The sequence below is a fragment of the Spirillospora sp. NPDC029432 genome (genome assembly GCF_040703975.1).
GTDB lineage: Bacteria > Actinomycetota > Actinomycetes > Streptosporangiales > Streptosporangiaceae > Spirillospora.
The window spans coordinates 1-57,671 of sequence record NZ_JBEZWH010000048.1; the positions used below are offsets into that span (position 1 = coordinate 1).

Here is a 57,671-nt window from a genome sequence, read left to right on the forward strand (position 1 = left end):
TGGGCCCGTGACGTGGAAGCCGGCGTCGAGCATGAGGATGTGCAGGGCGAGCTGCAGGGGAGTGTCGCCGCCCGCGTGGACGAGGCAGGTGTGCTAGCGACCCGAGCAGGTCGGAGAGGATGCCCGGAGGCAGGCCGCCGGGCAGCAGCCCGCCGGTGGCGTCCTTGTCTCCCGTGCCGTCGTCGTCCCGGCCGCCGTGGACCGCGCGGGCGCCGCCCGTGCCGTCGACGTGCGCGCCGCCGTCGCACCAGGTCCGGGTCACACTGGTGGCGTCGCCGGCGTTGCCGCAGAGGTTGGCGGGCAGGCTGACCGGCGAGTTGTACCGGGTGCCGCCGAGGAGGCTCTTGCCGGCGGGGCCGCGGCCCTCGCCGACGACGGTGGCGCCGCCGTCGCACCAGGCCGTCGTGACGCCGGTGGCCGCGGCCCCGTTGCCGCAGAGGTTGACGGGCGCCGAGACCGGCGTGCCGACCTCACTGCCGCCGTACAGCGGGCGGGGTTCGGCCGCGGCGGTGCCGGCGCCCGCCATGGCGAGGCCGGTGGCGACCAGCGCGGCGCGACCGATGAGCTTCGTCCAGTTCCGCATTCTCGTACTCCTTCATGTCGGTACAGCGGAGAATTGGAAAGGCAACGGGCGGTGCGTCCATTGCCGAGCAGGAAAGGGTGTATCCGGTGGCTCCGGGCGGATTCCCGCGCGAGATGAAAGGGCGGGCCCGCGGGGAGCGGCGGGAAATGGCGGGAAAAGGCGGGACCGGTCCGTTCGGGCGGGACCGCCGTGCCATGGAGTTCTAGTCGGGGACGAACGCCGGGTCGGCGGGCGAGGCGTCGTGCCCGGCCACCGCCGCCGGGAGCGCGCGCACGGCCACGGCGGGCGGTGCGGCGAGGGTGGAGGAGGAGACCAGTCCGGCCGGCGGGGTGTGCCCGCCGCCGTTCTGCGGGAGGCCGGTGCCGCCGTCGTCCTCCCCGGTCGCCGGGGCGTGCCGCGGGGCGGCCGGGGCGTCGGCGGAGCCGCAGTCACGGCAGCCGCCGGTGGCGCCGGTGGCGGTACGGGCGTCCTCGGCCGGTGCGGCCTCGGCGCCGGGCGACGGCGCCTTCCGCACGGAGTCGCGGACGTCGTGCGGCCGGTCGCCGGGGCCGTCCAGCAGTGCCTCCGGAACGAGCCGTCCGGCGAGCGGGGACAGCAGGTCGCGGACCGGGTGCCGGTCGGCCAGCCCGGCACGTCCGACCAGGCCGGACGCCGCCGGGCGCAGCTCGCGCAGCTCCGGCACCCCCGCCACCAGCCGGCCGACCGCGGCCGACGGCGCCCGCAGCAGGCGGTCGCCGTGCGCGGTCATCGGCGTGAGCGCCCGGCGGGACTCGCCGGCGCCGCGCGCCTCGCGCCCCTTGTGCGCTTCGCGCGCCTCCTGCTTCCCGTGCGTCCCGGCCTCCCGTGCGGGCCGCGCCTCGCGGGGCTTCGCCGGTACGGTCCGCAGCGCCGCGGAGGCCAGCTCCCCGGCCCGCGAAACGGCCGTGCCGGTCATGCCGGCCGTGCCGGTCCCGTCGGCCGCGGGCCGCGCCTCGCCGGTGTCCGCCGACGCGGAGCCGGCGAGCGCGGCGAGCACGAACCAGCCCGCGAACGCGAGCCCGGCCACGGCCGCGACCCTGAGGAGCCCCGGAACGCGGGCGGCGCGCGGCGTCCGGCCGGGGGCCGTACCGGCCCTCCCGCGGATGCCTGCCTGCCCCATTCCGGGAACTCCTCACCATCAGAACGCCGAGAGTGGATGACGGTCGGCGACGATACCAGCACCCCGAGTAATGGCCGTTGCCATTCCAATTCCGCCGGCGTGTCTCCGTGCCATTTCCATGCTGGGTCACCGGCGCGCGGCCGTCCGGCGTTCTACCGAGGGTTTACCGGTACGTGTGGCGACGTTTTACCGGCGCCCTCGCCGTCCCCGGCGGCCCCGGCCGTGCCGGAATCCAGCACGGTCACCTTCTCCACGGGCGGCGCGGCGGCCTTGGCGTTGGCCGCGATGTGCGCGGCGATCCGGCGGGCGGCGAAGTCGGCGCCGTGCACGAACCGCATGACCGGTCCGAAGCTCGGGGCCGCGGTGAGCCCGGCGAAGTAGAGGCCGGGCACCGAGCTCTGGAAGTGCGAGCCGAGCACCGGCGCGCGGTGCCTGGCCTTCACCCGCTCGCGCAGCTCCGGGGCCAGGATCTCGATCCGGCCGAGGTCGGGACGGAATCCGGTGGCCGCGATGACATGGTCGACCTCGTGCTCCCACGGGCTGCCGACCGTGCCGGCGGTGGTGACAGCGGCCCGGCCGCCGGACTCGCGCGCGGCGGTGACCGTCCGGCCCGTCATCACGTGGACGCGGTGGTCGACCCGGTCGCGCAGCCACCACGCCCCGGCGGGCCCCATCGTCGTCCGCAGCAGGTGCTGCCGCGTCGAGTCCGGGAGGAACCGGGTGGCCCAGGGGTGCTCGGACCACACCCAGGTCCGGTAGCCGCGGCCCAGCCCGGACGCGGGGCCGCGCAGCGCCCGGTCGATCGGCGACGGCGACGGCACGGGCACGTCGTTCCACGCCAGCCGCTCGGTACGCGCGAGGAGCTGCGGCCGCGCGCCCGCCTCGGCGAGGAACACGGCCGTCTCCAGCGCGGACTGGCCCGCGCCGACGACCGCCACCTCCTGCCCCTCGAAGCGGCCGAACTCGCGGTGGTCCATGCTGTGCGTGAGCAGCTCGGCGGGCAGCCCGGACAGCTCGTCCGGGACGCGCGCGAACGCCGCCACGCCGATCGCGATCACGACGGCCCGCGCGCGGGCGGTCTCGCCGGTCGACAGCGCGATCTCGTACGGCCCGCCGGCGCCGCCGGGCCGTTCGATCCGCTCGACCCGCGCCTCCTCGGTGTACGGGACGATGTGCCCGGCGAACCAGCGGCCGTACTCGACGAACACCGAGAGCGGGATGGGCCGCCCGGTCCGCCAGCCGGGATTGCGGTCGGTGAAGGTGGCGCCGCCGTGCGGCGCGCCGAGGCTGGAGGCGAAGGGCTCGGACTTCAGATGCATGCCGGGCGGCATCCGGTCGGCCCAGAACTCCATGGGCGTGCCGATGATGCGGACGTCCAGGCCGTGGTGCCGCAGGTACGCCGCGGTCGAGAGGCCGTACGGCCCCGCCCCGACGACGAGCACGTCGGCGGTCGAGTCGTGCATTTCGCGTTCCCCCGTGGTGGTGCGTGTCGTTCTTGCGTGCGGTCTCGGGTGGAGGTCTGGGCGGGGGGAGCGCGGTGCCGGACGGGGGGTCAGGTGGTCCGCCGGACGGCGCGGATGAGGCTGCGCCGTCCCATGACCAGGAACGGGACCGGGTCGTCGGCGGCGAGCCAGGCGCGCTCGCCGGCCTTCCGGACGCGCCGGAACGCCCCGGCGCGCTCCCCGCGGCGGGACAGCGCGTGCCGCAGGAAGTGGTGCTCGACCAGGAACGTGCGGCCGTACCGGGGGAGCGGCGCGGGGACGGCGCGGCCGGAGCGCTCCAGATGGACGGCGCGGACGAGGTCGATCCCGCGCTCGTCGCAGAACAGCCGGAACTGGGCGCCGAGCCGGGGGTTGAAGTCGAGCAGGTGGTACGTGCCGGTGCGCGGGTCGAGCCGGAAGTCGAGGTCGACGGTGCCGCGGCAGCCGAGGATGTTGACGACCTTGCAGGCCAACTGCTCCAGTTCCGGGTTGAGGACCCATTCGCCGCGCACGGTGGGGCCCGCGCCGGGCGGGTGGGACAGGTGCTTGATCCCGGTGCCGCCGAACAGGCAGACGTAGTTCTCGTCGAAGTGGCCGTGGAAGAACCAGTCGCCGCCGCCGGACGGGACGAGCCGCTGCAGGATCAGCGGGCCCGCCGCGAAGCCGTCGTCCTCGTCGCCGAGGGAGCGGGCGAACAGCCGCCGCGCCTCGGCGGTGGACCGGATGACCTCCGTGCTGCGCAGCCCGCGCGGCAGCAGCCACGGCCGCGACCATTTGGCGACCAGCGGCAGCCCGAGCGCGGCGGCGGCCTCGTCCACCTCGGCGGGGGTCTCCGGGACGAGGCTCTCGGGGCAGGCGATGTCGTAGCGGTCGCACTGCTCCAGCAGCAGCGACTTGTCGGCGACGCGGCGCGGCGCGGCCGGATCCTGGCGGGGGAGCAGGTAGCACTCCTCCAGCGCCTTCGCGTGCTCGGCCGTGAAGATCGCGCCCGCGTCGTCCAGCGGGATCAGCAGCGCGCGGCGGCCGATGCGCGCGGCGACCATCCGCAGGTGCTCGGCCAGCGCCTCGGGCTCGCGGTACGGCGACGGGCCCCACGGGTGGCGGCGGCGCAGCCGCCGGGAGTGCGCGGCCGGGGAGGCGCGGCCCTCCAGGACGGCGTGGACCTCCACTCCGGCGCGGCCGAGCGACCGGATCGCGCCGAGCGTCCCGTGGTGGAGCAGGTTGCGGTCGGTGCGCAGCAGCAGGACGGGCAGGCCGCCGTCGAGTTCCGGTACGGGGACGCCCGGCGAGTCGCTGCTCGCCGTCCATTCCGGTGCGATTCGCATTCTCGACACGCTTCCTATCAAAGAGGTAAATTCTGCCGCGGCCGGGGCGATCTTGTAGTTCGTCTGAGCAGGCCAGAGGGCATACGATACGCATGCGAGCCGACGATGACCATCGTGTTCCTCGGCTGTTCGGCCATGGGCGGGCAAGATCTCCGTTGGGACTTCTCGTGCGGGCCCTGACGCTTTCCTGCGCGGTTGCCGTACTCGCCGCCGCGACGCTGATCGCGAACTGGCGGGATTTCCGTTCCGCGGAGCAGATATCGGGCATGGATCCCTCTTCACCTGAATCCCCCGCGAATCCGCCGGCCGTGCGCACGCCCCCGCCCGTTCCGCTCGGCGCCTTTCTCGGTTCCGGCGGAGAAGGCGTGCAGCGGGTCGGGCCTTTCCAGGAATGGCTCGGCACGGAGGTGACGGTCGGCCACACCTACCTGCCGGGCGAGCGGTGGGAGGACATCGAGGGGCGGCACGGGATCCTGGAGCCCTGGGCGCGCTGGCGGCGCGCCGACCCCCGGCGGCAGCTGGTCGTCAACGTGCCGATGGTCGTGCCGAACGAGGCGGGCATGCCCGACGAGGCGGTGGCCTGGCACCTGCGCGCCGGCGCGGCCGGCATGTACGACCACCACTTCCACCGGCTGGCGCGGCGCCTGGTCGGGGAGGGGATCGGGGACGCGATCGTGGTGCCCGGCTGGGAGATGAACGGCAGCGTCTACAGCAGCCGGTGCCGGCCCGACCCGGGCGCGTGGAAGGCGTACTGGCGGCGGATCGTGCAGGCGATGCGCGCGGCCCCGGGCGCCCGGCTGCGCTTCGACTTCACCGCCACGCGCGGCCGCGACGCGCTGCCGTGGGCGGACTGCTATCCGGGGGACGACGTCGTCGACATCATCGGCTCCGACAGTTACGACCAGCCGACCGGCGCGAACTTCGAGCACCATGTCCGGGAACCGTTCGGGCTGGAGGCGCACGCGCTCTTCGCCGCCGCGCACGGAAAGCCGATGTCGTTTCCGGAATGGGGATTGTTTCGCAACTCCGACAATCCCGAATATATCCGCGGAATGTACAACTGGATGGCCTCGCATAACGTGATATACCAGACCATCACCGACTACTGCCCGCACGGCGTGTGGAGCTGCCGCGAGAATCCCCGCTCGTCGCAGGTCTACCGGGAACTGTTCGGCGGGAAAGGCGCGGGAACGCCCGTCCCGGCCCCTTCCGCCGCCGCTCCCCCTGCCGCTCCTTCTGCCAATCATTCGGCCGGTTCCTCGGTCCCCCCGCCCGTTTCCCCGCCGGCCTCCCCGCCCGCACCGCCGGCGCCCGCACCGCCGCCCGGCCCCGGACGGAAGGCGCCTCCCGCGAGGCCCCCGGCGGACGGCCTCCCCGCCAGGCCCGCCCCGCCGGCGGACCCGGCCCCGCCGTCCGATCCGGCACCGCCGTCCGCGCCCGCGAGCTCCGAGGTGACGGCCGAGAGCAGCGCCAGCGTCCCGGAGAGGTCGAACTCGCCCGCCGCGCCCGCGGCCGCCCGGCCCTCCGCCGCGGCCTCCCGGGGCCGCGCCAGCCTGAACGCGACCGCCTCGGCCAGCCCGCCGGGGTCCTCCGGCGGGACGAGCGCGCCCGACCCGGGCTGAACGACCTCCGCGAGACCGGGCACGTTGCTGCACACCAGCGGTCGGCCGCGCGCGAGGGCCTCCAGCGCCACCAGCGCGAGCCCCTCCCACCGCGAGGGCAGCACCACCACGTCGGCCGCCGCGAGCCAGCCGCGCGTGTCGGCGACCGGCGGCACGAACCGCACGCCCGGCGGCGCCGTGCGGCGCAGCCGGGGCAGGGCGTCGCCGTCCCCGACGACGGCCAGCAGCGCGCCGGGGCAGCGCCGCCGCACGGCGGGCCATGCGGCGAGCAGCACGTCCTGACCCTTCTGCCGCGTCACCCGCCCGATGCACACCGCCAGCGGCGTCCCTTCCGGGAGCCCGAGCGCCGCCCGCGCCGCGCGCCGTTCGGCGGGACCGGCGGGCGTGTAGTGGCCGAGGTCCACGCCGTTGCGGATCAGCCGGTACGGCGCCCGCACGCGGGCCTCCCGCCCCTGGAGCAGCTCGCCGGTGCCGACGCAGACGAGCGCTTCGGTACGGCGCGCCGCGTACCGCTCCCACAGCAGCCCGGCGGCGGCCTGCGCGCCGGTCGCGGCCAGCCAGGACCAGCCGTGCGGCTGGAAGATCGTCGGTACTGGGGGCCCCGCGAGCGGCCCGAGCGGGAGCCGCCCGGCCAGCCCGGCCTTGGCCGAGTGCAGGTGCAGCACGTCCGGGGCGAACCGGCGGACGATCCGCCGCAGGTCCAGCGCCTCGCGGAACGTGCCCGGCCCGGGCGCGCGCCCGGCGTGCCAGGGCAGGTACGCGACACCGGCGGCCAGGAGCCGCCCGGCGAGGGCGCCGTCCGGCGGGCACGCGACCGCGACCTCCCATCCCCGCCGCAGCTGGTCGGCCGCGGCCTGCGCGATGTAGACGGCCACCCCGCCGTCCGTGGGCTGGCCGGCGTGCAGCACGCGCACCCGGGCCGGCTCGGCCCGGTCAGCCATGAGCGGTCTCGTCCGGCACGGCCGTCAGGGCGGGGGGCGCCTCCTCGTCGTCGGGAGACGTGCGGCCGTGCCGGTAGGCGGCGAGCTCCGCGCGGGCCCGTGCCGCGGTGGCGTACAGGGAGGCGAGCGGCGACCGGCCGAGGATCAGCCGCTCGTTGCGCACGGGGGCCGGCCGCCACTTCCTCTTGTACGGCTCGTCGCCGCGCAGCAGGCTGAGCACCGGGACGCCCGCCCGCCGGGCCAGGTCGATGTCCTGGCGGAGCAGCATGAGCGTGACCTCGATGCGCTCGCGCAGGTCGGTCACGGCGCCGTACAGGTACGCGCCCGCGAAGTCGTGCCCGATCAGGACCAGGTCGGCGGCCACCGGCCGGTCGCCGTCGCGGTACTCCAGCAGCGCGGCCTGGCCGTCCCGGATCATCTCGCCGAGCGCGGCGGCCAGGTGCCGGCGGAACCGGGCGCGGGTGTGCTCGGGGTTGATCGGCCGCCCCTCCCACTGCCGGACGTGCAGGTCGAGCAGCCGGTTCACGGCCTCGGCCGCGCGCTCGGCGGGCACCGGGACGGCCTCGATCCCGGCCGCGTCGATCCGGCGGAGCCGGGCCCGGATCTTGCCGGCCCGGCGGCGGGGGAGCGCGTCCAGCAGCCCGTCCATGCCGCCGGCCGGCAGTTCGAGGCAGAGGGACGCGGGGGTGTGCCAGGACGTGCCGGGCCAGCAGCCGGCCACCAGGTGCGCCGCCGCGCCGGGCCGGACCTCGCGCAGGTCGATCGCGCCCCAGCCGGGCGCGGCGAGCAGCGCGCGCGCCAGGCACCGCGCGGCCCGCCGGGCGTGCTCGCCGTCCAGGAGGACGTCGGTGAAGTCGCTCTGCGGCGCCGCGACCGGCTCCAGCACCGGGAACCCGAAGCGCCGCACGGTCATCAGCGGCGCCGCCGCCACGAGGACGCCGCGCCGCCGGACGAGGAACAGCCGCAGGCCGTCCGGGGTGCCGTAGTTGCGCCACCAGGACGACAGCCAGGCGTGCGACTGGAACGGCGTCGCGGCGGGGCTGCGCTCGTACAGGTCGCGCCATTCCCCGGCCAGCGCGGCGAGCGCGCCGCCGTCGCGGCGCACCTCCACCGTCCAGCCGGGGTCGCCGCGGCTCGCGCGGGCGCCGCCGGGCTCGGCCGCGTGCCGGCCGAGCCTGCCGGAGAGCGTCACTTGGCGGCCTCGGCGGGGACCGGCGACTCCGCCTTTCCAGGTTCCCCGGGTTCCACGGGTTCCCCGGTCTCCCCGGGCGCGGGCGCCGCGGCGGCCTTGGGACGCGGCGCCGCCGCTGCCCTGGCCACCCGCGTCCTGACCGCGGGCCTGGCCGCGGCCTGCTGGAGCCGGCGGGTACGGGCCGTGGCCGCGGCCGCCGCCAGCCCGCCGAGCAGGATGCCGGTCGCGGTCCCCACCGCCACGTTCAGCGGCGGGTTCGGCGAGCTCGGCCCCAGCGGCGCCGCGGCCTTGCTCATCAGCGCGACGCGCACGCCGGTGTCGCCCTGGTGGGCGTTGCCGTACCGGACGAGCGCGTCCGCGGCCGTGTTCGCGAAGCGCGCCGCCTTCCCCGGCGTGCCGGCCGTGGCGGTGAGCCGCACGAGCGGGGTGTCCGGAGACGTGGACGCCTGGATGCGCTCGCCGGCCTGCGCGAGCTCCTGCCGGGGCAGCGGATCGGCGGCCCATGCGAGCGTCTCCGGAAGCGCGGCGAGCCGCCCGTACGCCTGCGCGAAGCTGACCGCCACGGGCGCCGCCTCGGCCGGCTGCGACACGATGAGGACGTAGGACGTCGCCGAGTAGGCCGGGGCCTTGAAGAGCCCGTACCCCAGCCCGGCCAGCAGGCCGGCGACGGCGAGGGCCAGCACGATGCCGGCCCGGCCGGCCGCCCCCTTGACCGGTGCGAACGCTCTGGCGAGAAGAACGCGGAGTTCCTGCATGCTGCCTGGCCCCTTTCTGGACGGTGAACGCGTCAGCCCTCGGTAGAGGACGGTGAGCCGTTCCGCGTGCGCGCGTACGGCGTAGTGGTCGACTGCCGGGGGGACGGGGAGGCGCCGGGCGGGCCCCGAACGCGCGTGCCGGGCGAGGGCCGGCGCCCAGGCGGAGACCCAGGTCGGGAGCCGGTGCGCGTTCGAGGTCATGAGCGGCGCGGGCAGGTCGTCCAGCGCGGGGCAGGCGGTGTAGAGGACGGGGAGCCCGGACGCCAGCGCCTCCAGGACGCTCAGCCCGAACGTCTCCTGCGTGGACGGGGAGGCGTACAGGTCCATCGCCGCGAGCATTCCGGGGACGTACGCCGTGTCCCCCACGAACAGGACGCGGGCGTCTTCCGCGGCGCGCCTCTCCAGCTCGGCGCGGTGCGGGCCGTCCCCGACGATGAGGAGCCGCACCTCCTGTCCCGGTTCGCCCTGGTCGAGCTGGGTGAACGCGTCGATGAGCACGTCGAGCCGCTTGGTGGGGACGAGCCGCCCGACCGTGCCGATGACGAACGCGTCCGGTCCGATCCCGAGGCGTTCGCGCACGGCCGTGCGGCGTGCGGCGTCGAACGCGAACGGCGCCGGATCGACGCTGTTGGGGATGGTCACCAGGCGGGCGGACCGCACGCCCCATCTACGGAGGCGTCCCGCGACGGTGGGGGACACCGCGATCGTGACGTCCCCCAGGAGTTCGGTCGCCCGGTACAGCATGCGGACGCCGAACGTCGCCCGGCGCCCCTCCATGTGGCCGTCGCCCAGGGAGTGCTCGGTGGCGACGACGCGGGCGACCCCGGCCATGCGCGCGGCCACCCGCCCGAAGACGCACGCGCGGTAGAGGTGGGTGTGCACGACGTCGTACCGGCCGCGGCGCATCAGCCGTACGAGGCGCGGCAGCGCGGTGAGGTCGCGGTTGCCGCGCATCCCGATCTCGTGGACGGGCACGCCGCCGCCCGCGATCTCCTCCGCGAGCGGCCCGGCGGCCCTGGTGAGCACCGCGACCTCGCACTCGACGGGAAGGCAGCGCAGCAGCAGCGCCAGCTGCCGTTCGGCGCCGCCGTGCCCCAGCCCCGTGATGACGTGCAGGACGCGCGTCATACGCGCACCAGCCATTGCAGCTCGTGCCGGACGACCTTGGCGCGCAGCCGCAGGCTCCGGTCCCGTTCCCCCACGTAGGTGCGCGCCAGCGTGAACCGGGTCGCCTCGGCGGGACGGATCGCGCACCCGTAGTCGTAGCCGGCCGCCCTGACCGCCGCCGCGTCGCGCGGGGTCGCATGGCCGTAGGGGTAGGCGAAGCCGCCTATCGGCCGCTGCACGATCTCCTCCAGTTCGGCGCGGCTGCCCAGGAGCTCCTCCCGCACCTCGTCGTCGGACGCCTCCGGCAGGGACACGTGCCGCACGGTGTGGGACGCGACCTCCATGCCGAAGTCCGCGACCGCCCGGATCTGCTCCCGCGTCATCAGCGCCTTCGGCGGCCCGGTGTCCCAGGCGTTGTACGCGCCGATCCGCCCGGTCACCACGAACACCGTCGCGGTGAACCCGTACCGGACCAGCGCCGGCACGGCCCGGGTGGCGAAGTCGGCGTAGCCGTCATCGAAGGTGAGCCCGACCAGGCCGCGGGTGCGGCCGCGGGCGTGCGCGCGCAGCAGCTCGTACACGCTGACGCCGCGCAGCCCGCGCGAGTGCAGCCAGCGCAGCTGCCGCTCGAAGCGTTCCGGGGTGACGGTGACCAGGTGCGGGTCCTCGTCATAGTGGTCGACCGAGTGGTACATCAGCACCATCGGCATCGAGGCGATCGGCTCGTCGCCGGCTGGACGGTTCACGTGCGCGCTTCTTCCTGGTGGCGGATGCGGGTGAGCGGGCCGAGCGGCCCGGTGGCGCGAGTCCGGGCGTGCGCCGCGAGGACGAGCACCACGGCGTACACGGCGGTGACCGCCGCGACGCCCGCGAGCAGGCGGGGGAGCGGGGGGACGCCCGGGCCGAGCAGCCCGGGGTCCGCCGGCGCCGCGCCGGTGACGGCCACGCCCGCGGCTCCGGCGAGGCACGCGGCGAGCAGCAGCGTGCCGAGGTCGCCGCCGACCGCGCGCGCCGACACCGGCGCGACATGCCGGCGCATGGCCGCGAGCAGCAGCAGCGCGGCGACGGTGATCCCGGCGGCGTTGGCCGCGGCGAGCGCCGTGGTGCCCGCCGCGGCGACCAGCGTCGAACCGGCGATCCCGGTGACGGCCAGGCCCGCCGCCATCGCGCGGGCGGGATGCCAGACCGGCCGGCTGCCGGCGAAGAACGCCCGCGCGGCGACGCCCATCATCGCCTGGCCCCACACGCCGAGGACGTACACCCGCAGCACCAGCGCCGTGCGGGAGGTGTCGGCGGCGGTGAACCGGCCGTGCTGGAACAGCAGCTCGATGATCAGCGGCGCGAACGCGGCCATGCACGCGACCGCGTACAGCACGATCGCGCTCACCACGACCAGGTCGGTCTCGACGCGGCGGCGGACGCCGTCCACGTCGCCGCCCGCCGACGCCCGCGCCAGCCGGGGGAACGTCACCGTCACCAGCAGCAGCGAGGCGACCATCGGGACCTGGCCGACCTTCTGCGCGTAGTTGAGGTGGGAGATCGAGCCGGCGGCGAGCGCGGAGCCGAGGAACCGCTCGATGAGGACCTGCGCCTGGCGCGTCACCGTGTACAGCACGATCGGGACGGCCGCGGCGAACGTGAGCGCGGCCAGCCCGGACCGTTCCGGCGGCTCCGGCCGCTCTGGCCGCTCCTCGTGGTCCGCCGGGTCGGCTCGGGCCGCCGGGGCGGGAGCGGTGGCGCGCAGGCAGCGCACGAACGCGGGCAGCTGCACCACGATCATGAGCAGCCCGCCGCAGGCCACGCCGAGCGCCGCGCTGGTGATGCCGAGCGGCCCCGCCAGCGCCGCGATCATCACGAGGATGCCGGCGTTGTACGCGGCGTAGATCGCGGCCGGCGGCCCGAACCGGTGGTGCGCCCGCAGCGTCGCGCTCATGAACCCGGCCACGCCGAACGCCAGCACGGTCAGCGCGGTCAGCCGCACGCACCGCACCGCCGGGCCGGGGTCGTCCAGGCCGGGCGCCAGCACCTTCACCAGCAGCGGCGCGGCCAGCAGCAGCCCGGCCGTGACCACCAGCAGAACGGTGACCAGGCGCGGCAGGACGGTGGCCACCAGCGGGCGGATCCCGTCCGGTTCCCGCAGCAGCCGGGTGGCCAGCGGCACCATCAGCAGCGCCATGGCGTCCTCGATCAGGATCGGGGACACCGTCTCGGGGATCGTCCAGGCGACCAGGAACGCGTCCGTGCCGCTGCTCGCGCCGAACCGGTGCGCCATGACCAGGTCGCGCAGGAAGCCCAGCGCGGTGCCGCCGGCGGTGAGCAGCGCCGTCAGCAGCGCCGCCCGGCGGATCGCCGTCCCCTCGCGGTGGCCCGCGGCCCCGACGGCCGTCACCGCGCGTCCCCGGGCGCCCTCGGGAACACGCGCGCGGCGACGAGCCCGATGAGGATCGCCACCAGGACGCTGCTCGGGCCGCTCATGTCGGCGTACACGAAGTTGATCAGCAGTCCGGCGAGGAAGCCGGCCGCGGCCAGCCACAGCGGGTCGCGCGGGTCGCGGCGGGTCCACAGCCCGTACAGGAGGGTGCCGAACAGCGCCAGCAGCCCGGCCAGCCCCACCACGCCCTGCTCGGACAGCACCAGCAGGTACTGGCTGTGCGGGGACAGCAGCGGCTGGCGCTTGTAGCCGTGGATCGGGTCCTCGGTCTCGCCCGCCGACGACAGCTCGATCGGCGCGTACGAGTCGCGGTACGCGGGGAAGTTCTTGACGCCCACGCCGGTGATCGGATGGTCGCTCCAGATCCCGGCGGCGGCCGTCCACAGGCTGTACCGGTCGATCACCGACTGGTCGGGCGACTCGGCGATCCTGGTCATCGACTGCGCCCGCGCCGACAGCGCCTCCGAGCCGACGCCGAGCCCGCCGATCGCGACGACGGCCAGCGCGGCGCCGGCCACCGCCGTGCGCAGCGCGACCCGCCGGTCGTAGGCGGCCAGCACCAGGCCGGCGGCGGCGCCGATCGCGATCCAGCTGCCCCGGCTCAGCGCCAGCGCCAGCGCCGCGCCGAGCACCGCCATGACCGCCACCGCGGCGGGCCGCCACCGGCGCGGCCCGGCCAGCAGGAACGCCAGCGTGATGACGATGCCGAAGCCGGTGACGACCGACAGCGCCATCACGTCGCCGGCGCCGAACGTGCCGACCGCCCGGACGTTCTCGCCGCCGATCGACGCGCCGTTGCCGGTGAGGGCCTGCCAGGTCCCGTACACCGCCTCCAGCACCCCGACCGCGACGACCGTGCCCGCCACCAGCAGCGCGTCCGCGCGGTCCCGGACGAGGGCCGCGACCGCCACCGGGACCAGCACGAAGACCTGCGCGACCCGGACGTAACCGGCCAGGCTCGTCCCGATGTCCTGCGAGCACAGCGTGGCCAGGCCCAGGGCGGCCAGCACCGGGCCGAACGCGAGCAGCGCCCGGGGCGGCACCTCGGCCCTGCCGGCGACGACCAGGATCGCGGCGGCGGCGACCAGGACGGCGCTGAACACGTCCGCGGGCGTCACCGCCACGCCCGCGTCCTCGGCCCGCGGGCTCGCCGGGAAGCACACGCACAGCGCGGCGGCGCACACCATCCAGCTGGGGCGCCTGATGAGCGTCTCGATCACGGGCGGGCCCCTGTCAGCACGGGTTCCTCGCCAGGACGGCCCGCACGGTCATCAGCAGGATCTTCAGGTCGGAGCGGAACGACCAGGTGTCGATGTAGCGGTTGTCGTAGCGGACCCGCAGCTCGATCGAGGTGTCCCCGCGCAGGCCGTTCACCTGGGCCCAGCCGGTCAGGCCGGCCGGGACCCGGTGCCGCAGCGCGTACTCGGGGCACGTCTCGGTGAACAGCCGGACGAAGTGCGGGCGCTCGGGCCGCGGCCCGACCAGGCTCATGTCGCCGCGCACGACGTTCCACAGCTGCGGCAGCTCGTCCAGCGAGGTCTCGCGGAGGAAGCGGCCGACCGCCCCCATCCGGTCGTCGCCCGCCACCGACCAGCGGGTGTCGGCCTCGTGGTCGTCGGCGGGCCGGAGCGAGCGGAACTTCAGCAGCACGAACTGCCGGCCGCCGGCGCCGACCCGGCGCTGCCGGAACAGCACGCCCGGGCCGCCCTCCAGCCGTACGGCCAGCGCGCAGGCGAGCATCACCGGCCAGACCAGCAGCAGCGCGGCGCTCGCGGCGGCCAGGTCGAACGCGCGCTTGGCGGCCCGGGCGAGCCGCTCTCCCGTCCGGGAGCCGAGGCGCAGGCACGGCAGTCCGGCCACGTACTCGACGCGCCGGCCCGGACCGGCACCGGTGATCAGGTCGAGCGTGGACAGGACCAGGAGCGTCTCGCACGGCAGCACCGAGCAGGCGCGGACGAACGCGTCCAGCTGCGGGCGCCGGACGTCGTCCATGACGATCACGACGGTGGCGGCCGGGCGGTCCAGCACGGCCTCCCGCAGGGCCGGCGGCGGGCCGAGGACGGGCAGCCCGGGAAGCGGCCGGTCGTCGCCGCCGGGAAGGATCTGGCCGACCGGCAGGAGCCCGAACTCGCGGCGCCGCCGCAGCACCTGGATCAGGTGCTCGGCGGTGGGGCCCGTACCGACGATGACGGCGGGGCGCGCCGCGCCCGCCCGGCGGGCGAGCCGGCGGCCGGTGGCGGCGGCCGTGCGGCCGGTTCCGGCGAGCACGCAGTGCAGCACCGTGATCCAGAACCAGGCGGCGGCGAGGTCGCGCAGCGCGGGCGGCGCGGTGCCGAGGGCCTCCGCGCCCCGGGACGCGGGGAGCAGCGCCGCCGCCAGCGCCGCGACCGCGGCCGCGCGGGCGGCCAGCGACGGCGCGTCGTCGAGCAGCGAGGGCCCCAGCCGGCGCCGGTAGAGCCCGCCGGCGGCGTTGAGCCCGGTGACGGCGGCCCCCGCCGCCAGCGCCACCGGCGCGCCGGCGCCGCCGGCCGCGGTCGTGAGGGCCACCGCCGACGCCATGGACAGCCCGTCGGCCGCGCCGAGCGCGAGCGGGTAGAGGGCGGGGCGGACGAGGGGGCGTGCCGTGCGGGTGCCGTGCGGGCCGGTACCGGATCCGGGCGGGAGCGGGCCCCCTTCGCCGCCGGGCGCGGGGCGCGCGGCGGTGCCGGCGGTGCCGGCGCCGATCGAGGGGACGCTCAGCCCCTGTGAGCCCATCTCGGCCGTCCTTTCAAAGAGGGGCCACACGGCTGCCCTGTCGTCGGATCGGATTCGAGTCTGTGCCCACTGATCAAGGGAAGACGTGGGGCGGCGCCGCACGGGTCCCATGCCTTTAACAAAGGTCAACGTGCTCTTGAGAATGACCGTGGTGCCGGAAACGCGGGGAAGGCGAGGCGTGTTCTCTGTGGTGGCGTACGCGCAGGTCCGCGGCTCGATAAGGGCCGTCCGTGTCGCATCGCTCGCGCCATTTGCGCCAGAATGAATCGGCTGAGTCTCTGTCTGGCGCAATCGGAATGCAATGATCACCTCAAGTTCCCCGATTTCGGCCCGATGGACTTCGCGGCGGCCGCGGAATCTGTGTTACCACTATCGAAGCACTGCGGAATCGCGTATCCGTGGAGCTTTCGAAAACTCTGCGCACATGAGCTCAGGAGGGCAACATGATGAAGCGACTCGCCGCGACAGGCGTTCTGGCCATGGCAGTCGGGGGGGCGCTGCTGGGCGCCGGCCCCGCTCTGGCCCACGGCGGAGACGGCGACGAGGTCGAGAGCACCGACGTCCAGGAGGTCACCAACGAGCAGGGCCTCGGCGTCCAGATCTGCCAGCTCCCGATCATCCCGATCATCTCGCCGGTCGAGATGGACGACTGCCTCAACGGCTCGTCCGAGGTCGAGAAGAACGACACCAAGACCGACGACTGATCTCAGACCAGAAGAAGGAAGGGTCCCGCCGTCCGGCGGGGCCCTTCCGCCTTTCCCGGGCCGCCCACGGATGCGCACTCCTCTGTGGCTACGGTCTTTTTCGCATTTGGATGATTTGTATGCCTTGTCGATGGTTCTGCCCGCTTTGGTGATCCGGTCAAGTCTTAACAAAGCCCTCTGACCTGGGGTTATGTGGATCGATGAGCACGGTAGACACTGCGCGTAGTTATACCACTACTCACAGTAATCATGGGAGGTCGTCGCCCTCATCGCGCGGGCGCCTCCCGGCGGCAAGGAGCCGAACGGATGCTGCTCGTAGCACTGCTGATACTCGCGGGGCTGGTACTGGTCCCGCTGACGTCGAAGTCCGGTCCGGCGACGGCACGGCAGGTGGCCTCGCACCGGTCGTGGAACCCGCCGTCCAGGCAGGACGGCGCGGCCCTCCGTGCCGGGAACGCGGCGGCGAGCCGCGCGGACGCCTGCCCCGAGGACGAGGAGGAGCGCCTCGGGCACGGGCGCCGCGACTACTCCGACGCGCCGGCGAGGTACGGCGTCGCGAAGCACGTCATCAAGAAGCACCTGCGCCTGGGCCGCATCGCCGACGGCGAGACCGGGCCCGGCAAGCACGGCCGCGACGAGGCCATGAGCGACGACCTGCGCGAGTACGACGACGAGGACGCGCTGCGGCACGCACTGACCGTCCCGGCCTCGGGGCGCGTGAGCGCGAAGGTCCCCGTGCGCAACGGCACCGGCCGCACCGTCACCCTGGCGGGCTGGATCGACGCCGACCGCGACGGGCTGTTCGAACGGCCCGAACGCGCGCTCACCAGCGTCCGCCCCCACGACGGGACCGGGGTACTCGCCTGGAACCTCGCCCACCGCAAGAGCGGCGACACGTTCGTGCGCCTGCGGCTGTACGGGGGCCGCACCGCCGACCCGCAGGTGAACTGCGGCGCCACCGCCGGCGAGGTGGAGGACCACCGGGCGCGGGTGCTCGCTCCGAAGCCCGCGACCCGCCCGGCCATCACGTCCCCGCGCAACGGCGCGATCACGCGCGACAGCACCCCCGAGGTCTCCGGTACGGGCGCGGCCGGCGACACGGTGACCGTGCGCGTCACGGGCGAGGGGGGATCGGAGTCCTACTCCACCCGCGTCGGCGAGTCCGGCACCTGGCGCCTCGAAATCGGGAGCCCGCTGCCCGACGGGCGGTACCGCCTCACACCCTCGGTCCCCGGCCCGTCCGGCGAGCCCCTGAGCGGGAACCCCGTGGACATCACGGTCGACACGGTGGCGCCGGGCGCACCGTCGATCACGTCGCCGCCCGACGGCGCGGTGATCCGGGACGCGACCCCGGTGCTGTCGGGCCGCGCCGATCCCCAAAGCGTGGTGTCGGTGCTGGACGCCGGTGGACGGCGGATCCTGCTGACGCGGGCGGGCGCCGACGGCGCCTGGACGGGGCAGGTGTCGGGACGGCTGCCGGAAGGCCGGCAGACGCTGACCCCGCGTGCGATGGACCCGGCCGGGAACATGTCCGCCGGACGACCGCTGATCCTCACCGTGGACACGGTGGCCCCGGGTGCGCCGTCGATCACGTCCCCGGCCGACGGCGCGGTGATCCGGGACGCGACTCCCGTCCTGTCGGGCCGCGCCGAGCCGCAGAGCGTGGTGACGGTGGTGGGCCCCGGTGGCCAGAAGCTGCTGGAGCTCCGAGCCGGCGACGATGGTGCCTGGTCAGGGCGAGTATCGGAGCGGCTGCCGGAAGGCCGGCAGTCGTTGACGCCGCGTGCGTCGGACGCGGCGGGTAACTCTTCGACGGGTCAGCCGGTGAATCTGACCGTGGACACGGTGGCGCCGGGTGCGCCGTCGATCACGTCCCCGGCCGATGGTGCGGTGATCCGTGAGGCGACTCCGACGCTGTCGGGCCGCGCCGAGCCCCAAAGCGTCGTGACGGTGGTGGGCCCCGGCGGACGGCGGTTGCTGCTGACGCGGGCGGGTGCCGATGGTGCCTGGTCGGGGCAGGTGTCGGAGCGGTTGCCGGAGGGTCGGCAGTCGTTGACGCCGCGTGCGTCGGACGCGGCGGGTAACTCTTCGACGGGTCAGCCGGTGAATCTGACCGTGGACACGGTGGCGCCGGGCGTGCCGTCGATCACGTCCCCGGCCGATGGTGCGGTGATCCGTGAGGCGACTCCGACGCTGTCGGGCCGCGCCGAGCCGCAGAGCGTGGTGACGGTGGTGGGCCCCGGTGGCCAGAAGCTGCTGGAGCTCCGAGCCGGCGACGATGGTGCCTGGTCAGGGCGAGTATCGGAGCGGCTGCCGGAAGGCCGGCAGTCGTTGACGCCGCGTGCGTCGGACGCGGCGGGTAACTCTTCGACGGGTCTGCCGGTGAATCTGACCGTGGACACGGTGGCGCCGGGTGCGCCGTCGATCACGTCCCCGGCCGATGGTGCGGTGATCCGTGAGGCGACTCCGACGCTGTCGGGCCGCGCCGAGCCCCAAAGCGTCGTGACGGTGGTGGGCCCCGGCGGACGGCGGTTGCTGCTGACGCGGGCGGGTGCCGATGGTGCCTGGTCGGGGCAGGTGTCGGAGCGGTTGCCGGAGGGTCGGCAGTCGTTGACGCCGCGTGCGTCGGACGCGGCGGGTAACTCTTCGACGGGTCAGCCGGTGAATCTGACCGTGGACACGGTGGCGCCGGGCGTGCCGTCGATCACGTCCCCGGCCGATGGTGCGGTGATCCGTGAGGCGACTCCGACGCTGTCGGGCCGCGCCGAGCCGCAGAGCGTGGTGACGGTGGTGGGTCCCGGTGGCCAGAAGTTGCTGGAGGTCCGGGCCGGTGCCGATGGTGCGTGGACGGGGCGGGTGTCGGAGCGGTTGCCGGAGGGTCGGCAGTCGTTGACGCCGCGCGCGTCGGACGCGGCGGGCAATGCGTCGACCGGCCAGCCGGTGAACGTGACCGTGGACACGGTGGCGCCCGCGGCTCCCACCCTCGTCTCTCCGCCGGCCAACGCCACGATCTCCGATCCGCGGCCGCTGTTCTCCGGTACCGGGGAGCCCGGGTCGAAGATCGTGCTGAGCGCGGCCGGCATGGCGCCCTGTACGGCCACCGTCCAGCCGGACGGCAACTGGCGGTGCACGCCCTGCACGGAGATGTCGCCGGGCACGTACACGCTCACGCCCAGGGCGACCGACCCCGCCGGCAACACCGTCGTCGGCCAGCCCCAGCTCCTCACCATCACCAAGGCCACGGTGGCGGCCGCCAGGGAGTACCGCGCTCGATGTAAGTCCTGAACGGGTCGGTGCCGCCTCCGCGCGGCGGTGCGGCACGCGAACGGTCATCGCGGGCTCGGGCCGGGGGAGAATCCCCGGCCCGGGCCCCTCCGCGTCTTCACGCCGCGGGCCGGGGAACGCCGATGTCAGGAGCCGATCGCCTCTTTGATGATCTGTGGTTTTAGTGGCCGGGCGACAGGTTCAGAAATGCCATGTGAAGTCATGGAATTCGAGGTCCCGCACATTCAGGGTGGTCCTGTCGGCGGCTCCGCTCGCGGCCGCGCTCCTGGTCCCGGCCGCGGCCGCGCCGGCGGCGGGGGCGCCCGCCTGGTGCGCGCCCGGGCCCGGGCTGCGGGCCGCCGCGCTGCCGCGGGTGGTCGACCTCCGCGCGTGCGACCTGCGCGGCAAGCTGGTCAAGGGGTCGAACGGGGCGGCCGTGACCGTGCCCAGGGACGGCGGCTCGGTCGCCGTGCACACGCTGCGCCGCGACGGCGCCACGACCCTGGAGATCCGGGTGGATCCCGAGGCCCGTACCGCGACCGTCGGCGAGGGCGTCTCCCGGCTGCCGGAGGGCCGCCCGCGCCACGTGCGCACCGCCGCCGGCGCCTGCGCCGACAGCGGCCGCAGACTCGGAACGAGCAGATGGCGCCGCGGCTCGACGGTCTCCTGGCGCTACTACCGCGGCACCGTGAAGGACAGCGGGCTGAGCGCCCGCCGCGCCGCCCGGGCCGTACGGCGGGGCGTGGCCGGCGCGTTCGGCGTGCGGACCGACTGCGTCAAGGGCGCCCGGAGCTACCGCCCCAAGCCCGACATCCGGCAGCGGTACGCGGGCACCACGGCGAAGCGGCCGAACGTCGGCCCCGCCGGCGCCTGCGAGGCCCGCGACGGCGTCAACGCCTTCGGCTGGGACAGCCTCGCCCGGCTGGAGGAGGACGCGCTCGCGGTCACCTGCTTGTGGCACCGCGCGGGCCGCACGCTGGAGAGCGACATGGCCGTCCAGACCCGCGGCAAGCGCTGGTGGACGCCCCGCGAGCCGCGCCGGGGCGGCCCGCAGCCCGTACCGGGGTGCCCGTCCGGGCGGTACGAGGCCGTCGCGGTCGTCACCCACGAGACGCTGCACGCGCTCGGCCTCCGGCACATCGAGGGCAAGCGGCACGAGTGGCTGTCGATGAGCCCGTTCGTCCACCTCTGCGACGACCGCGCGGCCACCCTGGGCAAGGGCGACCACCGCGGCCTCATCGAGCTCTACGGCGCCCGCCGCTGACCGCGCCGCCGCCTGCTTCAGACGAGCTTCAGCAGCCGCGCCAGCGCGGACCCCTTGTTGCCGCCGGGCGCCAGGTCCTTGGCCGCGTACCCGAACAGGTAGTGCAGGATCCGGTCCCGCGCCTCCTGGTACTGGAGGTAGGACGGCGTGTCGAACAGCGCGGGGTCGTCGAGGTCGGTCGGCACGTGGTACGGCCGCGTCACCAGGGCCCGCCGGGGCGGCGGCGGGGCCGGCGGGGCGGGCGTTCCGGTCGCCAGTGCCGCGCCGGCCGCCGCCGGGATCCGGAACTCCGGCCCCGAATGCGCCGGGGAGCCGGGCGAGGGCGGGAACAGCGGTTCGGGCACCGAGGTGTCGCTGGAGAAGAACCCGGGATGGGCGAGCGTGAACGAGACGGTGTGGATCGTCCGGGACCGCCCGCTCACCGGATCGGTGCCGGTGGCCGAGTCGGCGCACAGGTCGACCGTCGTCGAGTGCGCCAGCTCGAAGGAGTACCGGACCCGCTGCGCGGTGACGACCAGCCGCGGGGCCAGGTCCTTCCAGCCCTTCGGCTCGGCCAGCCCGCCGCGGTGCCGGCCGAGCCCGTCGGCCAGCACGCGGCCGAAGGCGTTGTCGATGCCGTCGTCGGCGAGGAACTCGGCCAGCCGGGCGGGATCGGCGCCCTCGATCGGGTGGATCCGCGACACCAGCCGGATCCGCTCCCCGGACGGGTGCGCCTTCACCACGCTGCGGCCCTTGACGGTGAGGCGGAACGTGCCCTTCTCGTCGGTGTTGACCTGCCGGCGGCGGAGGACGACGGCGTACCGCAGCAGGGTCAGCGAAGGGACGTCGTAGTACGTGTCGGTGCACCGCCGGATGTGCTCGGCCGACATCAGCTCGACGTTGAGCTGCCGCAGGTCGCGCGGCCGGGCGAACAGCGCGCGCAGCTGCGCGACGACCGAGACGTGCTGCTCACCGCTGATCAGGAACTCCGACTGCGCCTCCAGCGAGGTCGACATCTCCATCCCGGGCTGGAGGACGTCCCGGAACGCCCGGTAGACGGGCCGGTTCTCGCGCAGCGGCTCGCCCGCGTGCCACGCGGGCTTCGGCACGGTCTCCGACTCCTTCAGGTCCTCGACCGTGATGGGGCGCAGGTCGATGCGGCCGGACCCGTTCTTCTGGTCGAGGCCGCCGCTGTAGTGGCCGGGCTCGTTGCGGCCCGTCTTGTTGTCCCACCATTCGGCGGTGAGCCCGGCCTGCGGCAGGACCTCCAGGACGGCCTCGCGCGCCGACACCTGCGCCGACCTCCGCACGCCGAGGAGCTTGGCGAGCTGGTTCCAGGTGTAGGACGCCGAGAACGTGCAGACGTTCTGGTCGGGCGGCGGGGTGAGGATGGCGACGGTGTCCAGCCGGCGCCCGGCCGGGCCGTCCAGCGTGACCAGGATCAGGTCGTGCGGGCGGGCCACATGGCCCAGGTTGCACAGCACGGTGACCTGGAAGCTCAGCCCGTCCTCGTTGACGCCGTACCCGTTGACGATCAGGCGGGCCAGCTCGGTGAACCGGTGGTCGCGGGAGAACAGCGGCGGCGTGACCATCGGATGGTTGGACACGTCCGCGCCGAAGACCAGCTGCCGGGCCCGCTCGCGGCGGCGGCGCAGGAACGCCGGGGTGCGCCGGTCGGCGTGCTGCGACGGCTCGGCCGCCGCGTCGTCGGAGTGCACGGCGTACGCGACGTCGCGGCCGGGGGCGACCCGGCCGGCCGCCATCGACGGCGGGACGGGGGCGGCGGGCGGGGCGGGGACCACCGCCCAGCGCCGGTACACGGTCATCCCGCTGACCAGGTCGCGGACGCCCGCGCAGCGGTAGTACACGTACCCGCCCGGACTGATCTCGGACCCTGCGACGACGGTGTCGCCGACTGCGGGGATCCACACCTCTGTGCCGGGGGGCAGCGGGGGGTTGGTCCTGCCCACCTGAGCCGGCGTGGGGGTCGCCATGGCTGTCTCCCGATTCGTCACCGGCGGGACCGCCGGACACGCTGTCGGAACGGACCCGGCCGTACGGGCCGGCGGGGGAGCGGAAGGAGGGAAGGGCCGGCCGGAAGGATCGGCCTTCGCACGGCCGCGCTCCGGTACGGGAACAGGCCGCTGAGAGGAAGCCTCGCAGGCCCCGCGCCGCCTCGCGGGGGATCGTTTCCGCCCCATGCTCCAGTGTCACCGATGGGTACGGTCCAAGTGCGCGGCGAACCGGGCCGCGGCCGGTTCCGGCCGCGTTTTCGAAAACGCGAATGCGGGCCCGGCCGAAATGGCGTGCACGTGCATTTCAGCGCGGTTGTTGTTTCCGCGGCCAGGGGCCGTCACGCGCTCCGTTCCGCGACGACTTCCGCCAGCAGCTCCGCGGCCCGCTTCCGCTCGGCGGCGTTCTCCTCGTCGCCGTCCGGGTCGGCGGACTCGGCGAGGGCGCGCCGCAGCGCCGCCGCCGCTCCGCCGTGGTCGGCGAGCCCGTACCGCAGCCGCCCGGCCAGCAGCTCGCAGCGGGTGACGAACGCCCGGTCGCCGGTCTCCCGGAACGCCTCGGCCGCCCGCGCCGCCTCGGCGGAGGCCTCGTCGAGGCGGTCGTGGGCGGCCAGGATCCGGGCGGTGTCGTACCGCAGGACCGCCGACTCCCACGCCCCGCGCTCGGCGTCGCCGTCCGGGAACCGCTCGGCGACCCGCCCGGCCCGTTCCGCCGTGGCCAGCGCCGTGTCGACGTCGCCCGCCCAGCAGTGCGCGAGCGCGGCCTGCCGCAGGCACACCGCCTCCTCGAACGCGTTGCCCGCCGCGGCGTAGTGGTGGGCGGCGGCCGTGTACCGCTCGGCGGCCTCCTCGTCGCGGTCCTCGGCCGACAGGACGCCGCCCGCCTGCCGGTCCAGCCGCCCGAGGATCGCCGGATCCGCCGTCCGGGCGGCCATCTCCGCCAGCCGGTCGAGCGCGTCGCCGGGCTGGTCCAGGTCCGGGTACGCGCAGGCCAGCACCCAGCGGGCCTGCATGCCGGTGTACTCGGCGTCGTCCTCGGGGGAGATGTCGGGCAGGGCCTCCTCGGCGCACTCGGCCGCGTCCAGGGCCCGGCCGACGGTGAGGTACGCCGTGGCCAGGTCGACCCGCGCGTGTGTGGCCAGCCGGGTCTGGCCCAGGGCGGTGAACCGCGCGGTGGCCTCGATGAACGCGCCGATCGCGTCCCCGGCGCGGCCGGAGTTCAGCAGCTCGTCGCCGCGCCTGGCGTGGCCGAGGGCCTCGTCCAGCGCGTCCTCTTCCGCCGCCATCTGCGTCGCCGTCTCCGCTTCCGACTCGCCCTCGGCCGGTGCGGGGGCGGGCTGGACGGCGGCGGCCTCGGCGAGTTCCTTGCGGCGGGCGGCGAGCGGCGTCAGCGGCAGCTCGGGGACGATCGCGCGCGTCTCCAACGTCGCGCGCACCCGGTCACCGACGTGGGTGTTGCCGTGCCGCGCGTCGTACCGGGCCGCCAGCTCCGCCGCGTCGCGGGCGAAGTCGTCGCGCAGCTCCGCGAACGTCCACTCCTCGTCCTCGTCCTCCGGGAAGTCGGGGTTCGCCGGCCAGAACAGCACCTCGCCGCCGCGCCCCTCGTCCGCCAGCGCGCCGAACACCATCGCCGCCGCGGCCGCCAGCTCCAGCTCGTACATCGTGGTCGGCGTGCCCTCGAACAGCACCAGGTCCCGCTTGACGATCGACAGCGCCCGCTCGGTGTTGCCGGAGAGCACGCAGAAGACGAGGTGCTGCGCGACGTCGCTCTCGCTGTCGTGGTCGAGCCCGCGGTAGGCGAGCCGGTGCGCGTCCCGCGCCTCGTCCAGGTCGCCGACGCGCAGGTGGCACGACTGGAGGACGTGCAGCGTCTCCGCCGGCTGGATGCCGGTGTCGCACGGGAGCTCGCCGCTCAGGATCGGCCGCGCCAGCTCGATCGCCTCGGCGTCGCGGCCGCGGTTCGCCAGGAAGCGGACCTGGAACGTCGCCAGGCACGCCGGGCACGCGTAGTCGGCCGCCTCGCGGTGCCGCAGCTCGGCGAGGGAGCGCTCGCCCGCCTCCCGGTCGCCGGACAGGTCCGCCAGCAGCAGCCGGAGCGAGTGGACGGTGTGCAGGTCGTCGCGGTCGGGCCGGCAGCGCCGCTCCATGTCGTCGAACACGCCGTTGACCAGCCGCAGCGGGTACTCCACCATCAGGCTCAGCACGATCCCCTGCGCCGCGAACTGCCGCCACAGCCCGTCCAGCAGGTAGTCGTCGAACAGGTCCGGGTGCCTGCCGTACAGGGCGACGTTGCGGGTGAACGCGGTGATGACCGCGTTGACGTCCTCGGTGTCCTGCGCCAGCGCGATCAGCGCGTCCACCAGGACCAGCCGGGCCTCGATCTCGATGTCGAGCAGGGCGGCGGCCTCCGCCCACCGGAGGACGTCCTGGACGGCGCCCACCTTCGCCTCGCCCTCGGGCATCTCCTCCGCGTCGGCGAGCAGCTCGCGCAGCTCCTCCGGGGAACGGGTCATCGGTCGTCCTCCGCGTCGTTGTCGTGCACGGCCCACTCGACGAGGCCCAGGAACGAGCGGTTCAGCGCCGCCGTGTCGGCCGCGCGCATCGGGTGGTGGCCCTGCAGGAGCGCGTGCCCGTACAGCGCCTCGACGACGAGGCGGACGAGCAGCGGGTCGGTCAGCGCGACCACCCGCCGTACCAGCGGGCTGTCGTGGTTGAGGATGAGCTGCGGGCGGGCCGGCTCCGGCGGCGGGGCGCCCGCGATCCCGTCGAGGCCGTCGAGCATGTCGGCCCAGGCCCCGTCGGCGGACTCCGCCGCCGCCCGCCGCTCCGCCTGCCGGACGGCCTCGTGGCCGGCCAGGTAGAGGGCGGGCAGCGCGACCGGCTGGAACGCGCGGACGACCGGCTCGCAGCCGAGCCGGTCCAGCGCGCGCCGCGCGTGCTCCAGGAACCGCTGGACGGCGGGCTCGGCGGCCGGGTCGAGCGGGTCCATCCGGGTGGCCAGCTCGGCGGGGTCCAGCCGGCGCACCTCGATCTCCGGGTCGAGCAGCGGCAGCCGGTTGAGGATCTCGGCGAGGTAGGAGTACCCGGCGTTCACCAGCCCGACGCCCTGCGCGGTCGCGACCTGCGCGAACTGGCGGAACTCGTCCACGCTCGGCGCGTACCGGACGGTGCCGTGCCGCCGCCGGAACTCGGCGAGCGTCATGTCGCCGTCGCCGGTCTCGACCGGCATCCAGCGGTCCACCAGCCGCAGCATCTCGACGTCGTGCACGGCCAGCGCCTTCACGCCGAGGTGGTGCACGGACAGGAACCCGTTCAGCCGGGCCGGGCTCGTCGCCGCGAGGCCGACCAGCCACGCCCGCAGCTGCGCGCCGAGCGCCTCGCGGGTCTCCTCCAGCAGGTCGTCGGCGTACAGCTGCTCCCGGTCGGCGGTCGGGCGCAGCTCGCTCGTGTCGACGACGCAGCGGGCGAAGAACGCCCAGTCCGGCAGCAGGCCCTCGACGCGCTCGCCGAGCAGCATCCGCTTGAGGTAGACGCGGTGGGACGCGCGGGCGCTCGCGGGCAGCGGCGTGGGCAGCACGAACGCGACCCCGGTCAGCCCGGCCGCCGGGACGTTCAGGTCGATGACGTCGAACGGCCGGAACTCCAGCGTCTCCTCGGCGTACTTCAGCAGCGCCTCGCGGCGGGCGCGCGGGTCGGCGTACTCGGCCCGCCAGGGCGGCGGGCCCGCGGTCACCGGCCGGTCGCCGACCCTGACCGGGTACGGCAGCAGCGAGCCGAAGTCGGCGGCCAGCCGGGTGACGGTGGCGTCCGACAGCCAGTGCTCGGATCCGCGCCGGGGCCGCAGCACGACGGTGGTGCCCGGTTCGTCCCGGGGTTCGGCGGGCTCGACGGTGTAGTGGCCCTCGGCGTGGCCCGTCCAGCGGACGGTGTCCCCGCCGTCCGCGCTGCGCGTCACCACCTCGACCTCGTCGGCGACGAGGAAGCACGACAGCAGCCCGATGCCGAACTGGCCGAGGAACCGCTGCCGGGAGAACCCCAGCTCGTCCCGCTTGGACGAGCGGCCGATGGTGGCGAGCAGCTCGTGCACCTGCGCCTCGGTGAGGCCGATGCCGTTGTCGAGGACGTGCAGCGAGCCGTCCCCGGTGACCGACGGCGGCCGGATCAGGATGCGCGGATCGGCCGGCGGCCGCGCGCTGAGCGCGTCCACCGCGTTCTGCAGCAGCTCCCTCAGGTAGGCGCGCGGGCTCGGGTAGAGATGCCGCCCGAGCAGGTCGATGATCCCCCGCAGATCGACGCTGAAGCCGTGACGCACCGGTGGCCGCCTCCCGCCCGTAGAGCCCCATGGTTACCAATGGGGATAAACCATGCCGTAAGGGACGGTGGCTCGGCAGCCGGATTCCGATGATCTCCGATCTCCACGCCCCCGCATCCGCCATCCGGCATCCGGTAAATTTGTGACATTCGGCCCTGGATGGACGCAGGATAATGACTCCGCGCCCGGATCGCCGTAACCTGGGGTTCGACGGAGAACTCCGCCATGTCGCGCGTGCCCCAAGGGAGAAGACGGTGCCAACGCAGGCGGAACGTTCGGCGACGACGCACCGGCGGCTGCTGGAGGCCGCGGTCGAGTTGTTCGCCGCGAAGGGATACCAGAGCACGACCGTTGCCGAGATCGGAGCCCGCGTCGGGCAGAGCCGCGGTGCCGTCACGCTGCACTTCGGCTCCAAGGACGGGCTGCTGTCGGCCATCGTCGAGATCCTCACCGACGAGTGGGAGGAGGGCGCGTTCCTGCCCAGCCTCGAAGAGGGCGCCGGCAGCCTGGAGGACGCGATCGACGCGGCGCTCCGCGCGCACCGCACGGCCCTGGAGGAGGACCCGACCTTCTTCGCCCTCTACGACGCGCTGCTGTACGAGGCCATCGGCCCCGCCTCGCCCATCCGCGCCGAGTTCGCCGCCCTGCACCGGCGGCTGCGCGAGCGGATCGCCCAGCACGTCGAGACGGGCCAGAAGGAGGGCCTCGTCCAGCCGGACGTCGACCCCGAGGGGCTGGCGATCTGGCTGCTCGGCTCGCTGCGCGGCATCGTCCACCAGTACCTGATCGAGTCCAAGGCCCTGGACCTGGACGCCGCGTACGCCGAACTGCGCCACGCGATGCTGGCCCGCCTGGTCGTCACCGACACCACCGACACCACTGACACCGCCCAAGCCACCGGCGCCGCCGCCGCGGACACCGCACCGGCCGCGAGCCCGTGATCCCGTTCCGCATCGACGTCCCCGAGGACGACCTGGCGGATCTGCGCGCGCGGCTGGAGCGGACGCGCTGGCCCGAGCCCGAGACGGTGGACGACTGGTCGCAGGGCGTACCGCTCGGTTACCTACAGGACCTGTGCCGGTACTGGGCGCGGGAGTACGACTGGCGGGCGGCCGAGGCGCGCCTCAACGCGCTGCCGCAGTTCCGTACCAGGATCGGCGGGCTGGACGTCCACCTGGCGCACGTGCGGTCGCCGCACCCCGGCGCGTTCCCGCTGGTCCTCACCAACGGCTGGCCCGGCTCGCTCGCCGAGTACCTGAAGGTCGCCGGGCCGCTGGCGGACCCGCCCGCGTACGGCGGCGACGCCGCGGACGCCTTCCATCTCGTCCTCCCGACCCTGCCCGGCTACGGCTTCGGCGGCAAGCCGGACCGCACCGGCTGGGACGTGCACCGCGTCGCCCGCGCCTGGCTCGAACTGATGGGCCGCCTCGGGTACGAGCGGTACGGCGCGCACGGCAGCGACTGGGGGACCAGCGTCACGACCCTCATGGCCCGGCGCGACCCCGCGCGGGTCGCCGGCATCCACCTCAGCCCGCCCCTCGCCGCGCCCGACCCGGCGACGTTCGGCGACCTCACCGAGGGGGAGCGGGCGGCGCTCGCCGACCTCGAACGCGCCGCGGAACGGGAGGACGGCTACTCGGCGCAGCAGTCGACCCGGCCGCAGACGCTCGGCTACGGCCTGGTCGACTCGCCGGCCGCGCAGTGCGCCTGGATCGTGGAGAAGTACCGGGCCTGGTCGGACTGCGACGGCCATCCCGAGAACGTCTTCACGCGGGACGAGCTCCTCGACAACGTGATGCTGTACTGGCTGCCCCGCACGGGCGCGTCCTCCGCCCGCCTCTACTGGGAGAGCATCAGGGAAGTCCAGGGATGGTTCACCGAGGCGACGCCGGACACCGTGACCGTCCCGGCCGGATGCTCGGTCTACCCCAAGGAGGTGCCCCGCCCCTCGCGGCGCTGGGCGGCCCGCCGCTACACCGATATCCGCTACTGGAACGAACCGGAGAAGGGCGGTCATTTCGCCGCGTCCGAGCAGCCCGAAACGTTCGTGAACGAGCTGCGCGCGTTCTTCCGCCTGATCCGGTAGCGGCTCAGCGGGCGTCGGCGGGGGTGTCGGAGGGGGTGTCGGAGAGCGCGGCGGCGACGGCGGCGGCCGCGTGCTCGACCGCCGCCACGCCCGCGGCCATCGACGGGTGGCGGTCGGAGACGACCGCGATCAGGAGGTCGCGGCCGCCGGCGCGGACGCGGCCGACGCTGTTGACCGTCCAGGCGCCGCCGTCCACCTCGCGCGGCAGCCAGCCGTTCTTGAGCGCGACCGCCGCGCCGCCCGCGGCCGCGGCGCTCACGCCCCACGCCTGCTCGGGCGCCACCTCGCCCATCAGGTCCAGGACGTACCGGCGGTTCCGGCCGGTCAGCGGGCCGCCGCCGGACGCGAGCGCGGCCAGCAGCCGGACCTGGTCGGCGGCGCTCGTGGTGGTCGCGCCCCACGCCGTACCCGGGCCGGGCTCGGTGTCCTCCAGCCCGAGCCTCCTCCCGGCCTTCGCCAGGCCGGGGCCGCCGCCGATCGCGTGCCAGAGCGCGGTGGCGGCGTCGTTGTCGCTGACCGTGATCGCCCGTTCGGCCAGGGAGCGTTCGGCGGCGGTCAGCGACCGGTCCTCGCGTTGCGCCTGGAGCAGCAGCGCCATGACGATCTCGACCTTGACGATGCTGGCCGTGGCGGTCCGCAGCCGCGGCTCGTACGAGAACGCGAGGCCCGATTCCAGGTCGCGCACCGCCACCGATAGCCGGCCCTGCCGGTCCTCCAGGTAGCGGTCGAGGGAACGGGCGAGCCGCTCGCGCCGCTCCGCCGTGAGCACCGGCGGGGACGGATCGGGCGGAACGGGCGTCAGCGTCACGGGGACCTCGGGGCCGGGGACGGGGACGGGCACCGCCCCATCATGCAGGCTCGGCGGCACCGCCGGCGCGGCGGCGATCAGCGCCGCGCAGGCCGCGGTGACGGCCGCCGCCGCGGCCCGGCGGAGCGGTGTTCGGGGTCGCATGGCGGCGAGTCTCGCGAGGCGCGCGTTACCCCCGTGTTTGCCGCCGCACGCCCACCGGCCGCGCGCGAGTCAATCCGTTCGCGCGGGGAATTGCCGACCGGCGACGCAAATATGGCGGTCTTTTTCACCGGCACGCTCTTTTCCGTGCCCGGTTCGGGTAGGTCCGTGCAAAGTTCAAGGTTCCTCCGGCGCCTTCGACGCCCCGGAGGACGGGGCCGCACGTGTGACCGGCCCGATGTGATCGGAGGGGGCAGTGGACCATGAGGAACAGCCGGTGCCGCTCGGAAGAACGCGCGAGGTCCTGGTGGCGGGCCTGCACGCCGACTTCGCCGAGGTACCCGTCGAGACCGTGCGACGCTGCATAGACGACCTCTGGAGCTGTTGCGTGCATCTCGGCATCCGGCCCGAGGCGGAGACCATCGAGGGTCTCGCCCTGTCCCGGCTCTCCGGGATCGTCAAGGGAACGAAGCGTCCCGTATCCGCGCCGACAAGAGAAAAGACCGATGAAAAAGACCACCGTGCAAGGCCTGCGGACCAGGACCGAACGAGGCTTCGTCGTTCTCACGCTGCCACCCGAAACGGGCTGGCACAACTATTCGGCGATCCGGGAGGCCCTGTGCGAGGCACTGACCGCGGAGTCGGCGCGGAACCCGTCCGGGCTGGTCGTCGATCTCACTGACACCATCCTGCTGGACGCGGCCGGGCTGGTGCTGCTGGCCCGCACGCAGACCCGGGCGAACCTGCTCGGCCGGACGCTGCGGATCGTCGTCCCGGCGACCGCGCTGCGGACCCGGCAGGCGCTGCACGTCACCGGGCTCGCGCGGCTGGTGCCGATGTACCCGCACCTGGAGTCGGCGACCGTACCGCCGCCCGCGCGGCCGCACCGCCGCCGCGCCGCGGCCGACGGCACGCACGTCCTGGACGCGATCCGGGCGCTGTACCCGGACGACAACCGGCTGTCGCTGTACCTGCCGGACACCGAGTTAACGATCGAGACGGCGCCCGCGCCCGACGACGGCCACCTCATGGTCTCGGTCGGCGGGGTGCTGGACGAGGTCACCACCAGCCAGCTCGGCGAGGCGCTCACCTCGATGATCGAGCGGAACGCGCACCACCTCATGGTGAGGATGCACGACCGGATCCGGGTCCGCTGCGACCCGTTCCCGGTGCTGCTCGGCATCCGCTGGCGGGCCAGCGCGGAGGGCGGCTGCCTGTCGCTGGCGGGCGTCCCGCCGCGGCTGCGGCAGATCATCGACCGGGAGGGGCTGCGGTCGGCGTTCCAGTCGTGCCGCCGCCTCGCCGTCCCGGCCCCGGCCGCCGCGCCGGCCGGGGGCACGCTGACCGCGCTGTGACACCGCGCGCCCCCGCGCCCGCCCCGCCGCGGGCACGGGGGCGCGCCCATGATTTCCCGCGTTGCGCAGGGGGTACTCCGTAGCGCATGGGGCGAGCGTCAGGACGTGAGCGGATGCTGGCCGGCCTGCTCGGCGCCAGCCACCGGTACACGTTCGAGAGCCTGCCGCGGATCGCCGCGGAGCAGGCCGCCCACGCGGGCCTCGACGGGCTCCTCATCTACCTGGCCGACCTCCAGGAGGAGTCGCTCTTCCTGGTCACCGGCAAGGGCCTGGACGCCAACGCCGACCCCGGCGACGAGCCGGGCGAGATACCGGTCTCCGGAACGGTCCCGGGCCGCGCGTTCCAGCACGGCGAGATCGTCCCGGCCGCGCGCGACGGCGCCCCCGCGCCCCGGTGGTGGATCCCGCTGCTGAACGGCACCGAGCGCCTCGGCGTCCTGCGCGTCAGCACGGACCTCAAGGGGGACCTCGCGGTCGGGCTCATGCGGGAGCTGGCCGGCGCGATCGCCGTCCTGATCACCGCGAAGCGCGACGTCAGCGACGCGCACGCCCGGCTGATCCGGCGCCGGCGGATGAACGTGGCCGCCGAGATGCAGTGGCACCTCATCCCACCGCGGACGTTCGCCACCGACCGGGTCGTGATCAGCGCCGTGCTGGAACCCGCGTACGAGATCAGCGGCGACGCGTTCGACTACGGCGTCAGCGGCGAGACCGTCCACCTGAGCATCTTCGACGCCATGGGCCACGACGCCGCGTCCGGCCTCACCGCCAACCTCGCCGTCGCCGCCTGCCGCAACCACCGCCGCCAGGCGACCGACCTGACCGGCACGGCCGAGCACATCGAGGAGGTGCTGTGCGAGCAGTTCGAGGACCGGTTCGCCACCGGCATCCTGAGCGTCCTCGACTCCTCGACCGGCCGGCTGAGCTGGCTCACCCGCGGCCACCACCCGCCGGTGATCATCCGCAACGGCCGCACCCTCCGCCTGGAATGCCCGCCGGCGCCCCCGATGGGCCTCGGCCTCGGCATCTCCGGCACCGTCTGCCACGACCAGCTGGAGCCGGGCGACCGCCTGGTCCTCTACACCGACGGCATCACCGAGGCCCGCAGCCCCGAGGGCCGCGAGTTCGGCCTCGACCGCTTCATCGACTTCCTCGTCCGCCACGAGGCCGACGGCCTGCCCGTGCCCGAGACCCTGCGCCGCCTCATCCGCCACCACCTGGACTACCACGACGGCCACCTGAACGACGACGCCACCGTCCTCCTCCTCGAATGGCACGGCCCTGCCCCGTTCCACGCCGGCGAGGCCGAGGCGCTCGTCGGCCTCCCCTGAGAACCGGCGCGACTGTGTCGGCCGACACAATGGCGCGGTTCGTCGCGCATTAGCCTCGTCGGCAAAGCACCCACGCAGCGAGGGACCGACGTGGCGAGCTTTGCGGAACACGCGAGATTCGGCGGCGACGCCGTGGGCCGGGACAAGGTCGTGTACATGGGCGGCGACCCGCCGCTCGCGCCTCCCCGGGAACTCCCGCTGGACATCCACGGGTTCTCCGGCCGCAGCGACAGCCTCGCCCGCCTCGGCGGCCTCGTCGACGAGAACCGGCGCTCGCGGTCGCCGCTCATCATCGCGATCACCGGGATGCCGGGCGTGGGCAAGACGGCGCTCGCGGTCCACTGGGCCCACCTGATCGCGGACCGGTTCACCGACGGCCACATCTTCATCGACCTGCGAGGGCACTCCGACCGCGCCGCGCTCACCTCCCGCGAGGCGCTGAGCCGGGCGCTGCGCGCGCTGAACGTTCCGGCGAGCCGGATCCCGGCGGACGAGGGCGAGCTGACCACCCTGTACCGGTCGCAGCTCGCCCGCAAGCAGATCCTGATCGTGCTGGACGACGCCGCGTCCTTCCAGCAGGTCCACCCGCTCATGCCCGGCAGCCCGTCCTGCGTGGTCGTGGTGACCGCCCGCGACGAGCTGGCCGGCCTGGTCGCGCACGACCACGCGCGGACCGTCCCGCTGCACCCGCTCCCCGCGGGCGAGGCCCTCGAACTGATCCGCACGGTCGCGGGCCCCGAACGGACCGACGCCGAGCCCGAGGCGGCCCGGCGGCTGGTGCACATGTGCGGCGGGCTGCCGCTGGCGCTCAGCGTCGCCGCGGCGAACCTGGCCACCCGCCCGCAGCAGTCGGTGGCCGAGGCGGTACGGACGCTGGACCGCGGCGACCGGCTGTCCAACCTCACGCTCGGCCGGGACATGGACGGGGCCGTCGGAGCCGCGTTCGACCTGTCGTACCGCGGGCTCGACCCCGGCCTGCGCGCGGCCTTCCGCCTCCTCGGCCTGATCGAGGGGCCGACCTTCACCCCGCAGGCGACCGGCGCGCTGCTCGCCGTCACCCCCGGCGCCGCGGCGCGTGTCCTCGGCCGGCTGGAGGACGCCAACCTCGTCCAGGCGGTCGCCTCGGACCGCTACCAGCTCCACGACCTCCTGCGGGAGTACGCGCGCGGCCGCGCCGAGGAGGAGGACGAGCGCGTCGTGCGCGAATCCGCCCTCGAACGCCTGGCCACCTGGTACCTCACCCGGGCCCAGCAGGCGGGCCGCTTCCTCGACCGCTACCGCCGCACCATCGGGCAGGAGCTCGCGGGCCCGCCGACCGGCGCGGACCCGGCCGAGCGGGCCCGCCATCTCGACTGGTTCACCGCCGAGCACCTCAACCTGATCGAGGTCGTCGGGCAGACGTCGCGGCTGGGGTGGGACGAGCTGACCTGGGAGCTGGCCGACGCGGTCTACGACTTCTTCGAGCTGCGCCGCTACAGCCACGAGAACATCGCCGTCCACCGGCTGGGCCTGGCGGCGGCGGAACGGCGCGGGCATCTGCCGTCGCAGTTCTTCATGCGCCACCACCTGGCGGTCGTGTACCGGTGCCTAGGCCGGGCGCGGGAGGCGTTCGCCGAGGCCGAGCAGGCCCGCCGGCTGAGCCGGCAGGTCCGCGACCGCTACGGCGAGGCCGCGGCGCTCGACAACACCGCCCGGATCCATCTGCACCTCAGCGAGTACCGCGAGGCGCTCGCCACCGCGCGGACCGCCCTGGCCATCCGCCGGGAGATCGGGGACCGGCACGGCGAGGCGACCACGCTGGACACCACGGCCCGCGGGTTCCAGGGGCTCAGCGAGTACCAGCGCGCGTTCGAGTGCGCCGCCGCCGCGCTGGACATCCGCCAGGCCATCGGGGACGTGCGCGGCGAGGCGGAGGCGCTCGACATCATCGCCCGCGTCTACTCCGCGTGGGGGCGGTCGTCGCTCTCGCTCCGCTACGCCAGGGAGTCCCTGGAGAAGCGCGGCGTGATCGGCGACCGGCACGGGGAGGGCGAGGCGCTCGCCTTCATCGGCCACCTGCACATGTGGCTCGGGCGGTACCCGGAGGCGCTGGACTACGTGGAACGCGCCCTCCGCATCCGCCGCGCGATCTGCGACCGGCACGGCGAGGCCGAGGCGCTCGTGTACCTCTCGACCATCCTGCGGCGCCTCGGCGACCATGATGGGGCCATCCGGGCGGGGCTGGAGGGGCTCGACATCCACCAGGAGCTTGAGGACAGGCACGGGGAGGCCGAGGCGCTCAACAGCCTCAGCCGCAGCTTCCGCCGCAAGAAGGACTACGAGCGGGCGCGGGTGGACGCCGAGCGGTCGCTGCAGATCTCCCGCTCGATCGGCGACCGCTCCGGCGAGGCGACCGCGCTCAACGCGCTCGCGCTCGTCGCGCACTGGCAGGGGGCGCAGGGCACGGCGCGCAAGGGCGCGACACGGTCGCTGCGGCTGCGCCGCCGGATCGGCGACCTGCGCGGCGAGGCCAACTCCCTCGACCTGCTCTGCAAGGTCTACCTGGAGCTGGGGCTGCTGGAGAAGGCGCGCAGGACGGCGCTGCGGGCGGGCGACATCGTGGCCGCCGTCGAGGACAACTACGGCCAGGTGGTGACGCTCCACGCCCTGGCCGAGATCACCGCCGAGATCGGCGATCGCGACGAGGCGGTGCGCAACGCGCGCAAGGCCATCGACCTCGAACGCAATCTGGGCGTGCGCAGCCGGCGCAACAAGACCCGGCGGCTCTACAAAGAGATTCTCTGAATCACCGGTCCATTGTGAGAATCTCTGGCAACGGGATGCCGATGGCGTTCTAACGACAACGCGGTTGTATGTGGTCGAAAAGCGCGGACACCCCCGCCGGCGCCACCGGCCGAAGCGAGGCCATATTTTAATCGGAAGATAACCTGTGAGCGGCGTTCGCTGTGGTTGTATTGGCGTCGCCATCCACAGTCGCCTGTGTCCCGGCGTTCCGGCCAGAGCCGTTTGTGACAGGGCCGCATCGAGGAAACGAAAAGTGGCCCGTCAAGCCTGGTGTGAAATTCTGGCGAAGCACTACCGGCACAAGTCGGTCAAGCTGCTCCGCAGCATGCGCCGCTACAGCCTGCATTTCCTCTACCGCCACGACGGGGACCGCGCCGGCGGGGACCGCTACGTCCTCTCGCAGGTCCGCCGGGAGCGCTCGCGCGTCCCGTTCCGGCTCCAGTTCGAGATCATCGACCGGTTGAGCCGCGGCGACGGCACGATCATGGTCCGGCGGATGCTGCCCTGCGCCGAACCGTGCACCGACCCGGCGCGGCGCTGGGTGGACGACGGCACGCACTACTGGTTCGTCAGGTCGTACACCGAGCACGACCCGGAACCGGACTGGCACGACCCGCGGCTGGTCAGCGCCTCCGCCCGCCAGCTGGCCCGCATCCATGAGGCCGCCATGGGGTTCCCCGGGCGCCTCGGAGAGCTCCGCCGCGACATCGCCCCGTACCACTGGCCGGTCCGGCGCGTCCTGGACGATCGGGCCGCCTTCGTGGACGGCATGAGCGGGAACCGCTCAGAAGAGGACATCCTGGCGGTCAAGCGCAACCTCGCGGAGCTGGACGAGCAGGCCGCCGCCGGGCTCCGCCTCGGCCCGACCGGAATCACCCACCAGGACTACCGGCCCGGCAACATCCTGGTGAGGGACGGCGAGATCGTCGACGTCATCGACTGGGACCTGGCGCGCAAGGACCATTTCCTGTACGACGCGGTACTCGCCGCGTTCCACGTGGGCTGGTGCCGGACGGGGAACGGACGCCTGGACGCGGCCGAGCGGTTCATCGACGCCTACCTGAACGCGATCGACATCGGGATCGACAAGGCCGCGGTCGGGTGGATGTTCCGCTATGTCACCACACGGAATCTGGTGGTGAGCCATTCCCCCGAGAAATGGCGCGAACTTCTCCGCGACGTCGAACGGCGCGGGCAGGGTCACTGGCCGTACTGAATCTTGTCGCCGAGGACGAGGTCGCCCGCCACGTCCACGGGCCCCGCGAAGACCGTCCCCGTACCGGTACCCGCGGCGCTCCCGGGTGAAGGGCGGACGGCGTCGCCGCGCAGATGCAGGGCGCGGGCGCCGTGGGCGAAGTACATCCAGGCGGTCGTCTCGGTCTCCTTCACCTGGACCTCGACCTCCCGGTACGGCCGCGGATCGGCCGAGTGCCGGACGGCGCTGTCGTACACGAACCGCGAGGCGATGAAGCCGAGGTCCGCGCCCGTGGCCTCCAGCTCCTTCTTGAACGCGGGCGCGTCCAGCAGCCGCGCCGTCCGGATGAGCGCCTCACCGGAGACGCCGTTCCCGTCGGGGACGACCGGGCCGACGTCCAGCGCGACCCTGAGCTGGACGCGGACGCCCTCCGCCGCGCCGCGGTTGTGCCGGTCGACCCCTGCGGCGATATGCGGGATCAGCGGCTCGACCAGGGACGACGTCGGTACGGACGGCGGCACGACCATGAGCGTCCCGTCGCCGCGGTCCTCGCGGTAGACGGCGTCCCAGTCCAGCCCGGCGTCCTCGAACGCCTGCCGCAGCACCTCGTACAGCACCTGCCGTACGAGCAGGCGGTCCCGGTCGTCGCGGGACGGGTCGCTGAAGCGCGCGACGTCGGTGAACATGATCGAGCAGTTCTGCCCGCGCCAGCCGTACCGGGCGGGCGGCGTTGTGCCGCCCTGGAGGGCGTGCGCGTCGAGGACCGTGAGGCTGTACGGCGTGCGGCGGACGAGGCCGGTCCGCTCCCAGGCGTCCATGATCTGCTCGACGTCCGCGCGCGGGACGTCCGTGAAGTCCGCGATGTCCTGGCAGGTGACCGGCAGCGTCAGCCGGTGACCGCGCGGCAGGACGAGGCCGGCGAGATGGCCGGCGATCCGCTCCTCGGGCGCGGTCTCGCCGTACCGCTCCTCGGTCAGCCGCCCGTAGAGCTCCTTCTCCAGCAGCTCGTACACCCGCTCGTGGCCGTCGAGGAACCCCGCGAAGTCCACCGCCGGGACGATCAGCGCCTCCACCGTGTCCAGCGCGACGACCGTGGCGGACCGCGACCGCACCCGCAGCGCCGCGCGCTCGCCGACCAGGTCGCCCGGCCCGCGCAGGGCGATGATCCGCTCCCGGCCGGCCGCGCCGAGCGACACCTTCGTCCAGCCCGCCAGCACCACGATGACCCGCACCGCCGGGTCGCCCTCGCGGCACAGGACGTTGCCCGCCTCGAACGTGCCGCGCTCGGCCAGTCCGCCCAGCGCGCGCCGTTCCGGTTCACTGAGCGCCGGCCAGAAAGGCCGCGCCGCCACCTCGGATCCCATGGCCGCCCTCCCATCCCCCTCCGTGCCTATCACCGGGGCGGCCGCCCGGTCTGCGTCACGTGACACGCCGGGCGTCCGGTGTCCGGCCGGACACCGGACGGCGACACGCCGCGCGGCCCCGGCCGTCCCGCACCGTCCGGGACACCGCCCCTGGCCGGCGGGACACCCCGCGCGGTGGCCGGAATGGACCGGCACTGTCCGATCGCCTGGCGGGACGGCGGCCGGCCCTTGCAGCATCGATGCGCAGGAGGGATGCCGAATGGGAATCGAGAACGGGAATTCGCGGGGCGGCGACGGAGAGAGCCGCTACTGGAGGACGCGCACGCTCCTCGAATTCGCGAAATTCGGGCTGTGGGCCGCGTGGGAGGCGGTCAAGGGCCGCTTCTGAAGCGGCGGAGGCGCCCGCGCCGTGCCCGGCGCGGGCGCCCGTCAGCCGATGACCGGCGGCGACAGGTCCTGGTCGTCGCCCCAGATGCTGGAGTCACCGTAAAGGAGCGCGGGCCGTTCGGGAGTCTCCGCCGCCTCGTCCGGGGCGGCGTCCCGTTCGGCCGCCTCCTTGAGCAGGCGGTCCATCCGGCCCTCGAAGTCGTTCAGCATCTCGCCGATCGACTGCATCTTCCGTTCCAGAACGCGCTCGGCCTCGCGGTGCCGCTCCTCCAGCTGCCGGATGCCGTCCTGGAGGGCGGAGATGAACGAGCGCTCCGATTCCTCGCGCTCCTCGTCGGCCTTCACGACCTGGGCGCGGTGCTCGGAGATGAGCGATTCGAGCCGCGTGAGGCTCTGCTGGAGCTGCCCGTGGGACTCCAGCGCCGCGCGTTCCGCGCCGGCGATGATCCGGGACAGGCTCTCCTCGGACTCGGTGACCTGCCGCCGCAGGTGCTCCAGCCGCTCGACGGAGCCGTTGCGGGGCCCCTCCGCCAGGGCGACCCGCTCCCACGCCTGCCGCCAGGGGACGAGCCCTTCCGGAGGGACGCCGCAGGCCTGGACGAAGGTCAGCAGGACCATCTGGCTGGGCAGCCGCTTCCCGGACAGCATCTCGGAGACGGTCGTCCGGGCCAGCGGGTGGCCGCTGTTCTTCGCCGCCCACCGTTCGAGGGTGCGGAGCGACGGCTTTCCGGCTCTGGCGTGCAGCAGCCGCAGCGACTCGACGAGATCTTCCCTGCTCGCCGGCTCCGGTTCACTATTGAGCGGCGTCATTTCCACCCGGGGCCTCCGCATGCCGCGCTCATATGCCGACAGCATAGGGACGCGTCCGCCGCCCTGGGGCCGAACAAGGAGAACCGCCGAATCCGCGCACCATTTCTGTGCTATTTCCCTTTTGCAGGGAAAAGCGAGAAAGCCTCGGTGCTCAGACCTTGCGGAGCAGGCCGCCGTACTCGTAGATCGAGGGGTCCAGCGCCGAGCGCCCCACGTACTTCCGCAGCTCGGCCGGCACCGGGTCCAGCGCGGGCTGGCCGGGGTCGGGCCGCCAGTCCTTGACGTCGAGGAGGCCCGGCTCCACCCGCTCCAGAGCGGGCAGGATCGCCTCGACCTCCGCCACGGAACGCAGCCGCATCCCCATCCCGGCGGCGTTGAACCGGGCGTTCATCTCGGCGCGCTGCTCGTCCCGCGTGCACACCATCTGGCTGAACGCCAGGTGGCTGCCGGGCACCGCCCGCCCGATGATCTCGCCGAGCACCCCGGCCGGGTCATCCCCGTCCAGGAGGTGGTGGCCGACGGACAGGAACAGCATCCCCACCGGCCGCTCGAAGTCGATCAGCCGCCGCAGCCCGGGCTCCGCGAGCAGCGCCTCCTGCTCGCGGAAGTCGGCCTGGATCATCGTGGTGGTCTCGTCGGTGGTCAGCAGGGCGCGCCCGTGGGCGAGGACGATCGGATCGTTGTCGACGTACACGACGTGCGCCCCGGGGGCGAACGCCTGCGCCACCTGATGCACGTTGTTATTGGTCGGCAGCCCGCACCCCATGTCGATGAACTGCCGGATCCCCGCCTCCCGCACCATGTACCGGACGACCCGGTAAAGGAAGCGGCGGTTCTCCCGCGTGATGTCCACACCGGAATGGAACTGCTCCAGCATTCCGATGGTGAACTGCCGGTCCACCTCGAAATTGTCCTTGCCGCCCAGCATCCACCCGTACGTGCGCGCCGAGGTCGGCACGTCCTCGGGAATCTCCACCGGCGTGTGGTCGCCCATCACTCTGCCCTCCGGGAGAGAGCGTATCGGCTACAACGATCTTCGGACGGGGTTCCGGCGGCCTTCCTCCCCGCCCCGGATACGCGAAAAGGCCGGCCGCGCTCCCGCGCACCGGCCCTGGGCGCCCCCGGCAGGATTCGAACCTGCGACACCCGCTTTAGGAGAGCGGTGCTCTATCCCCTGAGCTACGGAGGCATGTCGTCGCTCGCCGGAAGAGCGTAGCGGACGGCACCTCACAGGGTAAGGGAAGCCGGGGGTGAACGCTCCTTCTTATGCGGGGGCCGGGGATCCGGGCAGGCGGCGGCCGGGCATCCGGGCATTAGGTGCGAGGGGGTGGAGGTCGGTACGCTTCGGTCCGTGCGGTCGAAGTGGGTGTACGTGATCGGCGGGGCGGTCGCCGTGCTCGTGATCGGCCTGGTCGTGGCGGGGGTGCGGGGCGGGTCGGAGTCCGCGCCGCGGCCGCAGGGCGTGCAGGCCGGGCCCAGTACGCCGAATCCGCCCGAGACGCATCCCACGCAGGGGGAGTACGTGCCGCCGCGGCCGGTGCCGACGCCGTCGGCGACGCGGGCGCCGCGGCGGGTGCGGCCCAGCGAGAGCGGGCCGGCGGGCCGGCCGGAGCGGCGGGCGCGGCGGGAGTGCCCGCGGCGGTGGAACGAGGTCCCGTTCCTCAAGCGGTGGTGCGAGCGGAACGGTTACCGGACTCGGTGAAGTCGTTCGGGAACATGTAGTAGCGTTCCTGCCGCTGTCGTGCTTTTGGGCATCAGGAGGAACCACTGTGCCAATCCCTCGGTCGGCGGTGCTGACCGCGGTCTTCCTGGTGATGGCCGTGGTCCTCGCACTCCCGGGTGGGGCCGCCGCGCGCGAGGATCCGGTGAAGGAGCTGCGCGCCGCCGCGTCCAAGGCGCGGAGTGAGCTGAAGAAGGCCACCGAGAAGATGGAGAAGCGCAAGAAGGATCTTGCGAGCTCCCAGGACAGGCTGCGGGACACGCTCAAGGACCTGGCCAAGGCGGAGGCGGATCTCCACCGGATCCGGGAGCCGCTGGCCAGGCTGGCGAACATGTCCTACCAGCAGCCCGGCGCGGCCGGGTCGATGTCGATCTTCGGTGGCGGGGACGCCGGCGAGGCGCTGCGGGCGACGGCCGACATCACGCACATCGCCAACGGGCAGCAGACGCTGGTGAAGCAGGCCGACGAGCTGCAGCGCCGGCGGCAGCGGCTGGCGTCGACGGCGCAGGACCTCCAGTCGCGGAACGCGGTGGAGCAGACGAAGCTGCAGCAGGAGATCGACGCGCTGAAGAAGCGGTCGGCGGAGCTCACCGCGCAGCTGTCGGGCAAGCTGAAGAAGCTGGAGGCCGACCGGGAGCGGCGGCTGCTGGCCAAGTGCGACCGGTCCGGCGCGGCCAACGCCAAGAACTTCCCCAACGGCCTGATCCCCGACCGGTACCTGTGCCCGCTCCCGCAGAAGGGCGAGCAGCTGCGCGCCGACGCGGCGATCGCGTTCTACAAGCTGAACGCCGCGTACAAGCGCCGGTTCGGCCGCGACATGTGCGTCACGGACTCCTACCGCAGCCTGCCCGACCAGCAGCGGGTGTACGCGCAGCGGCCCGGGTTCGCCGCGGTGCCCGGCACGAGCAACCACGGCAAGGGCCAGGCGCTGGACCTGTGCGGCGGCGTCGAGAACGCCAGTACGGCCCAGTTCAACTGGCTGGAGGCCAACTCGAAGAAGTACGGCTGGTTCCACCCGGCGTGGGCCTACAGCAACCCGTACGAGCCGTGGCACTGGGAGTTCGGCAGCGAGAGCGAGAGCTGAGCCGGGCCGTTCAGGACGCGTGGACGGTCAGCTCCGAGGTGCAGAACTTGCACCGCGTCGCCTTGACCGGGATGTCGCTCAGGCAGTGCGGGCAGGCCTTCTCGGTGGCCTCCTCGGCCTTGACCAGGCGCTCCAGGATCTTGCTCATCGGCAGCACGACCAGGAAGTAGACGACGGCCGCGACGATCAGGAACGAGATGAGCGCGGTGAGGAAGAGGCCGTAGGGGAACGTCGTCCCGTTCAGCGTGAACGCCAGGCCGTCGAAGTTGGGCTCACCGCCGATCAGCGCGATCAGCGGACCGATGAAGGACTTCACGAACGCGGTGACCAGCCCGCTGAAGGCGGCGCCGACGACGACCGCGACCGCCAGCTCCACCAGGTTGCCGCGGAAAAGGAACTTCTTGAAGCCGCTCATGGATCCTTCTGTGACTCGTGGTGACGGATGTGTCGCGCAAAGACATTACCAACCTTCCGTCATGCCGAGTACCAGGTGGGACGGGGCGGGCGCGCGGCCGGTGCGGGGCGCGCGCCCGCCCGCCGGTCAGGGGAGGGCGATGGGGAGGTCCATGCCGTCCAGGGAACGGGGGCAGGGGCAGCCGCGGTCGGCGGGCAGGGTCTTGATCACGTCGCCGACCAGGGCGCGGAGGCGCTCGATGTTGGCGGCGAAGACGCGCAGGACCTCCTCCATCGTGACGCCCTCGCCCTCCTCGATGCCCGCGTCCAGGTCGGTGACCAGGCAGAGCGGGGTGTAGCAGAGGGCGAGCTCGCGGGCCAGGACGGCCTCGGGGTGGCCGGTCATGCCGACGAGCGTCCAGCCCTGCGCGGCGTACCAGCGGGACTCGGCGCGGGTGGAGAAGCGGGGGCCCTCGATGACGACGAGGGTGCCGCCGTCGACCGGGGTCCAGCCGGCCTCGCGGGCGGTGGCGACGGCGGCGCGGCGGCCGGTGGGGCAGTACGGGTCGGCGAACGAGAGGTGGACCGCCGCGCCCTCGTCGTAGTAGGTCTGCGCCCGGCCGGAGGTGCGGTCGACGAGCTGGTCGGGGACGGCGAGCGTGCCGGGCCCGTGGTCGGGGGTCAGCGAGCCGACGGCGCTGGGGGCGAGGACCTGGCGGACGCCGAGGGAGCGCAGCGCCCACAGGTTGGCGCGGTACGGGATCCTGTGCGGCGGGTAGCGGTGGTCGCGGCCGTGCCGGGGGACGAACGCGACGCGGCGCCCGTGCAGCTCGCCGATCGCGATCCGGTCGCTGGGCGGCCCGAACGGGGTGTCGATCTCGACCTCCTCGACCCGGTCGAGGAAGGAGTAGAAGCCCGAGCCGCCGATCACTGCGAGATCGGCGGCGGGGGCGGACGCGGAAGGCTGGGACATGGCGCCGACCCTAACGACGTCCCCGAACCCGCCGGGAGCCCCCCGGCGAATTGTGGATAACGGGCGGGGCCCGGGCGACGGCGCCCGGGCCCCGCGTTCCGCCGTCAGCCCACCAGGACCTTCGGCGGTGCCTTCTCCGCCGGCGGCTCCTCCTCCTTGGCCAGCCGGCTCGGCGACCAGATCCGCCGGCCGATGTCGAACGACAGGGCCGGGAGCAGCAGCGACCGGACGATGACGGTGTCGAGCAGGACGCCGAAGGCGACCACGAACCCCATCTCGGCCAGGCTCACCAGCGGCAGCGTGGCCAGGGCGGCGAAGGTGGCCGCCAGCACCACGCCGGCCGAGGTGATCACGCCGCCGGTGACGGTGAGGCCGCGGATCACGCCGCGCCGGGTGCCGAGGGACTGGGACTCCTCGCGGACGCGGTGCATCAGGAAGATGTTGTAGTCCACGCCCAGCGCCACCAGGAAGATGAACGCCAGCAGCGGGAACCCGGCGTCGGTGCCCTCGAAGCCGAACACGTGCTGGAAGATCAGCGCGCAGGCGCCCAGCGAGGCCAGGAACGACAGCACGACCGAGCCCATCATCAGCAGCGGCGCCACCAGCGCGCGGAGCAGCGCGACGAGGATGAGGAACACGACCGCCAGCACGATCGGGATGATCACCTTGTTGTCGCGGTCGGAGGCCCGCATGATGTCGAGCGTGGTGGCGGTGGTGCCGCCGACCTTGGCCTCGGCGTCCGGTACGGCGTGGACGGCGGTGCGGAGCCGGTCGATCGTGTGCCGCGCGGCCTCGCCGTCGGCCGGGTCGCGCAGGGTGGCCTCGTACTGGACGTATCCGGCGGCGGTGACGGGCTCGCCGACCTGGGCGACGCCGTCGGTGCCGCGGATCGCGGCGGCGACCTGCCCGGCGGCGGGCGCCTTGGCGATCACGACCGCGGGCGATCCGGAGCCGGCCGGGAAGTGCCGGCCGACGGCCTCGGCGCCGGCGATCGAGTCGGGCCTGTCGACGAACTGGCCGGCGTCGGAGAGGCCGTCCGCCTTCAGCGAGCCGAGCCCGAGCGTCATGGCGATCAGGCCGATCGAGGTGACCGCCCAGATCGCGCGCGGGTGGGCGCTGACGAGCCGGGCGATGCGGCTCCAGACGCCGTGCTCGGCCTCGTACGCCTCGGGGGCCAGGTACTTCTCGTCGTAGCGGGGGACCAGCGGCCAGAACAGCCAGCGGCCGAAGATGACCAGGAGAGCGGGGAGCAGGGTGGTCATCGAGGCCAGCGCCATGATCACGCCGGCGGCGGCCACGGGGCCCATGCCGGCGGTGGAGTTCATGTCGGCGAACAGCAGGCACAGCAGCCCGACCGCGACGGTGGCGGCGGAGGCGATGATGGCGGGGCCGGCGCGGTGCAGCGCGTACGCCATCGCCTCGTGCCGGTCGCGGTGGCGGTGCAGTTCCTCGCGGTAGCGGGCCACCAGGAGGAGGGCGTAGTCGGTGGCCACGCCGAAGACGAGGACGGTCAGGATGCCGGAGCTCTGCCCGTTCACGGTCAGGTCGGCGTACTTGGCCAGCAGGTAGACCATCGACTGGGCGAGGCCGAGGGCGACCAGCGCGCTCAGCACCGGGACGAACCACAGCATCGGGCTGCGGTAGATGAACAGCAGCAGCACGATCACGACGCCGCCGGCGGCGAGCAGCAGGAAGCCGTCGATGGTCTCGAAGACCTTGATCATGTCGGCGCCGCCGCCGGCGGGGCCGGTGACGTGCGCGGACAGCCCGGGCGGGCCGCGCTTGGCGAGGTCGCGGGCGTCGTCGACGGCCTTGATGACGTCGACGTCGGTCAGCGGCACGAGCGTCTGGAGCGCCTTCCCGTCCTTGGACGGGAACGGGCCCTGCGGCTGCTGCGCGCCGGGCAACTGGGCCAACTGTCCGAGATCGGCCCTCGCCTTGGACTGGTCGGCCGCCGTGATGCCGCCGGAGCGCTCGTAGACGATGACCGCGAGCATCGTCTCGTCCTTGCGGAACCGCTCCTGCAGCTCGACGACCTGCGTGGACTCGGCTCCGCCGGGGAGCCAGGCGGCGGAGTCGTTCTCCTCGACGTCGCCGAGCCGGCCGGCGAGCGGGCCGAGAGCGGCCAGGAGCACCACCCAGAAGGCGAGGACGGCCCACTTGGTGCGGCGGCCGGAGATCAGTGCGGCGAGCCGGTGGGCCCAGGTTCGTGTCTGCGGTGCCGCACCGGGCGGTGCGGGACTTGATGCGCTCATGAATCCGCTCCCCAGGATCATTCGAGACATATCGCGTTGGAGGGAAGAGTCTCTCGGTAATCGAGACTTGTCAAGTACTATCTCGACTTTGCCGCGCCGTCGTCGGCGTGCGGTCTCATCGTCACCGCGGCATATCGCCCCGCGCGTCCAGCGGAGGATGTGAGCGCCTCTACGCCCGTGGGGTCATACCGGGGGATCCGCCTCGTGCCTGAGAAGTAGGGAACGGCGGCGCCCGCCCCTCCGTCCAACCCAGCGATCACTGACCGACCGCGCGGGGGTTACGGGGGACCGGTGGACTTCGTGGTGTGGCGAGCGGCCTCGCTGCTGCTCATGTACCCCGACCAGCGCTTCTACGACCGGCGCCCGATGCTGCGGGCGGCGGTCGCCGACCTGCCGGACGGGGCGGCGCGGCGCTGCCTGGACGCCTTCCTGGACCATGTGGACCGGACGCCGCCGATCCGGATGGTCGTGCACTACCTGGAGATATGCCGCGAGGGCCGCCTCCTCCTCACGAAGTACGACGACGAGGCGCGGCGGCGGTCGGTGCGGGAGCGGCTGGCCGCCCTCTACGAGGCGGCGGGGTGCGATTTCGAGGACGAGGCGGAGGATTCGCTGCCGAGCCTGCTGGAGTACGCGGCGCTCTGCGCGGACGACTGGCCGCTGCGGGAGCACCGGGCCGCGCTGGAACTGCTCCACGAGACGCTGGAGTCCGCCGGGACGCCGTACGCCGTGCCCGTGGCGGCCGTCCGGGCCACCCTGGCCCCGCCCGTACCCCCGGCCCCGGCCCCGGCGACGAGCGCCGCGAGCGCGCGGCGGCCCGCGAGGGTGCGGGGGCATGACGAAGGCCGGAGGATCATCAACGTGTGATCCTCCGGCCGTGCCGGGGTTTCAGCGGGTCAGGCGACCTTCTCGGAGGACGTGCTCGACGAGGAGGTGCTCGACGACGAGGCCGAGGACGTCGACGACGACGAAGACGACGACGCCGAGTCCGACTTGCCGGAGTCCCCGGACGACGACGAGCCCGACGAGCCCGACGCGGACGACGACGAGGTCGCGGACGACGTCGAGCCGGAGCCGCGGCTGTCGGTGCGGTAGAAGCCCGAGCCCTTGAAGATGATGCCGGCGGCCGAGAAGACCTTGCGGAGCCGCCCGCTGCACGCCGGGCACTCGGTCAGCGTGTCATCGCTGAACTTCTGCACGACCTCCAAGGGTTCGCCGCACTCGGTGCAAACGTACTGATACGTCGGCACGGTTCCTCCTCGCTGACTTCGCCCTGCCGTTCCCGATGGTCGCGGCTGGCACTCATACCGAACGACTGCTAGATGGTACCCGGATCTAGGAACATGTTTCGTCGCGGGGATGTTCCCAAGCCCTTCGCAGGTCCTTCCACCGCCCCTCCCGCGGGCCCATCGGCCGGTCACGCGCCGGTCTCGCCGAACCAGCCGGCCAGCTTGCCGCGCCGGCTGACCGCCCGCAGCCGCCGCTCGGCCGCGGTCCGCGCCTCCTCGGTCGTGACGACCAGCAGGGTGTCCCCGCCGCGCAGCGAGGTGGTGTTCTCCGGGACGAAGCTGGCGCCGTCCCGGACGACCAGGGTGATCGAGGCGCCCTGCGGCAGCCGCAGCTCGAAGATCTCCACGCCGTTCAGCCGCGAGTCGGGCGGGACCCGGACCTCCAGCAGGTCGGCGTGCAGCTCCTCCAGCGGCGCGGCCTCCACGTTCAGCTCGCGGGCGCCGTTGTCGGACTCCAGCCGGCACAGCCGGGCGGCCAGCGGCAGCGTGGGGCCCTGGAGCGCGGTGAACAGCACGACGATGTTGAAGACGATCGCGAACAGCTCGTCCGAGCCGGGGACCTCGGCCACCATCGGGATGGTGGCCAGCACGATCGGCACGGCGCCGCGCAGCCCGGCCCAGGAGGCGAACATCTTCTCGCCGAGCGACAGCCCGAAGCCGACCGTGGACAGCAGCACCGACACCGGCCGGGCGACCAGCAGCAGCACGAACCCGATGATCAGTGCGGGCAGCAGGTGGTCGGGCAGCTCGCTGGGGGAGGCCAGCAGCCCGAGCAGGACGAACACGCCGATCTGGGCGAGCCAGCCGATGCCCTCGGCGAAGCCGCGGGTCGCGGGCCGGTGCGGCAGCCGGGAGTTGCCGAGGACGAGCGCGCTCACGTACACCGCGAGGAAGCCGCTGGCGTGCAGCAGCGCCGCCGCGCCGTACGAGCCGACGGCCAGCGACAGCACGGCGATCGGGTAGAGGCCGGAGGCGGGCAGCGCCATCCGGCGCAGCGCCGCGGCGCCCAGCCAGCCGATCGCGACGCCGACCAGCGCGCCGGCGACCAGCTCGTAGACCATCAGCGCGGCCAGCTCGACGAGGTTCGGCATGCCCGCGTGCATGCTGAGCGTGATCACCACGATCACGACGGGGGCGTCGTTGAAGCCCGACTCGGCCTCCAGCAGGCCGGTCAGCCGGGACGGCAGGGGGAGCCGGCGCAGGACGGAGAACACCGCGGCGGCGTCGGTGGGGGCCAGCACGGCGGCGAGCAGGAACGCCAGCCGCCAGTCCATGCCGAGCAGCAGGCCGGCGGCGGCCGCGACCACCACGATGCTGATCAGGGTGCCGATCGTGGACACCGCGATCGCGGCGGGGACCGCCGGGCGCACGTGCCGCCAGTTGGTGGTGACGCCGCCCTCGGCCAGGATCAGGACGAGGGCCGCCAGCCCCAGCGTCTCGGCCAGCTCGGCGTTGTCGAAGTTGATGTGGAACGGGCCGCCCTCGCCGATGAACAGCCCGATGCCCATGTAGGCGAGCAGGGTCGGCAGGCCGGCCCGGTGCGAGAGCCGCACGGCGACGATCGCGCAGAGTACGAGGCTGGCGCCGAGGAGTAGCCAGATGTCGAGATGCACATCCCACCCTTCGCGGGGCCGTGGAAGCTGATCGTTTAGGGATCCTACAGATACATGCGCGACTCACATAACTTAAGCTGTGAGTCGGATACCTGTCAGGATGTTGTCAACGGCGTGTGACCTGCGAACTCAAGCCGTTTACCACATTTGTCACATCGTGTCCCTGAACGGCGGCGATGACGTTGTCCCGCACCGCCGAGACGATGTTGAGCTGTGACTGCCCCGTGGCACCGGCCGCATGCGGCGACAGCAGCACGTCTTCGCGCGACCGCAGCGGATGGTCCACCGCCGGCGGCTCCCGCTCGAACACGTCCAGCGCGGCCCCCGCCAGCCGGCCCGACTCCAGCGCCGCCAGCACCGCGGCGTCCGACACGACCCCGCCGCGCGCCACGTTCACCAGCAGCGCGTTCTCCGGCAGCAGGTCCAGCCGCCCGTCCAGCAGCCCGGTGGTCTCGGTGGTCAGCGGCACGGCGAGCACGAGGATGTCGGACGCGGCGAGCAGGTCGTCCAGCTCCCGGTACGTCGCGGCCGCCTCGGGCCGGCGCCGCCGCGACCAGTACGACACCGCGCAGCCCAGGGCCCCGAACAGCCGCGCCGCCTCGGCGCCGATCGCGCCGTACCCGACGATCCCGACGCGCTGCGCGTGGATCTCCCGGGTGCCGCGCGCGATCAGCTCCCGCTGCGGCCACCCGCCCGCCCGGACGCCGCGGTCGCCCCAGGCCAGCTGCCGGCAGAGCGCGAACGCCGCGCCCACCGCCCACTCCGCGACCGCGCGGGCGTTCGCGCCGGCGGTGTTGGCCACCGGCACGCCCGCGGCGGTCAGCGCCTCCACGTCCAGGCTGTCGGTCCCCACGCTGGGCATCTGCACGAACGCCAGCCTCGGCGCCGCCGCGACCGCCTCCGCGTCCAGGGCGAGCAGGCCGGTGTAGTCGCCGATCACGATCTCGGCGTCCGGCAGCGCCGCGAGCAGCGCGTCCCGGTCGCGGGCGGCCGGGAAGTCCAGGTCGACGGCGTCGCCGACGGGCGCCAGCAGCCCGCTCACCAGGTCCTTGCCGAGCGGGGACAGGGTCAGGATCCGCCACGGTGCCGCCATCGAAACCTCCTGAATCAGCCGGTGTGGGGGAAGCCTACGGGCGCCAGTCCGGCAGGTCCCCGCGGAAGGCCGCCGTGAGCAGCACGCCCTGGCGCGCGCCGCCGTCCGTCCGGGGTCGGGCGGTCAGCCGTACGAGGCCCGGCCCCGCGCTCTCGACCGCGGCGCCGGGGAGGAGCTCGGCCCATGGCCGCCCGCCGTTCTGGGACTTGCCCGAGCCCACCGTCTCCTTCAGCTTCGCGACCGCCGCGGTCGCGTCGTTCCCGGCGACCTTGACGCACATGACCTCCCGCGCGTCGGCCGCCGTACGGCCCTGGTAGCCGGTCGCGACGAGGTCCGGATCGCCCTCGCGGCGCGAGATGTACGCGGCGACGGCCGGCCCCAGGCAGCCGGCGGCGGCGCGGAAGTCCGGGTCGGCGGCCAGGACCGGCCGTCCCTGCGCGGCCGGGACCAGGGTCAGGGCCTTGGTGGTACGGGAGTACGTCACGCCGCCGCCTCGGCGGACGCGGACGGCTCGCCGGGCCCCTTGGCCGGCTCCTCGGCACAGCCGCACGCGGCCAGGGAACCGCCGAGCGCGGCCAAGGCGCCCGACACGGCGAGCAGCCGCAGGGAGAGTGAACGCAACGGGACCTCCGCGGGAGAGGTCGGCGCGGCGGTGCCCGCACTGCGGCCGACGAACGTCAGGACAGCCGTACGAAGCCGCCCGAAGGGGTCACGGCGGCCCGCACGCGCTGGTCGTGCGGCTCGGCGGGCAGCTCGTCGACCAGTTCATGGTCATATATCAGACCGACGGTCAGAATCGCCGGACCGACTCTGGCCAGCGCCCGGTCGTACGACCCGCCGCCGCGCCCGAGCCGCACCCCCTCGCGGTCGACCGCCAGCGCCGGCGCCAAGACCGCGTCCGCGCTCGCCACCGCCGCCGGCCCCCGCGGCGGCTCGGCCGGCTCCAGCAGCCCGTGCGGGCCCGGGACCAGCGAGTCGGGCCCCTCGTACGACGCCCAGTCCAGGTCGCCGTCCGGCAGCAGCCGGGGGAGCAGCACGTACGTGCCGCGCTTCCACAGCGCGAACAGCAGGCCGCGGGTGTCGGGCTCGGGCCCGATCGACACGTACGCCGCGACCGTCCCCGCCATCTCCAGCTCGGGCACCCCGAGCACCGCGTCGCGGATCGCGCGGCCCGCCGCCGAGCGGTCGCGGGGCGCCATCGCCGCCCGCCCGGCCAGCAGTTCCGTCCGGAGCCCGCGCTTCGAGCCGATGTCCTGCACGCTGTGCTCCTCCGACATAGCTAGGGTCTCTACATGACCGACTTTGAACCCGTCCTCAAGGCGGTCGTCCCGGCGGCCGGCCTCGGTACCCGATTCTTGCCCGCCACCAAGGCGACTCCCAAGGAAATGCTCCCGATCGTCGACAAGCCGGCGATCCAGTACGTCGTGGAGGAGGCCGTCGCGGCCGGCCTCAACGACGTGCTCATGATCACCGGGCGGAGCAAGCGTTCCATCGAGGACCATTTCGACCGGGCCTACGAGCTCGAAGAGGCGCTGCAGGCCAAGGGGGACGACGCGCGGCTGGACGCAGTCCGCGAGTCCGCGGACCTGGCCATCATGCACTACGTCCGGCAGGGCGAGCCGCGCGGTCTGGGCCACGCGGTGCACTGCGCCCGCCAGCACGTGGGGAACGAGCCGTTCGCCGTGCTCCTCGGCGACGACATGATCGACGCCCGGGACGCGCTGCTCACCCGCATGATCGACGTGCGGCGGCGGCGCGGCGGCAGCGTCGTGGCGCTGATGGAGGTCCCCGAGGACCAGGTGTCGGCGTACGGTTGCGCCGCGATCCAGGACACCGGCGAGGACGACGTCGTCCAGATCACCGACCTGGTGGAGAAGCCGCCGGCCGGCGAGGCGCCGAGCAACTGGATCATCATCGGCCGGTACGTGTGCGACCCCGCGGTGTTCGACGTGCTGGAGAAGACCCCGCCCGGGCGCGGTGGCGAGATCCAGCTGACCGACGCCCTGCGCACCCTGGCCGACATGCCGGTCGAGGACGGCGGGACGGTCTACGGCGTGAAGTTCCGCGGCCGCCGCTACGACACCGGCAACAAGCTGGAGTACCTGCGCACGGTCGTGCAGTTCGCGTCCGAGCGTCCCGACCTGGCCGGCGAGTTCATGCCCTGGCTCCGGGAGTTCGTGGCCAAGCACGACCAGTGAGTGAGCCGGAGGGGCGCGGCGCCGCCTGGACTGAGGAGCGCCGGGAGCGAAGCGACCAGAGCGACGAGGGAAGGCGGCGCCGGAAGGCGCCCCGGAGGCGAACGGGGAGCACAGCATGATCTCGGTCGACGCGCATCTGGCGGGCATCCTCGGCGCCGTCCGGCCGCTGCCGCCGCTGGAGCTGGCGCTGCTGGAGGCCGCGGGCGGGGTGCTGGCCGAGCCGGTCGAGGCGCCGGTGGCGCTGCCGCCGTTCGACAACTCCGCCATGGACGGGTACGCGGTCGTCGCGGCGGACGTGGCGGGGGCGTCCGCGGACTCCCCGGTCACGCTGCCGGTCATCGGCGACATCGCGGCCGGCGACGCGGGCGTGACGGCGCTGCGGCCCGGCCTGACCGCCCGCATCATGACGGGCGCGGCGATGCCGGCCGGGGCCGACGCGGTCATCCCGGTGGAGTGGACCGACGGCGGCACCGCCACCGTGCGGATCACCCGCCCGTGCCCGCCCGGCCACTACATCCGGCGGTCCGGCGAGGACGTGGTCGCCGGGCAGGTCGTGGTGGCGGAGGGCGCCCGGCTGGGCGCGGCGCAGCTCGGCATGCTCGCCGCGGTCGGCCGCTCGCACGTGCGCGTCCGGCCCCGCCCGCGCGTGGTGGTGCTGTCCACGGGCGCCGAGCTGCGCGAACCGGGGTCGAAGCTGGCGCCCGGCCAGATCTGGGACTCCAACAGCTTCATGCTGACCGCCGCCGTCCAGGAGGCGGGCGCCAAGGGCTACCGGCAGGCCACCGTCGGGGACGAGCCCGAGGAGGTCCGCGCGACGCTGCTGGACCAGCTCGGCCGGGCCGACGCGATCGTCACCACGGGCGGCGTATCGATGGGCGCCCGCGACGTGGTCAAGGAGGTCTTCGCCGAGGCGCGTCCCGGCGAGGCGGCGACGGTCGCGTTCGGGAAGGTCGCGATGCGGCCGGGCAAGCCGCAGGGGTTCGGGCTGCTGGAGGGCGTCCCGATCTTCACGCTGCCGGGCAACCCGGTCAGCGCGTACGTCTCGTTCCAGGTGTTCGTGCGGCCCGCGCTGCGCGCCATGCAGGGCCTGCCGCCGGAGCCGCTGCCCACGGTGACCGCGGTGCTCGCCGAGGACGTCAGGTCCCCGGCCGGGCTGCGGCACTTCCTGCGCGCGCGCCTGGCGTACGAGCGCGGCCACTACACGGCGGCCCCGGCCGAGAGCCAGGGGTCGCACCAGCTCCAGTCGCTGTCGTCGGCCGACTCCCTGATCGTCCTTCCGGAGGACGCCGAGGACGTCCCGGCCGGCTCGCAGGTCGAGGTGATGAGGTTGCCGTCATGAGCATGGGTTCGGAGTTCACCCATCTGGACTCCTCGGGCGCCGCGCGGATGGTGGACGTGTCCGCGAAGAACGTGTCCGCGCGCACGGCCACGGCCGCCGGTTTCGTCCGGCTGTCGGCCCGTACGGTGGAGCTGCTGCGGGCCGGGGACATGCCCAAGGGCGACGCGCTCGCGGTGGCCCGGATCGCCGGGATCATGGCCGCCAAGCGCACCCCCGACCTCGTTCCGCTGTGCCATCCGATCGCGCTGCACGGCGTCGAGGTCGTCCTGGAGGTCGAGGACGCCGGGGTCGCGATCACCGCGCAGGTGCGGACCGCCGACCGCACGGGCGTGGAGATGGAGGCGCTCACCTCGGTGTCGGTCGCCGCGCTCGCGCTGATCGACATGGTGAAGGCCGTCGATCCGGCCGCGGTGGTCACCGACGTGCGGGTGCTGGAGAAGACCGGCGGGAAGACGGGCGCGTGGCACCGTGACGCGTGAGCTGATCCGCGCGATGGCCGTGACGGTCTCCAACCGCGCCGCCGCCGGGGTGTACGAGGACACCTCCGGCCCGGCGCTGGTGGAGCTGCTGGAGGACCTCGGCTGCCAGGTGGACGGGCCGGTGGTCGTCCCGGACGGCGAGCCGGTCGAGGACGTGCTGCGCGACGCCGTGGCGCAGGGGTACGACGCCGTCGTCACGTCCGGCGGCACCGGCCTCACCCCGACCGACCAGACCCCGGAGATGACCCGCCGGGTGATCGAGTGGGAGGTGCCGGGCATCGCGGAGGCGATCCGGCTGGAGGGCCGCGACAAGGTGCCGGCGGCGATCCTGTCGCGCGGGCTGGCCGGGGTCGCGGGCCGCACGCTGATCGTCAACCTGCCCGGCTCGAAGGGCGGCGTGCGCGACGGCATGGCCGTGCTGGGCCGCGTCCTGGCGCACGCGGTCGACCAGATCGGCGGCGGCGACCACCCGCGTACGGACGGCTGAGCGGGTCAGGCGCCGGTGGCGCCGTCGATCCGCTCGCGCAGCAGGTCGGCGTGGCCGTTGTGCCGCGCGTACTCCTCGATCATGTGCAGGTACAGCCAGCGCAGCGAGCGCCGGGCGCCGTTGAACGTGAACGTGTCGTCCAGGGACGCGCCGCGCACGGCGTTGTCGGCGCGCCGGCACTCCTCGACCAGCCGGGCCAGCTCGGCCGGCGCGCGGCCCGGCGAGAGGTCCTCGAAGTCGGCGTCCCAGTGGTCGGGCGTGACGTAGATGTTCTTCACCGGCTGCCCCGCGAACCGGATGCGGAACCAGATCCGCTCGACGAAGGTCAGGTGCCGGATCAGCCCGAGGAGCGTCATGGTGGACGGCGGCACCGACACCTCGGCCAGCTGCCGGGCCGACAGCCCGGCGCATTTGAGGCGCAGCGTCGCCCGGTGGTAGTCGAGCATGCCCTGCAGCATGGGGCGTTCGGGGCCGTCCAGCGGCTCGGCGGCGCGCTCGGCGTCCGGCACCCGCCAGGCGTCCACGTCGAACGCGGCGGCCGCGGGGTCGACGCCCAGGCCGTCCAGGATCATCGTCACGGTCTCGGCCGGCGGCCGGGTGATCGGGACGGTCAGCGCCCGCTCGTCCGGACCCGCCGGCTCGAACTCGCGGAGCTGGCCGTCGAGCATCTCGGGCTTGAAGAAGTGGCCGGTGCGGGCGGCCATCCGCTCGGCGATCACGTCCCGCTCGCCGTCCAGGAAGACCGGCCGGACCCGCGGGTCCCCGCCCGTCAGCAGCTCGCGGTACGTGCGCTTGAGCGCCGAGCAGGACGCCACGCCCGGGACGCCGGCCTTGACCCGGCCCTCGATCCACGCGGCGATGGCGCGCAGCCAGGGCAGCCGGTCCTCGTCGGTGAGCGGGATCCCGGCGCTCATCTTCTCGATGTTGGCGGCCGGGTGGAAGTCGTCGGCCTCGGCGTAGTCCCAGCCCAGCCGCGCGGCCAGGCCCTCGCCGATGGTGGTCTTGCCGCTGCCCGACACGCCGACCACGACGATGACGGCGGGCGGGGAGGAGCCGTCCACGTCAGCCGTTCACCACGGGCTTGCCGTCGAGGGCGACGCCCTCGGCCTTGAGCGTGTCGAGCGCCCGGTCGACCGTCTCGCGGGCGACCCCGGCGGTGAGGCCGAGCAGGACGGTGGCCGACAGGCCCTCCCGGACGGCGTCCACGGCCGTGGCCCGCACGCAGTGGTCGGTGGCGATGCCGACGATGTCGACGGTGTCCACCCCGCGCTCGCGCAGCCACTCGCCCAGCGGCACGTCCTGGTCGGACACGCCCTCGAACCCGCTGTACGCGGCGGTCGTCCGCCCCTTGCTGAAGACCGCCTCGATCGGCGCGAGGGCCAGGTCGGGGTGGAAGTCGGCGCCCTCGGTGCCGATCAGGCAGTGCGGCGGCCAGCTGTCGACGAAGTCCGGGGACTCGGAGAAGTGCGCGCCCGGGTCGAGATGGAAGTCGCGGGTCGCCACGATGTGCTGGTATTCGTCCCGGTTCGCCGTGACATGGGCGGAAATGGCCGCCGCCACGCCCGCGCCCCCGGCCACGCCCAGCGAACCGCCCTCGCAGAAGTCGTTCTGCACGTCCACGATGATCAGAGCCTTGCCCATGACCGCTCCTTGATCCGAGTCCCCACTTGGGACGGTACCCCAGTACCCCGTCAGGGGCGCGGGCCGCCGTCCACGAACTCGGTGGGGATCGCCGCGGCGCCCTTGGACAGCTGGAGCGCGGTCGGCGGCAGCTCCCGGACGGCGCGCTCGTGCCGCTCCCTGGCGGCGGCCAGGGGCTCGCGGCCGACGACCGCGCCGTTCCGGACCAGCGGTACGTGCAGGACGCGGTCGCGCGGCCCCGGCGTCGGCTCGCCGGTCGTGACGAGCTCCGCGTACGCGGTGCCGTGGCCGTCCACGCGGCGGACGGCCGACTTGCGGCCGCCGCGCGTGGGCTTGCCGGTGGAGCGCTTGGCGACCGGCCGCATCGGCGCGTCGTCGTCCGTCCCGTCGGCGCGCGCCACCAGCTTGTAGACCAGCGAGGCCGTGGGCGCCCCGGACCCGGTGACCAGGGACGTGCCGACCCCGTAGCCGTCCACGGGCGCGGCGGCCAGCGCCGCGATGCCGTACTCGTCCAGGTCGCCGGTCACCACGATGCGGGTGTCGCGGGCGCCGAGGCCGTCCAACTGGGCGCGGACCTGCCGCGCCATCACGCCGAGGTCGCCGCTGTCGATCCGCACCGCGCCCAGCTCGGGTCCGGCCAGCTCCACCGCGGTGCGCACCGCCCGCTCGACGTCGTAGGTGTCCACCAGCAGCGTCGTGCCCGCGCCGAGCGAGTCGAGCTGCGCGCGGAACGCGTTGCGCTCGCCGTCGTGCAGGAGCGTGAACGAGTGCGCGCTCGTCCCCGCCGTCGGCACCCCGTACCGGCGGCCCGCCTCCAGGTTGGACGTGGTGGCGAAGCCCGTGATGTGCGCGGCCCGCGCGGCGGCCACCGCGGCCGTCTCGTGGGTGCGCCGGGAGCCCATCTCGATCAGCGGCCGGCCCTGCGCGGCCTGCACCATCCGGGACGCGGCCGACGCGATCGCGCAGTCGTGGTTGAGGATCGACAGGACCAGCGTCTCCAGCAGGACGGCCTCGGCGAACGTGCCTTCCACCACCAGAAGCGGCGAGTCCGGGAAATAGCACTCGCCCTCGGGGTATCCCCAGATGTCCCCGGAGAAGCGGTACTTCGCCAGCCATTCCGCCGTGGGCTCGTCCACGATGCCGCGCGAGGTCAGGAACTCCAGCTCGGCCGTGTCGAACCGGAACGCCTCGATCGCGTCCAGGAGGCGTCCCGTACCGGCCACCACGCCGTACCGCCGCCCGGCCGGCAGCTGCCGAGCGAACACCTCGAACACCGACCGGCGGCCCGCCGTGCCGCTGTTCAGCGCGGCGCGCAGCATGGTCAGCTCGTACTGGTCGGTGAGCAGTGCGGTAGTGACTTCGGTGTCGTCCACAGGGTCCACAAGTGGAACCCTACGGCCCGACCTGTGCAGGATGTACATGCGGGACCGGGGGACACAGGGGGGCGAATAGCATCGGTTCGGTGGGCGGACGGACTCTGCGGGGAAGGGACGGTCGCGGGAGATGAGCGGGAGATGAGCAGCGCACCCGCGCCGGTCGAGCTGGACCGGCCGGAGATCGAGGAGCACCGGAGCGCCGATCGGCCGTGGCTGGCCATCGTGTGGAACGACCCGATCAACCTCATGTCGTACGTCACGTACGTGTTCCAGACCGTGTTCGGCTACCCGAAGGTCAAGGCGGAGAAGCTGATGCTGGACGTGCACCACAAGGGCCGCGCGGTCGTGGCCAGCGGGACCCGCGAGGAGATGGAGCGCGACGTGGAGATCCTGCACTCGTACGGCCTTTGGGCGACGGTGAAACGGGACGACTGAGCCATGAGCACCGTCGAGAAGGTGGAGAAGGGCGTCCGCGTCGAGCTGGAGGCCGAGGAGGCCGCGCTGATGCGCGCCCTGATGGAGCAGCTGCTGGAGCTCCTGGGCGAGGGCCCGGCCAAGGACGGCGACGGCCTGCTGGCGTCGGTCGGGATCACCGAGGAGGCGACC

General features: G+C 73.9%; 48 protein-coding genes, 1 tRNA gene and 2 pseudogenes (1 of these 51 running past the window's edge). 20 read left to right on the plus strand and 31 right to left on the minus strand.

All coding sequences use genetic code 11. From position 1 onward, the window contains the following. The 4 genes and pseudogenes from AB0881_RS29410 to AB0881_RS29425 form a co-directional block, all read right to left on the minus strand. A pseudogene (locus AB0881_RS29410) lies at window positions 1-583 on the minus strand (hypothetical protein); the annotation flags it as partial. Window positions 584-785: 202 nt separating this feature from the next. Further along, a complete protein-coding gene (locus tag AB0881_RS29415; RefSeq protein ID WP_366622019.1) occupies window positions 786-1,721 on the minus strand; it encodes a hypothetical protein in 936 nt (311 codons plus the stop codon). Window positions 1,722-1,873: 152 nt separating this feature from the next. Next, on the minus strand, window positions 1,874-3,184 hold the full coding sequence (locus AB0881_RS29420) for an FAD-dependent oxidoreductase (protein WP_366622021.1): 1,311 nt from the start codon (window positions 3,182-3,184) through the stop codon (window positions 1,874-1,876). An 89-nt stretch (window positions 3,185-3,273) separates the two neighbouring features. Further along, a complete protein-coding gene (locus tag AB0881_RS29425; protein ID WP_366622023.1) occupies window positions 3,274-4,527 on the minus strand; it encodes an ATP-grasp domain-containing protein in 1,254 nt (417 codons plus the stop codon). 773 nt (window positions 4,528-5,300) lie between these two features. Between AB0881_RS29425 and AB0881_RS29430 the strand changes: the two genes are divergently transcribed. Then, window positions 5,301-6,149: a hypothetical protein gene (locus tag AB0881_RS29430; RefSeq protein WP_366622105.1), complete on the plus strand. Its 849-nt coding sequence runs from the start codon at window positions 5,301-5,303 to the stop codon at window positions 6,147-6,149. Here AB0881_RS29430 and AB0881_RS29435 read toward each other — a convergent pair. The 7 genes and pseudogenes from AB0881_RS29435 to AB0881_RS29465 all read right to left on the minus strand — a co-directional run. Continuing rightward, a pseudogene (locus AB0881_RS29435) lies at window positions 6,047-7,090 on the minus strand (glycosyltransferase); the annotation flags it as partial. The gene AB0881_RS29430 and the pseudogene AB0881_RS29435 overlap by 103 nt on opposite strands. Beyond that, entirely contained in the window at window positions 7,083-8,282 is a 1,200-nt protein-coding gene (locus AB0881_RS29440) for a GNAT family N-acetyltransferase (protein ID WP_366622025.1), read from the minus strand. The gene AB0881_RS29440 and the pseudogene AB0881_RS29435, both read right to left, overlap by 8 nt. After that, window positions 8,279-10,165 (minus strand): glycosyltransferase, encoded by a 1,887-nt coding sequence (locus AB0881_RS29445; RefSeq protein WP_366622027.1) that lies wholly within the window; start codon window positions 10,163-10,165, stop codon window positions 8,279-8,281. Before AB0881_RS29445 ends, AB0881_RS29440 begins: the two co-directional genes overlap by 4 nt. Next, window positions 10,162-10,890 (minus strand): polysaccharide deacetylase family protein, encoded by a 729-nt coding sequence (locus AB0881_RS29450; RefSeq protein WP_366622029.1) that lies wholly within the window; start codon window positions 10,888-10,890, stop codon window positions 10,162-10,164. Before AB0881_RS29450 ends, AB0881_RS29445 begins: the two co-directional genes overlap by 4 nt. Continuing rightward, window positions 10,887-12,533, minus strand: a complete 1,647-nt coding sequence (locus AB0881_RS29455; protein ID WP_366622031.1) for a lipid II flippase MurJ — start codon at window positions 12,531-12,533, stop codon at window positions 10,887-10,889. Before AB0881_RS29455 ends, AB0881_RS29450 begins: the two co-directional genes overlap by 4 nt. Further along, on the minus strand, window positions 12,530-13,795 hold the full coding sequence (locus AB0881_RS29460) for an O-antigen ligase family protein (protein WP_366622033.1): 1,266 nt from the start codon (window positions 13,793-13,795) through the stop codon (window positions 12,530-12,532). Before AB0881_RS29460 ends, AB0881_RS29455 begins: the two co-directional genes overlap by 4 nt. A 13-nt stretch (window positions 13,796-13,808) precedes the next feature. Then, a complete protein-coding gene (locus tag AB0881_RS29465) occupies window positions 13,809-15,329 on the minus strand; it encodes a sugar transferase (protein WP_366622035.1) in 1,521 nt (506 codons plus the stop codon). A 479-nt stretch (window positions 15,330-15,808) separates the two neighbouring features. Here AB0881_RS29465 and AB0881_RS29470 point away from each other — a divergent pair, with 479 nt between their 5' ends. The 3 genes from AB0881_RS29470 (at window position 15,809) to AB0881_RS29480 (ending at window position 20,561) form a co-directional block, all read left to right on the plus strand. Then, on the plus strand, window positions 15,809-16,033 hold the full coding sequence (locus AB0881_RS29470) for a hypothetical protein (protein WP_366622037.1): 225 nt from the start codon (window positions 15,809-15,811) through the stop codon (window positions 16,031-16,033). Window positions 16,034-16,339: 306 nt separating this feature from the next. Further along, the gene (locus AB0881_RS29475) at window positions 16,340-19,318 is read left to right on the plus strand and encodes an Ig-like domain-containing protein (RefSeq protein ID WP_366622039.1); all 2,979 of its coding nucleotides are present in this window, start codon (window positions 16,340-16,342) and stop codon (window positions 19,316-19,318) included. A 229-nt stretch (window positions 19,319-19,547) separates the two neighbouring features. Further along, window positions 19,548-20,561, plus strand: a complete 1,014-nt coding sequence (locus AB0881_RS29480; protein WP_366622041.1) for a hypothetical protein — start codon at window positions 19,548-19,550, stop codon at window positions 20,559-20,561. Window positions 20,562-20,578: 17 nt separating this feature from the next. Here AB0881_RS29480 and AB0881_RS29485 read toward each other — a convergent pair whose 3' ends face one another. From AB0881_RS29485 to AB0881_RS29495, 3 genes are all read right to left on the minus strand, one after another. After that, window positions 20,579-22,534: a hypothetical protein gene (locus tag AB0881_RS29485; protein ID WP_366622043.1), complete on the minus strand. Its 1,956-nt coding sequence runs from the start codon at window positions 22,532-22,534 to the stop codon at window positions 20,579-20,581. 359 nt (window positions 22,535-22,893) lie between these two features. Then, on the minus strand, window positions 22,894-25,065 hold the full coding sequence (locus tag AB0881_RS29490; RefSeq protein WP_366622044.1) for a hypothetical protein: 2,172 nt from the start codon (window positions 25,063-25,065) through the stop codon (window positions 22,894-22,896). After that, window positions 25,062-26,864, minus strand: coding sequence for an HSP90 family protein (locus AB0881_RS29495; protein ID WP_366622046.1), 1,803 nt, complete (start codon window positions 26,862-26,864; stop codon window positions 25,062-25,064). The genes AB0881_RS29490 and AB0881_RS29495 overlap by 4 nt, the downstream gene beginning before the upstream one ends. 254 nt (window positions 26,865-27,118) lie before the next feature. Between AB0881_RS29495 and AB0881_RS29500 the strand changes: the two genes are divergently transcribed. Continuing rightward, window positions 27,119-27,805 (plus strand): TetR/AcrR family transcriptional regulator, encoded by a 687-nt coding sequence (locus AB0881_RS29500; protein ID WP_366622048.1) that lies wholly within the window; start codon window positions 27,119-27,121, stop codon window positions 27,803-27,805. Further along, complete coding sequence (locus AB0881_RS29505) at window positions 27,802-28,950, plus strand: epoxide hydrolase family protein (RefSeq protein ID WP_366622049.1); 1,149 nt, start codon at window positions 27,802-27,804, stop codon at window positions 28,948-28,950. Before AB0881_RS29500 ends, AB0881_RS29505 begins: the two co-directional genes overlap by 4 nt. Window positions 28,951-28,954: 4 nt before the next feature. On the opposite strand, the gene AB0881_RS29510 is transcribed toward AB0881_RS29505, so the two are convergent. After that, window positions 28,955-29,902, minus strand: coding sequence for a serine hydrolase (locus tag AB0881_RS29510; RefSeq protein ID WP_366622050.1), 948 nt, complete (start codon window positions 29,900-29,902; stop codon window positions 28,955-28,957). Window positions 29,903-30,405: 503 nt separating this feature from the next. Here AB0881_RS29510 and AB0881_RS29515 point away from each other — a divergent pair. The 4 genes from AB0881_RS29515 (at window position 30,406) to AB0881_RS29530 (ending at window position 36,585) form a co-directional block, all read left to right on the plus strand. After that, on the plus strand, window positions 30,406-31,254 hold the full coding sequence (locus tag AB0881_RS29515; RefSeq protein WP_366622052.1) for an STAS domain-containing protein: 849 nt from the start codon (window positions 30,406-30,408) through the stop codon (window positions 31,252-31,254). Window positions 31,255-31,340: 86 nt separating this feature from the next. After that, complete coding sequence (locus AB0881_RS29520; RefSeq protein WP_366622053.1) at window positions 31,341-32,585, plus strand: PP2C family protein-serine/threonine phosphatase; 1,245 nt, start codon at window positions 31,341-31,343, stop codon at window positions 32,583-32,585. A gap of 90 nt (window positions 32,586-32,675) precedes the next feature. After that, window positions 32,676-35,369: a tetratricopeptide repeat protein gene (locus tag AB0881_RS29525; RefSeq protein WP_366622055.1), complete on the plus strand. Its 2,694-nt coding sequence runs from the start codon at window positions 32,676-32,678 to the stop codon at window positions 35,367-35,369. Window positions 35,370-35,622: 253 nt separating this feature from the next. After that, window positions 35,623-36,585 carry a phosphotransferase gene (locus AB0881_RS29530; RefSeq protein ID WP_366622057.1) on the plus strand — a complete coding sequence of 321 codons (963 nt, stop codon included), beginning with the start codon at window positions 35,623-35,625 and terminating at the stop codon, window positions 36,583-36,585. Here the strand turns inward: AB0881_RS29530 and AB0881_RS29535 are convergent. Next, a complete protein-coding gene (locus tag AB0881_RS29535; RefSeq protein ID WP_366622059.1) occupies window positions 36,570-37,928 on the minus strand; it encodes a Crp/Fnr family transcriptional regulator in 1,359 nt (452 codons plus the stop codon). The two genes, AB0881_RS29530 and AB0881_RS29535, sit on opposite strands and share 16 nt — an antisense overlap. 259 nt (window positions 37,929-38,187) lie before the next feature. On the opposite strand from AB0881_RS29535, the gene AB0881_RS29540 reads away from it, so the two are divergent. After that, a complete protein-coding gene (locus tag AB0881_RS29540) occupies window positions 38,188-38,316 on the plus strand; it encodes a hypothetical protein (protein WP_366622061.1) in 129 nt (42 codons plus the stop codon). 41 nt (window positions 38,317-38,357) lie between these two features. Here AB0881_RS29540 and AB0881_RS29545 read toward each other — a convergent pair whose 3' ends face one another. From AB0881_RS29545 to AB0881_RS29555, 3 genes are all read right to left on the minus strand, one after another. Continuing rightward, window positions 38,358-39,131 carry a hypothetical protein gene (locus AB0881_RS29545; RefSeq protein WP_366622063.1) on the minus strand — a complete coding sequence of 258 codons (774 nt, stop codon included), beginning with the start codon at window positions 39,129-39,131 and terminating at the stop codon, window positions 38,358-38,360. Between the two features lie 145 nt (window positions 39,132-39,276). Beyond that, entirely contained in the window at window positions 39,277-40,119 is an 843-nt protein-coding gene (locus AB0881_RS29550) for an SAM-dependent methyltransferase (protein WP_366622064.1), read from the minus strand. A gap of 122 nt (window positions 40,120-40,241) precedes the next feature. Beyond that, window positions 40,242-40,314 (minus strand) — tRNA-Arg (locus tag AB0881_RS29555). A 162-nt stretch (window positions 40,315-40,476) separates the two neighbouring features. On the opposite strand from AB0881_RS29555, the gene AB0881_RS29560 reads away from it, so the two are divergent. Both AB0881_RS29560 and AB0881_RS29565 read left to right on the plus strand, forming a co-directional pair. Further along, window positions 40,477-40,827 (plus strand): hypothetical protein, encoded by a 351-nt coding sequence (locus tag AB0881_RS29560; RefSeq protein ID WP_366622065.1) that lies wholly within the window; start codon window positions 40,477-40,479, stop codon window positions 40,825-40,827. Between the two features lie 67 nt (window positions 40,828-40,894). After that, window positions 40,895-41,929: a D-alanyl-D-alanine carboxypeptidase family protein gene (locus tag AB0881_RS29565; protein ID WP_366622067.1), complete on the plus strand. Its 1,035-nt coding sequence runs from the start codon at window positions 40,895-40,897 to the stop codon at window positions 41,927-41,929. A gap of 10 nt (window positions 41,930-41,939) precedes the next feature. On the opposite strand, the gene mscL is transcribed toward AB0881_RS29565, so the two are convergent. From mscL to AB0881_RS29580, 3 genes are all read right to left on the minus strand, one after another. Then, complete coding sequence (gene mscL, locus AB0881_RS29570; RefSeq protein WP_366622069.1) at window positions 41,940-42,344, minus strand: large conductance mechanosensitive channel protein MscL; 405 nt, start codon at window positions 42,342-42,344, stop codon at window positions 41,940-41,942. A 126-nt stretch (window positions 42,345-42,470) separates the two neighbouring features. Then, complete coding sequence (locus AB0881_RS29575) at window positions 42,471-43,295, minus strand: S-methyl-5'-thioadenosine phosphorylase (RefSeq protein WP_366622071.1); 825 nt, start codon at window positions 43,293-43,295, stop codon at window positions 42,471-42,473. A gap of 104 nt (window positions 43,296-43,399) precedes the next feature. Further along, window positions 43,400-45,550 (minus strand): MMPL family transporter, encoded by a 2,151-nt coding sequence (locus AB0881_RS29580; protein WP_366622072.1) that lies wholly within the window; start codon window positions 45,548-45,550, stop codon window positions 43,400-43,402. Window positions 45,551-45,841: 291 nt separating this feature from the next. Here AB0881_RS29580 and AB0881_RS29585 point away from each other — a divergent pair, with 291 nt between their 5' ends. Next, complete coding sequence (locus AB0881_RS29585; protein ID WP_366622073.1) at window positions 45,842-46,417, plus strand: nitrate reductase molybdenum cofactor assembly chaperone; 576 nt, start codon at window positions 45,842-45,844, stop codon at window positions 46,415-46,417. Between the two features lie 29 nt (window positions 46,418-46,446). Here AB0881_RS29585 and AB0881_RS29590 read toward each other — a convergent pair whose 3' ends face one another. The 6 genes from AB0881_RS29590 to AB0881_RS29615 all read right to left on the minus strand — a co-directional run bounded on the left by AB0881_RS29590 (window position 46,447) and on the right by AB0881_RS29615 (window position 50,804). Then, window positions 46,447-46,800 carry an FmdB family zinc ribbon protein gene (locus AB0881_RS29590; RefSeq protein WP_366622075.1) on the minus strand — a complete coding sequence of 118 codons (354 nt, stop codon included), beginning with the start codon at window positions 46,798-46,800 and terminating at the stop codon, window positions 46,447-46,449. A gap of 167 nt (window positions 46,801-46,967) precedes the next feature. Then, window positions 46,968-48,452 carry a potassium/proton antiporter gene (locus tag AB0881_RS29595; protein WP_366622077.1) on the minus strand — a complete coding sequence of 495 codons (1,485 nt, stop codon included), beginning with the start codon at window positions 48,450-48,452 and terminating at the stop codon, window positions 46,968-46,970. 106 nt (window positions 48,453-48,558) lie between these two features. Further along, window positions 48,559-49,545, minus strand: coding sequence for an NAD(P)-dependent oxidoreductase (locus AB0881_RS29600; protein ID WP_366622078.1), 987 nt, complete (start codon window positions 49,543-49,545; stop codon window positions 48,559-48,561). 34 nt (window positions 49,546-49,579) lie between these two features. Continuing rightward, complete coding sequence (locus AB0881_RS29605; RefSeq protein WP_366622080.1) at window positions 49,580-50,029, minus strand: hypothetical protein; 450 nt, start codon at window positions 50,027-50,029, stop codon at window positions 49,580-49,582. Beyond that, the gene (locus AB0881_RS29610; protein WP_366622081.1) at window positions 50,026-50,166 is read right to left on the minus strand and encodes a hypothetical protein; all 141 of its coding nucleotides are present in this window, start codon (window positions 50,164-50,166) and stop codon (window positions 50,026-50,028) included. Before AB0881_RS29610 ends, AB0881_RS29605 begins: the two co-directional genes overlap by 4 nt. A 56-nt stretch (window positions 50,167-50,222) precedes the next feature. Continuing rightward, a complete protein-coding gene (locus tag AB0881_RS29615) occupies window positions 50,223-50,804 on the minus strand; it encodes a 5-formyltetrahydrofolate cyclo-ligase (protein ID WP_366622083.1) in 582 nt (193 codons plus the stop codon). Between the two features lie 33 nt (window positions 50,805-50,837). Here AB0881_RS29615 and galU point away from each other — a divergent pair, with 33 nt between their 5' ends. The 4 genes from galU to AB0881_RS29635 all read left to right on the plus strand — a co-directional run bounded on the left by galU (window position 50,838) and on the right by AB0881_RS29635 (window position 54,048). Then, a complete protein-coding gene (gene galU, locus AB0881_RS29620; protein WP_366622085.1) occupies window positions 50,838-51,743 on the plus strand; it encodes a UTP--glucose-1-phosphate uridylyltransferase GalU in 906 nt (301 codons plus the stop codon). 115 nt (window positions 51,744-51,858) lie between these two features. Then, window positions 51,859-53,082: a gephyrin-like molybdotransferase Glp gene (gene glp, locus AB0881_RS29625; protein WP_366622087.1), complete on the plus strand. Its 1,224-nt coding sequence runs from the start codon at window positions 51,859-51,861 to the stop codon at window positions 53,080-53,082. Beyond that, on the plus strand, window positions 53,079-53,561 hold the full coding sequence (gene moaC / locus AB0881_RS29630; protein ID WP_366622089.1) for a cyclic pyranopterin monophosphate synthase MoaC: 483 nt from the start codon (window positions 53,079-53,081) through the stop codon (window positions 53,559-53,561). The genes glp and moaC overlap by 4 nt, the downstream gene beginning before the upstream one ends. A 13-nt stretch (window positions 53,562-53,574) precedes the next feature. Further along, a complete protein-coding gene (locus AB0881_RS29635) occupies window positions 53,575-54,048 on the plus strand; it encodes a MogA/MoaB family molybdenum cofactor biosynthesis protein (protein ID WP_366622106.1) in 474 nt (157 codons plus the stop codon). Window positions 54,049-54,053: 5 nt separating this feature from the next. Here AB0881_RS29635 and AB0881_RS29640 read toward each other — a convergent pair whose 3' ends face one another. From AB0881_RS29640 to AB0881_RS29650, 3 genes are read right to left on the minus strand one after another with little or no spacing between them, the layout of a single operon-like run. Next, window positions 54,054-55,109, minus strand: coding sequence for a gluconokinase, GntK/IdnK-type (locus AB0881_RS29640; RefSeq protein ID WP_366622091.1), 1,056 nt, complete (start codon window positions 55,107-55,109; stop codon window positions 54,054-54,056). A gap of 1 nt (window position 55,110) precedes the next feature. Beyond that, a complete protein-coding gene (locus AB0881_RS29645) occupies window positions 55,111-55,689 on the minus strand; it encodes an isochorismatase family protein (protein WP_366622093.1) in 579 nt (192 codons plus the stop codon). Window positions 55,690-55,739: 50 nt separating this feature from the next. After that, window positions 55,740-57,071, minus strand: coding sequence for a nicotinate phosphoribosyltransferase (locus tag AB0881_RS29650; protein WP_366622095.1), 1,332 nt, complete (start codon window positions 57,069-57,071; stop codon window positions 55,740-55,742). Between the two features lie 132 nt (window positions 57,072-57,203). Between AB0881_RS29650 and clpS the strand changes: the two genes are divergently transcribed. Together clpS and AB0881_RS29660 are read left to right on the plus strand one after the other, a co-directional pair. After that, window positions 57,204-57,500 carry an ATP-dependent Clp protease adapter ClpS gene (clpS, locus tag AB0881_RS29655; protein WP_366622097.1) on the plus strand — a complete coding sequence of 99 codons (297 nt, stop codon included), beginning with the start codon at window positions 57,204-57,206 and terminating at the stop codon, window positions 57,498-57,500. A gap of 3 nt (window positions 57,501-57,503) precedes the next feature. After that, window positions 57,504-57,671 carry the beginning of a DUF2017 domain-containing protein gene (locus AB0881_RS29660; RefSeq protein WP_366622099.1) on the plus strand. The gene runs 384 nt beyond the window's last position, so the window shows 168 of its 552 coding nt (coding positions 1-168); its start codon is at window positions 57,504-57,506; its stop codon lies off the right edge, out of view.

Bases quoted from the DNA above. Each gene is read 5' to 3' on its own strand.
- AB0881_RS29415 (WP_366622019.1), bottom strand. From the start codon at position 1,721: ATGGGGCAGGCAGGCATCCGCGGGAGGGCCGGTACGGCCCCCGGCCGG.
- AB0881_RS29420 (WP_366622021.1), bottom strand. From the start codon at position 3,184: ATGCACGACTCGACCGCCGACGTGCTCGTCGTCGGGGCGGGGCCGTAC.
- AB0881_RS29425 (WP_366622023.1), bottom strand. From the start codon at position 4,527: ATGCGAATCGCACCGGAATGGACGGCGAGCAGCGACTCGCCGGGCGTC.
- AB0881_RS29430 (WP_366622105.1), top strand. From the start codon at position 5,301: ATGCGCGCGGCCCCGGGCGCCCGGCTGCGCTTCGACTTCACCGCCACG.
- AB0881_RS29445 (WP_366622027.1), bottom strand. From the start codon at position 10,165: ATGACGCGCGTCCTGCACGTCATCACGGGGCTGGGGCACGGCGGCGCC.
- AB0881_RS29465 (WP_366622035.1), bottom strand. From the start codon at position 15,329: ATGGGCTCACAGGGGCTGAGCGTCCCCTCGATCGGCGCCGGCACCGCC.
- AB0881_RS29470 (WP_366622037.1), top strand. From the start codon at position 15,809: ATGGCAGTCGGGGGGGCGCTGCTGGGCGCCGGCCCCGCTCTGGCCCAC.
- AB0881_RS29475 (WP_366622039.1), top strand. From the start codon at position 16,340: ATGCTGCTCGTAGCACTGCTGATACTCGCGGGGCTGGTACTGGTCCCG.
- AB0881_RS29485 (WP_366622043.1), bottom strand. From the start codon at position 22,534: ATGGCGACCCCCACGCCGGCTCAGGTGGGCAGGACCAACCCCCCGCTG.
- AB0881_RS29490 (WP_366622044.1), bottom strand. From the start codon at position 25,065: ATGACCCGTTCCCCGGAGGAGCTGCGCGAGCTGCTCGCCGACGCGGAG.
- AB0881_RS29510 (WP_366622050.1), bottom strand. From the start codon at position 29,902: ATGCGACCCCGAACACCGCTCCGCCGGGCCGCGGCGGCGGCCGTCACC.
- AB0881_RS29515 (WP_366622052.1), top strand. From the start codon at position 30,406: ATGAAAAAGACCACCGTGCAAGGCCTGCGGACCAGGACCGAACGAGGC.
- AB0881_RS29520 (WP_366622053.1), top strand. From the start codon at position 31,341: ATGGGGCGAGCGTCAGGACGTGAGCGGATGCTGGCCGGCCTGCTCGGC.
- AB0881_RS29535 (WP_366622059.1), bottom strand. From the start codon at position 37,928: ATGGGATCCGAGGTGGCGGCGCGGCCTTTCTGGCCGGCGCTCAGTGAA.
- AB0881_RS29540 (WP_366622061.1), top strand. From the start codon at position 38,188: ATGGGAATCGAGAACGGGAATTCGCGGGGCGGCGACGGAGAGAGCCGC.
- AB0881_RS29550 (WP_366622064.1), bottom strand. From the start codon at position 40,119: ATGGGCGACCACACGCCGGTGGAGATTCCCGAGGACGTGCCGACCTCG.
- mscL (WP_366622069.1), bottom strand. From the start codon at position 42,344: ATGAGCGGCTTCAAGAAGTTCCTTTTCCGCGGCAACCTGGTGGAGCTG.
- AB0881_RS29575 (WP_366622071.1), bottom strand. From the start codon at position 43,295: ATGTCCCAGCCTTCCGCGTCCGCCCCCGCCGCCGATCTCGCAGTGATC.
- AB0881_RS29580 (WP_366622072.1), bottom strand. From the start codon at position 45,550: ATGAGCGCATCAAGTCCCGCACCGCCCGGTGCGGCACCGCAGACACGA.
- AB0881_RS29600 (WP_366622078.1), bottom strand. From the start codon at position 49,545: ATGGCGGCACCGTGGCGGATCCTGACCCTGTCCCCGCTCGGCAAGGAC.
- galU (WP_366622085.1), top strand. From the start codon at position 50,838: ATGACCGACTTTGAACCCGTCCTCAAGGCGGTCGTCCCGGCGGCCGGC.
- glp (WP_366622087.1), top strand. From the start codon at position 51,859: ATGATCTCGGTCGACGCGCATCTGGCGGGCATCCTCGGCGCCGTCCGG.
- moaC (WP_366622089.1), top strand. From the start codon at position 53,079: ATGAGCATGGGTTCGGAGTTCACCCATCTGGACTCCTCGGGCGCCGCG.
- AB0881_RS29635 (WP_366622106.1), top strand. From the start codon at position 53,575: ATGGCCGTGACGGTCTCCAACCGCGCCGCCGCCGGGGTGTACGAGGAC.
- AB0881_RS29645 (WP_366622093.1), bottom strand. From the start codon at position 55,689: ATGGGCAAGGCTCTGATCATCGTGGACGTGCAGAACGACTTCTGCGAG.
- clpS (WP_366622097.1), top strand. From the start codon at position 57,204: ATGAGCAGCGCACCCGCGCCGGTCGAGCTGGACCGGCCGGAGATCGAG.